This is a genomic window from Flavobacterium sp. TC780 (assembly GCF_056783245.1).
The window spans coordinates 1-45,096 of record NZ_JBXBAV010000031.1 but is presented as its reverse complement, the minus strand read 5'-3'; the positions used below and the strand labels follow the sequence as shown (position 1 = coordinate 45,096).

Genomic DNA, 45,096 nt, shown 5'->3' with positions numbered 1-45,096 from the left:
ATTAATTGTACTTCGTTCAGCGTATTGCTAAGGTTAATACATGCTCCTGTTGTTAGGGAGGCAGCACCTATGATCCTCGTAATCCAGCTACAATTGCCGATAATGTGGGAGACAATGTTGGTGATGTTGCAGGAATGGGAGCCAATTTATTTGGATCGTATGTAGCACCAGTTTTAGCAGCAATGGTTCTTGGGAATTATGTAATAAAAGATATAGTTGGTCGAAACATTCAGGATGCTTTTGGAGGTATAGGACCTATTTTGTTACCAATGGCAATTGCAGGTTTCGGAATTATATCTCTCTATAGGAACGACATTAGTAAAAATTTCTGATGATAACGCAAAGGAAGCACAAGTGCAAAAAGCCTTGAATATCAGGAAATTGGGTTTCGATTGTTTTAACGGCGATTGCATGTTTCTTTTTTGGTGCAATATATGTTGCCAGAAACGATGACGATGAGTTTCTTTGGTGAAGGTTCGAAAGATATTTCTTCAATGCGTGTTTTCTATGCGGCTATTGTTAGGTAATTTAGGAGGAGCTATTTCTTCTGTTACGGAATATTATTTCGGATTAGGTACAAAACCAGTATTGGCAATAGTACAAAAATGAGTCTACGGGAGCTGGAACAAACGTAATTGCAGGTTTAGCAACAGGAATGATTTCTACTTTTCCAACAGTATTACTATTTGCTGCAGCAATCTGGATTTCTTATGCGTTAGCTGGGTTTTACGGAGTAGCATTAGCAGCATCAGCAATGATGGCTACAACTGCGATGCAATTAGCAATTGATGCTTTTGGTCCAATATCGGATAATGCAGGAGGAATCGCTGAAATGAGCGAATTACCAAAAGAGGTACGTACAAGAACAGATATTCTAGACTCAGTAGGAAATACTTACAGCAGCAACAGGAAAAGGATTTGCTATTGCTTCGGCAGCATTAACTTCACTAGCATTGTTTGCAGCGTATGTAACTTTTACAGGAATTGACGGAATCAATATTTTTAAAGCACCAGTTTTAGCAATGCTTTTTGTGGGTGGAATGATTCCGGTCAGTTTTTTCTCAGCTTTGGCTATGAATTCTGTCGGAAAAGCAGCAATGGACATGAGTATATGAATCGTACCAGTTTAGAGAAATCCCTGGAATAATGGAAGGAACTGGAAAACCAGAATATGCAAAATGTGTCGATATTTCGACTAAAGCCGCTTTACGCGAGATGATGCTTCCAGGAATCTTAACAATTGGTTTTCCTATTGCAATTGTATTGTTAGGAAAATTGGTTTACGGAAGTAATAATCAATTGATAGCCGAAATGCTTGGAGGTTATATGGCGGGATTATGTTTCGGGAGTTCTTTGGGCAGTTTTTCAAAATAATGCAGGAGGAGCTTGGGATAACGCAAAAAAATCTTTTGAAGCAGGAGTACTTATTAATGGAGAAATGACTTATAAAGGCTCTGATGCACATAAAGCGGCTGTGACAGGAGATACAGTTGGAGATCCATTTAAAGATACATCAGGACCATCAATGAATATTTTGATCAAACTAACGTGCTTGATAGGATTAGTAATTGCTCCGATACTAGGCGAAGGACACTCAGCTTCAGGAATGGCAGAAGAAGGTTCTTGTTGCGCTAAAACAGAAATGCATGGCGGACATTCTAAATGTGATATGTCTAAAATGGCAACAATGACCAGAGAAGAATGTGCGCAAATGTGTAAAGAAAAAGGATGTAGTCCTGAAGAGACTGCAAAATGCTTAGCAAATTATGACGCAAACGGAAAATACCTTCATAAAAGAACCGATTGTTTTGATACAACTAAGTACACTAAAACAGAAGCAGTTAGAGTAGAAATTGTGAATGTAAACGGTTTGGTTGTAGGAACAGTTACAACTACCGTAAATGGTAAGGTAGATACTAAGACATTTAAAGGGACAGAAGCAGAAGTGAATGCTCAAATTGATGCTTTGAAATAAGTAAATGACTTAACTCAAATAACATTGTCAATTAACAATGTTGCATAATAAAAAAATGCCTCTAAATTATATTTTAGAGGCATTTTTTATGTTTTAAAACAATCCGTTTAGTTCAGCATCAATTCTATTGATGATGTCGCCTAAATCTTCTGGATTATCTACAAAGTTTATATTGTCAACATCAATTATTAAAAGTTTTCCTTTGGTGTATGTTTGTACCCAAGCTTCATAACGTTCGTTCAGACGGCTTAAATAATCAATAGAAATAGAGTTTTCATATTCGCGGCCACGTTTGTGTATCTGTCCTACTAAATTTGGGATAGAGCTTCTTAAGTAAATTAACAAATCGGGTGATTTTACCAATGTTTCCATTAGTTCAAACAAAGAAGTATAATTTTGGAAATCACGACTTGTCATCAAACCCATCGAATATAAATTGGGAGCAAAAATATAAGCATCTTCATAAATGGTTCTATCTTGAATGATTTTTTTACCACTTTCTCGAATTTGCTGCACTTGGCGAAACCTGCTGTTTAAGAAATAAATTTGCAAATTAAACGACCAACGTTCCATTTGATGATAAAAATCATCCAAATAAGGATTGTCAACCACATCCTCAAAATGGGGTTCCCACTTGAAATGTTTGGCCAGTAATTTCGTTAGAGTTGTTTTTCCTGCGCCTATGTTTCCTGCTATTGCTATGTGCATTACGGTATTATGATTTTATAATTTGTAATTCCTCCAAATGTAAAAATAGATAAAATTTGGTCTTTGTAGTAGAAATTCCCAAACGTTTTTTCTGAAATTTCAATTTGCAATGGATTTCCTAATTCGTGCTTAGTGATATCTTTAAAAAACAATAAATTAGTCCTCTTAAAAATATATTGATGGCTGTTTAAAATAGTTAAATCATCAAAATCAGGTATTTTTCCTAAAGTAACTACTTTTCCAAAGATATCACATGAAAACCAATTGTTCTTTTCGTCTATCCAATAAAAAACGTTGAAATTCGATTGATAGTATTTTATGTTTCCCGATAGAGGTGTTGAGATGGTTTTATACTCATCTTTTAAATAATTATAAAGGCCTATTTGTTGGTTTAAGGTATTGTAGACCCAAAGTTGGTTTTGTGAGGCAATTCCAATTCCAGAAGCAAGGATAGGAGCTGTGTTTCTTGAGAAATTAATTCTATTTGTTTCGTTGAACTGATTATCGAGTAAAATTACGGTGTTGAAATCTTCATAAAATAGAACAACTTTAAGAGGATTTTCTACATCAACTTTAGTGATTTTTCCTAATGAGATATTTTTATATTCGTAAGCATCTTTGCCGTTGGTCTTAATAAATCGGTTGTCTTTTATTAAATAAGAGAAACCAAAAGAATCGATTCCTGAAAATTGATCTGCATCCAAGGTTATACTATTTATTGTAGCAATCTGGATTTTCTTATCCTGAGAAAAAGCTACTGAAAATGAGTTAATAAGAATCAGAAAAATCAAATTTTTATACATTGTCGTTTTGGTTTTAATAACTCATATTTTGAATAGGTAAATTACAAAAATACTTAATTGCTATTTGTTTTAGTCTAATTATTTGGGGGAGTTAATATGTAATAGAACGGCTTTTTTATGATAATCTTATTTAAATACTTATTTGTTTATCGATTTGGATAATTGATTTGTCATTTATTAAATGAAAAATATTTTACGATGATCGTTTCTCCTAGTGTGCTATAAGTGATATCAGTACATTGTTCAGTCTCTATGTATATTGCTTTTAGCGAAAAAAATATTTGTAGTTTTTTAATTACGAATCATTTTTTGTTTTAAAAAGAGAATATATTTGTGTAGCTTACTATTAACAAAATATAATTTATATGCGAAATTTTTTGCTGAGTACTTCGGTACTTTTTTTTGTAACATCATTTTCATTTGCACAAAACCAAACTCTCGAGAAAGCTTCTTATTTGTCTAAAGATAATGATCAGGGGTTAAGGATAAAATTGAATTTACTGGAAAACAATAAGTATGAAATGGTTTTTTTGGAAGGTGATTATGAAGTAAAAGAAGATTCATTATTGCTAAAAGGTAAAAATAGAGACGGAGTTGTTTTTGATGTTGATTTTACTTTTGATACACCTGGGAGTGCAGGAAAAATTAAAGGAAAATTTGAAGAAACATTATATTATGGTTTCTATATTGGTACACAGAACGGAAATGATCCCGTTCAATATCAAAAATTATCAGATGTAGAAGTCGTTGGAGACCCAAGTGCAGATTCATCACTAAATTTTGAAATTGATCATGCTCAATTTTTATATCTTGTTTATGAAGGATATGATAGTAATACGCCAAGTAAAGTATTAAAATATGAGATTCCTGCCAAAGCTACAGGCGTAGCGATAAAGTATCAGCCGTATTCTGATAATCCTGAGTTAAAAGGTTTTTTTGATAAAAAGAAAAATGAGTTAGTGATTTTTGAAATAACGGGTAAAAATCCGTTGACTTTTCAAAATGCAAAAGCACTTAATAAGGATTCAGTAAAAACAAAGTTGCTTCCTCTGGAAAATAAAAGTATTAAAGATTGGACTTATCCAGGCAAAGAGCCGCTTCTTACAGAAGATTGGGGAGTTGGTATAGATAGTGTAGCTACAGCGGTTTATGATGTTGCACCAAAAGTAAATTTTAAACTAAAAGTAGAAAAATCTTTAGCAGATGCAATAGAAGTAACCCAAGTTACAGGCGATAAGTTTTTGATTGTATACAATGATGCTAATAATAATTCGGCTCAAACCTATTTTGATGCTTTTATTAAAAGTCAACAAGAGACTTTAGGATATAATTTTTATGAAACATATGATCCTCAATATGATGTTTATAATTACTATTTGACTAATAAAAATGATAAAAGCTGGTTAAAGAAAAATAAAATTTCAGACTCACCAAGTATAATTATATTAGATAAGAACGGAAATATTCTTGCGACTTCAAAATCAAATTTAATCGATAAACAATATCAGTTTACGTATTATGATGCTCTTTATATTAAGCTTAAAAAAGCAAGTGCTTTGACCGATTTTAGTAAAGTCATTACCAATAAAAAGGCTAGTGATGCTGATTTGATAAAAGCGTTTAATGCTGTTTCGGTATTTACAGACATCTCAGATGATTATTATAGTGAAGAGCCTGTTGAAGGAGATTTTATATTTGCTAAATCTGCTTTGGATAAAAAACAAGTACAGTCAGTTTGGGAAAAGATTATTATAGCACATCAGAAAGATACAAAGCCTAATATGATGCTTGTAGAATCTATTCTGGCAGAAATTAAAAGTGCAGGGTTTAATAAAGTGATGTTTAAAACAGATAAAGTTTTAAATGATACCGATTTTAAATCGATAGATTATTTGCTGAAACATTACGATGCAATCGAAACTCAAAGCCAAGAATACAATGCAAAAGATGACACGCGTGTTGCAATAGGAGATTTAAGCTCAGAAATCTCGAGTGTTTTGCAAAATAATGCCATATTTTACGCTGATGGTGGAGTTAAAGAAAAATCTGACGAGAAAAAAGTAATGGAAACATATCAGAAATTAATCTCTGATGGAAAGGGTAATTTCGAATCTTATAGAAGTTACTTCTATTATTTGGCAGCCAATGCAGCCAATGGAGATCCAGATAATTTATATTTAAAAGAGTTTGACATTTATTTTGATAAGATGTTGGTAACGCAGGAGAATTTAATTCAAAGACTAGACGAAATGTATGGTGCAGATGTTTCTACCTCTTATTACGGTTGGAAAGAGTTTAAAGAATATCATACGAATCTTTGTAATGATGTTGCTTGGTTTACTGTATTACATTCCAATGATACTGCTTTTATCAAGAAAGCAATTAAATGGTCAGAATATAGTTTAATCGTTAAAAAAAATGATCCCTATTATCTGGATACATTAGCACAATTATATTATAAAGACGGGCAAAAAGATAAAGCAATTAAAACGCAACAAATAGCCATACAGTTTTTCAAGGATGTTGAGGAAGAAACTAAAATGGAAATTCAGGAAACATTAGTTAAAATGCAAAACGGAACCTATTAAGTTTTAAAAAGCCTTTGAAGATTATCTTCAAAGGCTTTTTTTTGTTCTTAATTTAATCATCTTTACTCTTAAATTATTTAAGGTTGAAATAAAATATGTTGTTAGTGTTCTTTAGATATTTAAATACAAATGAGTCTTTTTTCTTATTAAATCACTAAGTTTGAATTATAAAATTAAAATGTATGAAAAAAATAATTATCCTTGTTTTGCTTACTTATGGAGGAGTAGTTTTCTCGCAAGCAATTAAGAAGCCTTTAGTTTCGGCAATTACAGATAAAGATCTTAGAACAGACATGTATCAGATGGCAGGAGATCATTTTAATGGTCGTGAAGCTGGAACTCTGGATGAGTTAAAAGTGTCAATGTGGTTGGCAAATAAAGCAAAAGAAGCAGGAATGGCACCATTAGGAGATGATGGAACTTATTTTCAGTTTTTTGATTTGTACAGGCATCAGGTTACCTCTAATACAAAATTTAAAATAGGGAAAAAAGAATATAAATTGTGGAAAGAAGTTTTGGTAGCAGAAACGACAAATAGTAAGGTTGATGCTCCACTATTATATTTAGGAGCTGCTACAAAAGAAGAAATTGAGAAAGCAAATATTAAAGGAAAAGCTGTTGTATTGTTGGCTTCAAAGGAAGGAATTGCAGATGATATTTCTCTTTTTGACAGACGTTATCCAGGGCTTGTAAGGAATAAATATTATGATCTTGTAGTAAAAAAAGGTGCAAAGGCGCTTATTATGGTTGCAGATGAATTAGCTGAACAAAGTTGGTCGCAGGTAGAGCCACAGATGACAAGAGGTATATATGGGATTGGAGATTTTCGTGATAAAATAGGGTCGACTATGCCTGTTTTTTGGGTACATAATGATCAATTAGCTTATTTAAAAAAGACTAAAGATAAATTATCTGCTGAGGTAGTTTCTGAGACTTATAAATACCCTTCTGTAAATGTAATTGGAAAAGTAGAAGGGACAGATCCTAAATTAAAAAATGAGTATGTACTTTTTAGTGGACATCAGGATCATGATGGAGTAAGACAAAAATATGGTCAGGACTCTATTTATAATGGAGCAGATGATAACGCTAGCACTTGTGTTGCAATGTTAGCGATTGCAAGAGCTTATAAAAAACAACCAGGAAAAAGAACAGCTTTATTTGTATTTCATGGTTCAGAAGAGCGTGGTTTATTAGGCTCAAGATGGTACGCATCTCATCCAACAGTTCCAGAAAAGGATATCGTTGCAGTTTTAAATGGAGATATGATTGGACGAAATGATGTAAATCAAGCAGCACTTTTAGGCTCTAGTTCCCCTCATGAAAATTCATCAGATTTGGTTAATATTGCTAAAAGAGCAAATGATGAAGGTCCAAAATTCGAATTAGATAAGCTTTGGGATAAACCCGAACATCCAGAGTATTTTTATTTTCGTTCAGATCATTTACCATATGCACGCAAAGGAATACCAGCAGTTTTCTTTACGAGCGTTTTACATAGCGAATACCATACACCAATGGATGAAGCGGAGAAGATTGATTACGTAAAATTACGTAAAATGACAGAGTGGATGTATCGTACTGGCTGGATTTTATCAAATGATGCAAATCGTCCTAAAACATTGCCTAATGTACAATTAGAAAGATAAAAAAGTTTTTTTATAAATAAAGCCCAATTTCTAATTTTAGAAATTGGGCTTTTTATATTTAAAGTAAAGTAGTTGTCAAAAAAAAATCTAACAATCTAAGTTAGTCTATAATTACAATCCAAATGCAGCTTTTACCTGATCAACAAAATCAAGTTTTTCCCATGTGAATAATTCAACAGTAACCGTTTTTTCGTTTCCTCCTGGAGCAGAAAAAGTTTTAGTTACAGTTTCAGGTTTACGTCCCATGTGGCCGTAAGCAGCAGTTTCGCTATAAATAGGATTTCTTAATTTTAAACGTTGCTCAATAAAGTAAGGACGCATATCAAAAATAGCTTCTACCTTTTTAGCGATTTCACCGTTAGTTAAGTTTACTTTAGAAGTTCCGTAAGTATCAATAAAAATACCCATTGGTTTTGCAACTCCAATTGCGTAAGAAACTTGTACCAAGATTTCATCAGCGATACCAGCAGCAACTAAGTTTTTAGCGATATGACGTGTAGCATAAGCAGCACTTCTATCTACTTTACTTGGATCTTTTCCAGAGAAAGCACCACCACCGTGAGCTCCTTTACCACCGTAAGTATCTACAATGATTTTTCTTCCAGTTAATCCAGTATCTCCGTGAGGTCCTCCAATTACGAATTTTCCAGTTGGGTTAATATGATATTGAATTTTATCATTGAATAAATGTGCGTGAGTTGGGTTTTTAGCAATAATTCTTGGGATAAGAATTTCGATAATATCCTTTTTGATTTTAGCAAGCATTACAGCTTCTTCATCAAAATCATCATGTTGAGTAGATATTACAATTGCATCGATACGTGTTGGCTTATTGTCATCACTGTACTCTAATGTAACTTGAGATTTAGCATCAGGACGTAAATAAGTGATCTCTTTATTCTCACGTCTTAAAATAGCTAATTCTTGTAATAATTTATGAGATAAATCAAGTGCCAAAGGCATATAATTTTCAGTTTCATTAGTTGCATAACCAAACATCATTCCTTGGTCACCAGCTCCTTGTTCTTCAGGATTTGCTCTGTCAACACCTTGATTGATGTCAGCAGATTGTTCGTGAATTGCAGATAAAATACCACAAGAGTTTGCCTCAAACATATATTCGCTTTTTGTGTAACCAATTTTTCTGATTACATCGCGAGCGATTTGTTGTACATCTAAATAGGTATTTGATTTTACTTCACCAGCCAAAATTACTTGTCCAGTAGTTACCAAAGTTTCACAAGCTACTTTAGAATCAGCATCAAATGCTAGAAAATTATCAATTAATGCATCTGAGATTTGATCCGCAACTTTGTCCGGATGTCCTTCGCTAACAGATTCTGACGTAAATAAATAAGCCATAATATTTATTAAATTAAAATTATAAAATTAAGCGAGGAAAAAAATAATTGCTGGAAATGCTAAAGGAGGATTCCTGCTTTAGCATTTTTTAATACTGAAATGAAAATCTTTCAGCATCCATAATGAATGTTTTCATTATGAAGAGGTTGCAATCAGTTCAAATTTTTCCTCTGTATTTGGGTGCAAAGGTATAAAACCATTTTGAATTGCAAATTAAACTTTTGTTTTTTTAATTTAATAAAGAGAAATTTAACATATTCGACTTATTCTATAGAGTTTAGAAAATAAATCGACTTTTGTTTGGTAGACTAAAAAATAGTTCGCAAATTTGTCCCAACAAAACAAAAAAGGAAAATGAAATTCACTGTTAACAATATGATGTCTTGTAAGATGCCGGAATATTCCGCAGAGATACTATTGTAGTTTTTTTTCAAAAATATATATAGAACCTCTGCAAATTGCAGGGGTTTTTTTGTTTAAAGAAGAAAAATATAACAGCATGTCATTTTAAACCAAAACAATAACAAATCAGTAAAAAGCAATGAAAAAAAATGTAGCATTAGTTTTAGGTCTTTTGACATTTTCAGGCATTTATGCTCAGGAAAATAAAGGAGAAAGATACTTTACAAAATAATGAATTATCAGAAGTTACAATAATCGGTTCTAGGAGTAAAAACAGAGTAAAGACTGATGTGCCAGTGCCAATCGATATTTTTAATATTTCTGAAATAACAAAAGGTGCACCACAAACCAGTGTAACTCAAATATTAAATTATGTTGCGCCATCATTTACAAGTAATCCCACTTCAACAGCAGATGGAACCGATCATATTGATCCAGCACAATTAAGAGGACTGGGGCCAGATCAGGTTTTAATACTTATAAATGGTAAAAGAAGACATACAAGTGCATTAGTTAATATTAATGGAGCACCCAAGAGGTTTGGTAGGAACAGATTTAAATGCGATACCATCATTTGCAATCGAAAGAATTGAAGTTTTAAGAGATGGAGCGGCTGCTCAGTATGGTTCAGATGCCATTGCGGGAGTAATTAATATTGTATTGAAGAAAAATGCTAATTTCCTCTCAGGGGAGGTGCAATATGGAGCAAACATTTCTTCTGGATCAAATAACTTCAAAGGAGGTACAGATGGTCAATCTTTACAAGTAGACTTAAATTACGGAACATCTTTAGGTAAAGAAGGAAGTTTCTTGAATGTTACAGGTAGTGCTGTTACAAGACAGGCAACAAGTAGAGCAGGAATTAGAAGTAATAATATATTTAATGCATATAATGCTGTTGAATATAGAGCTGCTCAGAATGGAGTAAATATCAATTCATTATTTAGTAACATTAATACGACTCCAAATTCAGCTCAGATTATTAGTTCGCTGCAACAATATGCTCCACAAGTAGGTTATTTTACACCCAGCTCAGCAAACGGCAATTTCATCAGCAACAGCATCACTCAAATGCAAACCGCATTAGGTTTTGATGTAACTAATAATGAGATTAATTATAGAGGACAGGAAAAGAAGTGATTATAATATGAGCGTTGGTCAATCAGAATTAGCGTCGGGACAATTGTATTATACTGCAAAATATCCTTTGACTGAAATTACATCATTGTATTCTTTTGGAGGAGCTTCATACAGAAATGGAAAATCTTATGCTTTTAACAGGCTTCCAAATGGTTCTGGAACATTTACACAAGTCTATGCAAATGGATTTTTACCAGAAATAGAATCGGATATTCTAGATTTATCTTCTGCAGTTGGACTTACAACTCAATTATTTGGTTTCGATACAGATATTAGTACAAACCTTGGAACCAATTCTTTTAAATATGATGTGAACAATACTATCAATGCTACATTAGGAACAAATTCAGTAGATAGTTTTTATGCAGGAAAAGTTTCATTTCTACAAAGCACAACCAATTTAGATTTAAGTAAAAAATATGATGTATTAGGAGGATTGAATGTTGCTTTTGGAGGAGAATTTAGGTATGAAAATTATCAGATAAAACAAGGAGATGTTGAGTCTTATGGTTTGTATGATGTAAATGGAAATCTTGTTTCGGGAATTTTACCTGGCAACTCACCATTAATTGTAACTGACTTTTTTGGTGCTAAGCGTGGAGCAGGAGCACAAGGATTCTCAGGATTTCAACCATCAGATGCTAAAGAAAAAGACAGAAGGAGTGGTGCAGCTTATATTGATTTAGAGTTAAATGTAACAAAAGATTGGCTTTTAAATGGAGCAGCTCGTTACGAGAACTATTCAGATTTTGGTAGTACAGTTACTTTTAAATTAGCCTCTCTTTTAAAACTTACAGATAACATCAACTGGAGAATTTCTGGACAAACAGGATTTAGAGCGCCATCATTGCAACAAAAATATTTTGAAAGCAGTTCGACACAATTTATTAATGGTTCTCCGTATCAGGTAGGTTATTTTACAAATGATTCACAAGCAGCAAAAAGTATTGGTGTTGAAAATCTAAAAGCAGAAACATCTAAAAGTATCAGTACAGGTTTTACGTTTAAAATTCCAGAAGCAAATATAACAATTGCTACAGATGCCTATTTTACAAGAATTGACGACAGAGTAGTTTTAACTGGCCAATATTCAAGACCAACTGATGCACAAATAAATGGGGCAACATCCCCAGGACAAAAAGATGCATTGACATTGTTTCAACAAGCGTTTGATTTAAAAGGTGTGGAAAGAGCTTCATTCTGGACAAATGGAATCAATTCTGAAACGAAAGGGATTGACTTAGTGATTTCTCAGAAATATAATGTCATTCAAGATTTTACAATCAAAAATGATTTTGCGTTAAGTTATAACACTACAAAAAGAGTTGGAGAGTTAAATGTGCCACAATCAATTATTAATGCTGGAGGTGATCCTTATAAATATTCATTTTTCCCTGAGTCAAGCCGAGTTTATTTAGAAGAAGCGATTCCTAAATTAAAAGCTAACTTAATGACAACTTTCAATATTAAAAAACTGGATATTTATTTAAGAAATAGCTATTTCGGAAAAGTTACAGATCAGGAGCAACAGATGTAAATTTAGATGGTTTTTCTTCTGTTTATGAGCACCCAGAATATAGCGCAAAATTAGTTACTGATTTATCTTTTGGATATCAAATAAATGAGCACTTAAGAGTAACACTTGGAGTTAATAATATTGGAGATGTTTATCCAGATAGAAATAATCCGGCAACTCCAAGCTTTACGAATACAACGCCGACATTATGACCTCACCAAGCACCGATTTAAGTAACGCAAACCAATTTGCTTATTCTCGGGCAGTATCACAATTTGGATTAAACGGAAGATTTGGTTTTGCTCGTTTAGCTTTAAAATATAATTTATGTTTTACTGGCGTATATTGAAATTTAAAACAGACACTCAGTGATTTTGTTAAAAAATAACCATTTAAGTAATGTAAGTTCATTTAAGTATAATCTATCTAGAAAAACTTATATTTTCTTAAATTACTTAATATGGTTAAAAAAAACGAAGTGTTTAAGTAATAATAATAACAGATTATTTAGTTAGGAAATCTTTTTATGTAAAAAGTAATTTTTAATTTGGTAGTTTAAAAAATAGTTATTACATTTACCCTATCAAATTAGTAGGATTAAAATAAATAAAACAATTTTATAAAATGAATTCAATAGCAAATAAAATGATGATGTGTTGTATGATGTGTATGTGCATCCCAATTTGCTATTGCCAAAAGTGAAAGATTAAATCTTTGTTATAGTTAGAACTATAAGCCCTTTTGGTAGCCATCCGAAAGGGCTTTTTTTTATTCCATAATTAAAATTTAGAAATCATGAAAACATTCTATAAAATTTCAAGAGTAATTCAAACTTTATTGAAAACAGACACCAAAAGAATTTTGGGCGTAATACAAACTAAAAAAAATAATACAAACGAAATAAAAGGGAAATTGTATTCGAGTGAATCAAACTCATTATTGTTTCAGATGTATGTCCACGAAGATGAAGGTCTTTTTATATAAAACAGAAAAAATAATTAAAAATATAAACACACAATCATTTAACTAATTAAAAAAAACAGAACCCATGAGCACACAAAAATTCGCAACAAACGCATTACACGCAGGACATGATGTAACAAAAAATGGTAACACAAGAGCAGTGCCTATTTACCAAACATCATCATATGTTTTTAATAATTCCGACCATGCAGCCAATTTATTTGGTCTAGCCGAAGCAGGTTTCATTTACACACGATTAAACAATCCTACAAACGATGTTCTGGAACAACGGCTGGCTGCACTAGAAGGAGGTATTGGAGCAGTTGTTACAGCATCTGGCGCATCGGCAATTGCAACAACTTTGTTGACACTGCTTAAAGCTGGGGATCATATCGTAGCTTCTAATAGTTTATATGGAGGAACTTATAATTTATTAAAAGTCACTTTACCAAGATTAGGAATCACAACCACATTTGTAGATCCATCAAATGCCGAAAATTTTACTAAAGCAGCTAAAGAAAATACAAGAGTATTTTTTGTAGAGTCATTAGGAAATCCAAAATTAGATGTATTGGACTTAAAAGCAATTTCGACAGAAGCTAAAGCGTTTAAGGTTCCATTTATAGTTGATAATACCGTTCCAACACCATATTTACTTAATCCAATAACGTATGGAGCAAACATTGTAATTCATTCTTTGACGAAGTATATCTCAGGAAACGGAACTTCTTTAGGAGGAGCAATTATCGATGCAGGGACTTTTGATTGGGCAAACGGAAAATTTCCTGAATTTACAGAGCCATCTGCGGGTTACCACGGATTAGTTTATAACGAAGCGCTAGGAAATGCGGCGTTCATAGCTAAAGCACGAATAGAAGGATTACGTGATTTTGGCTCAGCATTAAGTCCATTCAATGCTTTTCAGATTATACAGGGATTAGAATTGCCAATTCGTATCAAAAAACATAGCGAAAATGCATTGGCATTAGCATCATGGTTAGAGGCACAAGATGAGGTGGTTTGGGTAAGTTATCCAGGTCTTAAATCAAATAAATATTATGATTTAGGACAAGATATTTACCAAAAGGACGAAGTGGAAATATAACTTTTGGATTAAAAGGAGGTTTTGAAGCAGCCAAAAAAGTAGCTGATGAAACAAAGTTGTTCTCGCTTTTGGCTAACATAGGCGATACGAAGTCATTAATTATTCATCCTTCAAGTACAACACATCAACAATTATCAGAAGAGGAACAAGTTTCAACAGGAGTTTCAAAAGACTTGATTCGACTTTAGTAGGAATTGAAGATATAGACGATTTAATTGCCGATTTACAGGCAGTTTTTAAAAATATAAAAAGTGCGCAATTAGCATAAATTAGAAAGTTAGGTTTTTTTGTTTTTTGTTAGAAAAATTGCCTTTAACCACGTGAGCAGGGTTAAAGGTGATTTAGAAAAAAGTATCAAAAACAATAGCACAAAGTAAAAATTCAAAACAATATTTCTTGAGTTGACTTCGCAGCATAGGTATAAAAAAAACAAACACAGAATTTCACGAATTGGCACTAATTGGTTCGGAAATTAATTTCACAAACTAAGTTATTACCATTAAGATTTGTGTGAATTCGTGAAATTCGTGTTTAAATTGATTTATAATATTTGCATGTAGAATGTAATTTCTTGAATTTATTTTAAAATAAAAGTAAAATTATGTCAAAGCTTAAAATAAACATCATCCTTTTTGGAATAGGAAATATTGGGAGTACTTTAATCAATCAAATTATTGAAAGTCAAGCTTTCTTTAATGAAAATAAAAGCATTGATTTGAGATTTCCGATCATAACCAATTCAACATTGGCATTCTTTGAAAAGGAAGGTGCAGAAAACGCATGGGAGGCTAATTTTGTGCATCTTGCAATTCCATTTAAAGTAGATGATATTATTGCTTTTGCAAAAGAAAATGCATTTGAAAATTTAATTGCTGTCGATGCTACCGCAAGCGATGAACTGGTAGATCATTATATCCCATTAATCCAAAACGGATTCAACATAGTGGCGGTAAATAAAAAAGCCAATACGTTACCAATTCATTTCTATAAGGAGTTAAGAGAGAATCTTAAAAAATATGATAAAGAGTTTTTGTATGAGACTTCTGTAGATACTGGATTCCCAGTATTACAAACGATTAGAGATTTATACAATTCAGGAGAGAAAATAACAAAAAAGAGTGTGTTTTTTCGGATTCATTAAGTTATGTATTTAATCGATTTTCATCGGAAGATATTTGTTTTTCTGAGGTTTTAAAAGAAGCCGAAAAACTGCAGTTAGTAACATCAGATTATGAGAGAGATTTATCAGGTAGCGATGTGGCAGAGAAACTACTTATTTGACCCAGAGAGATTGGAAAAGATTTTGAATTTTCGGATATAAAAATCACACCGCTTTTAAGACCATAATCAATACGGGTTAAACGCAAAGTCAAAACGAGTACTCAATAAAGAGGTACTGGATAAGTCTTTTAAAATTGCAAAAATTACACAGGCCGATAATCATGTTTTGAGATATGTTCAAGATATATTTTTTGGAGAATAAACTAGAGGTGAAATTAGTTTCAGAATCTACTAAAACAGCAATCGGGCAATTAAAAGGATCAGATACTATTTTGAAATTTACACACAATCTTACGGAAACATTCCGATAGTTATTCAAAGTGCAGCTGCAGGAAGAGAAGCTATAGCTAGAGGAGTTATAACAGACATTCTAAAAGTTGAGAAAAAATAAAAAATAAAGAAGCTATTTGGGCTTAGAAATTTTTGAAATTGAATTTTATATTCAATTTTTTTTGATTTAAAATCTGATGTTCTTTGAAATTTATGTTTCAGTGAAAGGAGTTTTCAAACAGCTGAGAGTTTAAATTTATAGCCTATTGCGAGGTATTTAGTCGTTAAAAAGTAACATTTCGTCGTTTTTTTTGTTTTTTAATGCGAATTTAACGTGATTTTATCATTAAAATAAGGATTCTGGCTTGGTTAATACGAAAATATGTCGCATATTTGTTAAACCAAAAAGATACCAAAGATGAATTTTAATATTTGTAAAACGAATAAGGTCATGTCGGAGAAATCCGATGGGAAGTCTGTTGCTTAGAATTATATCTACTCAATTATATAGCAAAGTCTTCCAATAACATTGGAGGGCTTTTTTTTTGGATTATGCAAATATTGAAATTTTAAAAAATAAATAATAATATTAAAATGAATAATAACTCGAAGTTTAAGATGATGCAGAATGTCGCGCTTATTTGCGTACGCGTCCATTGATTTCCAAAAGTATTATAAGTTTAAACGACTTAAACCCTTTTCGTATAATTATCCAAAAGGGTTTTTTTTTGGCATCAAGATATTCATTTAATAAACAAACACAAATAAACAATTATAAAAACTTACGTTATGAGCACACAAAATTACTTCGCAAAAAGGTTCGGATTCTTCAAATTCTTTAGAACTAAAAAAAGTATAATCATTCAAACAACAAATGAATTGGCACATCCAAGATTTGGGATGGAAACTACAGATGAGACTGCAGCTAAAAAAGCGCCTAATTCTTTGCTTTTCTTGATGTATTCTACAGAGAATGAAACATTATTTATTTAAATTAAAACTTTAAATAAAATACAAGCCAACAATAAAATTTTTCTGGATATATATGTCCAGCGGTTGCTTGTACGTGATTGTTTTGTTTGAGCTATTTTGTAAACGACCAAAATCAAATGAATAAAAAATTTGGTCGTTTAAGAAAATAGTAGTTTATTTGTCCATTAAGTTCAAAAACGTATTGAAATGTTATAAAGAAAGGACGAGGGATTAGACCCTATGAATCCTTAGCAACCCTTCGATAAATCGAAGAAGGTGCTGCATTCTACCACGCCCAACGTGGAAAGATAACACAAAGAATTTCTCTAGCCTTGCTCTAGTTTTTTCTTTTTAATATTTCCATGTACAAATCAAAAATTACAAAAGATTTGAAATTGGAAAATAAAACCAACCCGATTATTTTACAGAATTTTGTCACCGAAAGTGGCGCATCGTATGCAACGATTAACCTAAGTTATGAACTTTTTGGTTTGCCATTATATACTGCACCTATAGTTTTGGTAAATCATGCATTAACAGGAAATGCTCAGGTCACGGGCAGAAACGGTTGGTGGAATGATCTAATTGGCGAAACTAAAACGATCAATACTGCTAAATATACAATTCTAGCCTTTAATGTTCGAGGAAATGGCTATAATGGTAATTCTATTGAAAATCATGCTGACTTTACAGCCAGAGATATTGCCCAATTTTTATAGAAGGAATTGAATTCTTAAAAATGGATCAGTTATATGCAATTATAGGCGGTTCTGTAGGTGGTGGCATTGCATGGGAAATACTAGCATTAGAACCTCAAATCACTAAACATTTAATACCGATTGCAAGTGATTGGAAAGCTACCGATTGGTTAATAGCAAACTGTTATTTGCAAGAGCAAATCTTGAACAATTCTTCGAAACCAATAGAAGATGCTCGAATTCACGCAATGTTATGTTATCGTTCGCCAGATTCTTTCAAAGAAAAATTTCAGAGAACCAAAAATGAAGAATTAGCTATTTTTAATGTAGAAAGCTGGTTGGGTCATCACGGGGAAAAACTGCAGAAAAAGGGTATTAAATCTCATCATATAAATTAATGAATCAGTTGCTTAAAACAATTGATATTACAAGAAATACTGCTGATTTTAAAACTTTACTATCAAAAACAACTGCTGATATTCATATCATAGGAATCAATTCGGATTTGTTTTTTACTGCAAAGGAAAATAGGAGGCCTATAAAGTAAAAAAGTTTAAAGAAAATGTTTCTTATAACGAGATAGATTCTGTTCACGGACACGACGCTTTTTTAATCGAGTACAAACAATTAGATAATTTGCTTGCTTCTATTTTTAGAGCAACATAAAATACAACACATATACAATGAAAATATTAAAATTTGGAGGTAAATCATTATCAAACGGAGAAGGACTTAATAAAGTAGTTTCGATAATTATTGATAAAATAAATCAAGGTGAGAAAATTGCCGTAGTTGTTTCTGCTCGTGGGAACGCAACAGATGAACTAGAAGATATGTTGACAATTGCTTCTAAAAATGGAAATTACAAGCCATTATTAGAGAGTTTTAAAACGTATCAAATTTCGGAATATAAGAATGTAGATTTTTCAGAAGAGTTTGAAGTTTTGGATAAACTTTTTGAAGGAGTTAGCTTAATTGGAGATTATAGTAAGAAGATAAAAGATCAGATTCTTTCGAAAGGAGAATTGTTATCGGCTAAATTATTAACAGCCATTTTAATCAAAAAAGGAGTTCCTGCAAATTTTGCTGATTCTAGGGAGTTACTTAAAACAGATTCTAAATTTGGGGATGCACAACTTTTGGAGCAACTCAAAGAAAAATGTAATTAATTATTTTAAGCAGCATAACGGCTCAACTGTAAATGTTGTGACGGGTTTTCTGGATCAAACAATAATAACGATACAACCACTTTAGAAATGGGAGTAATTACACGGCCTCTTTATTGGCAAATTATCTGGATGCCGAAGAGCTCCAATTTCACCCATGTTGATGGAATATATACTGCAAATCCAGACTTAGTGAGTGATGCTAAAAAGATTGAATATTTATCTTTCAATGAAGCAAACGAGTTAGCAAACTTTGGTGCTACTATTTTGCATGCAAAAACGATAATTCCGTTGATCGAAAAAAGTATTCCGCTCCGTATTTTAAATACTTTTAATCATGAAAATCAAGGAACACTAATCACATCAGATTCAGCTAAAGAAGGAATTAAAACACTATCGGTGTTGGAGAATTTATCATTAGTAAACCTTGAAGGTCGTGGATTGCTTGGTAAGGCAGGTGTTGATGCCCGTATTTTTAAAGTAATGGGAGATAATGATATTAGTGTAAGTATTATTTCTCAAGGTTCTTCGAAAAGAGGAATCGGGCTTGTAGTTGCTACAGATAAAGCAACTACAGCAATAATATTGAATTGGAAAAAGAATTTGAAAATGACTTTTACTCTAAAGATGTTAACCAAATTACAGTGACTGATTGATAACGTTTCGGTAATTTCGATAATAGGACAAGATTTAAGTACATTCCACAAACCCTACACAGCTTTAATCAAAAATAAAATTGTTCCAATTTTGTTTAATAATACCGTTACGGGTAAAAACGTGAGTTTGGTAGTTAAAAAATCAGAACTTCATAAAGCTTTAAATGTAATTCATGGAGAGATTTTTGGAGTTTCAAAGAAAATTAATATTGCCGTTTTTGGACATGGATTAGTTGGTGGGACATTAATAAATCAAATCTTGGCTTCGGCAGCAAGTATAGAAAAACGTAAAGATATTAAGTTGAACGTTTTTGCTATTGCCAATTCTAAAAAAGTGCTTTTAAATAAAAATGGAGTTACTGCAGATTGGAAAAAAGATATCGAAAATAATGGAAGTTGCTTACACAATCAATGATGTTATTGCTTACGCAAATGAAAACCACTTAGAGAATTTAATTGCTATTGATAATACTGCAAGTGCGACTTTCGTCGAAAATTATATTTCGTTGATAGAAAGTAGTTTTGATTTGATTTCGTCAAATAAAGTTGCGAATACGCTTAGTTATGGCTTTTATAAAGAATTAAGAAAAGCATTGGCAGATAATCAGAAGAATTATTTATATGAAACCAATGTTGGAGCTGGATTGCCATTAATAGATACCATAAAATTACTGCATCTTTCAGGTGAAAATATCACCAAAATAAAAGGAGTTTTCTCTGGAACGTTGAGTTATTTATTTAATAATTTCTCTGCGAAAGATGCTCCGTTTAGTCAGATTTTGCAAGAAGCAATCGATAACGGATATACAGAGCCAGATCCGCGTGAGGATTTATGTGGTAACGATGTTGGTAGAAAATTATTAATTTTAGCTAGAGAATTGGATTTACAAAATGAATTTGAAGAAGTTTCAATTCAGAACTTAATTCCAGAACATTTACGTGAAGGTAATGTTTCTGATTTCTTAACTAAATTAAAAGAGTTTGACCCAATTTACGACAAGATAAAAAAGGATCAAAAGCCAAATCACGTATTAAGATACATAGGCGAGTTGTCTGGTGATTTACAAAATGATAAAGGAGTTTTAGAAGTAAAATTAGTTTCGGTACCTTCGGATACAGCACTGGGAGGATTAAAAGGATCTGATTCTTTCTTTGAAATTTATACAGAATCTTATGGAGACAGACCAATTGTAATACAAGGTGCTGGAGCAGGATCTGCAGTAACAGCAAGAGGAGTTTTTGGGGATATCTTGAGATTATCGGATAAAGAATAGTTTGCGAGAATCATTAAATTCACATATTAAAAAGATGAAAAAACTTTTTTTACTGTTATTATTTACAAACGTTATTAATGCACAAGTTTCGAGTATTGTTAGAAACAAAGACAGTTATACGCAAGAAGTTTTTCCATACAAAGGAGTTAGAGCAATTCAAATAGATGAGGTGAACTCTCCAGGAAATGAGGATAATGTATTTATTTTTTCGAAGATTGAAAAAAATGCAAATCCTGATAAAATGTATTTTCAGCGGTTTACAAAAGTTAATGATAAATGGGTTGTGAAATCTATTCTCGAAGTAAATCATAGCGGAATCATTTCGGCTTGGGGAAGTAGAAAAGCATTTTGGGATTTTGATAAAGACAAAAGTATCGATGCTCTTTTTATTTACGGACTTTATGATGCTGATTTTAAACAACAATCCGTTCATTTAATATTTTCACAAAAAGACCAGTTTTACACTATAGAATCGAGTGTCTCGGATAATTTTGGAACAGATAAATTCTCATCTAATTTTGATTCTTTGAGTGAAATTTATAAAAGCAAAATTCTAGATTATTGGAATAAATTAGATAAAAAAGATAAATAAACTTTTTTGCTTTTTCTTATTAGAAAAAGTTTTAAAATGCTCAAATAAAAAATAAAAATTAGTTGAATATGCCCATTTCGAAAATTTTAGTATTCAACATTCAATAAACAAAAAACATGAAAGTAACCTTAGACAGAGTAAATGATGCGTTTCATTTTAAGCTCAAAAATGAACGTGGACATGTAGTTGATGTAGATAGCAGAGCCGAATTTGGCGGAAGCGATTTAGGTGCAAGTCCAATGGAATTAGTTTTGATGGGAGTTGCAGGATGCAGCGCTATTGATATGATTTCGATTTTAAAGAAACAACGCCAGGAAATAACTTCATTTAAAGCTGAGGTTGAAGGAGAACGAGTACAAGTAGGAGAAGCGAAGCCTTTTAAAGAAATCTTTGTGGTTTTTTACTTAGAAGGAGATATTAATCCTGAAAAAGCACAACGTGCTGCACAGCTTTCTTTTGAAAAATATTGTTCAGTTGGAAAAACTGTCGAACCTACAGCCACAATAAAATACAAAGTGGTTTTAAACAATGAAGAATTATAGAATTAAAAAATTAGTCAATTCGAGAATTAGATAATTTTTAGATTGGCTAAAAAAGATTCACTTGCATAAATTCAAGATGAAGGTTTTTGCTTATCGTGTAACCTGAAACTTGAAACATGAAATAAAAAAACAAAAAAAAATGAATGAACAAGAATTTGGTTTTGAAACTCAAGCCATAAGAACACAATTAGAAAGATCCCAGTATTTAGAGCATTCGGTACCATTGTACCTGTCATCAAGTTTTGTATTTGAAGATGCCGAAGATATGCGAGCTTCTTTTACGGAAGAAAAAGACAGGAATATTTATAGCCGTTTTAGTAACCCGAACACAACCGAATTTGTAGATAAAATTTGTAAAATGGAAGGGGCAGAAGCAGGTTATGCCTTTGCAACAGGAATGGCAGCGGTATATTCTACTTTTGCAGCTTTATTAAATGCAGGAGATCATATTGTGTCTGCAAGTAGTGTTTTTGGTTCAACTCATGCTTTGTTTGTGACTTATTTTCCAAAATGGAATATTGAAACTTCTTATTTTGATATCAATAAACCAGAAACTATTGAGAGTTTTATTAAGCCCAATACAAAAATATTATATGCTGAATCACCAACAAATCAAGTGTGTAGATGTAATCGATTTGGAATTGCTTGGAACAATTGCAAAAAAACACAATTTGATTTTAATTATTGATAACTGTTTTGCAACGCCATATATTCAACAGCCTATAAAACACGGAGCACATTTGGTAGTACATTCTGCTACTAAATTAATCGATGGTCAAGGACGTGTTTTAGGAGGAGTAACAGTAGGGAGAGAAGATTTAATCAGACAAATTTATTTGTTTTCAAGAAATACAGGACCGGCTTTATCACCATTTAATGCTTGGATTTTATCAAAAAGTTTAGAGACTTTGGTTGTGCGTGTAGAGAAACATTGCGAGAATGCACTTAAAGTTGCTGAGTTTCTAGAGGCGCACCCAAATGTGAATAGCATTAAATATCCGTTCTTAAAATCACATCCACAATATGAAATTGCCAAAAAGCAAATGCTTTTAGGTGGTAATATTATTGCATTTGAAATAAAAGGCGGAATAGATGCTGGTAGAAAATTTTTGGATAAAATTAAATTGTGTTCACTGTCAGCTAATATTGGAGATACACGAACAATTGTTACGCATCCTGCATCAACAACTCACAGTAAATTGTCTGAAGAAGATCAATTAGCAGTTGGTATTACACAAGGTTTAGTACGTGTGTCTGTAGGTTTAGAAACAGTAAAAGATGTAATTGCTGACTTAGAGCAAGCACTTTCTTAAAAGGTTTCGATTGTGGATTTTAAAATCTACAATTGATTATAACATTAAAAAACGATTTTTAACTGTAGCTTTTATGCAGTTAAAAATCGTTTTTTATTTATACTACACTAATTTAGTAGGACTTGATTATTCATTCAGTTATTTTTCTCGTTCAAAAAACCTATTTTTGTTGCAGAAAAATATATAGTGTCTACAATCTAAAATTTATATAAGTGCTTTCAAAGAAAACCAAATACGGAATCAAGGCTTTAACATATTTGGCCAGGCGAGAAAATAACGAGCCTGTACAAATTGCTGAAATTGCTAAAAGTGAACATATTTCGATTAAATTTTTGGAAAGTATTTTGCTGCTATTAAGAAATTCGGGATTCCTTGGCGCTAAAAAAGGAAAAGGCGGAGGCTATTATCTGATAAAAGATCCAAAAGATATCAGTATGGCGAAAGTATACCGTATTCTTGAAGGTCCTATTGCATTGTTACCATGTGCAAGTCATAATTTTTATGAAAAATGTGATGATTGCGATGATGAAACTACTTGTGCAGCAAGGCGTTTAATGACAGAAGTAAGAGACAATACCTTAAAAGTTTTAGAGAATAATTCACTAGCCGATATTGCATTTTAGTCAATCACGTTTTTAAATATAAAAAAAAGACCATTTCAGTATGTCCGAAATGGTCTTTTTTATGTTTTTAATCGTTTGTTTAGTCTGAGAAAATTAATTTATATCCAGCTAAAAATAGCATTACAGCAATAGCATTTCTAAGAAATAAATCAGGAACTTTTCCACTTAGCATACTTCCCATAAAAATTCCGGGAAGCGATCCTAGTAATAACTGTCCTAGCAAAATTAAGTCTAAATTTCCCATTGAAGCATGGCCTATTCCAGCTACAAGCGTTAAAGGAACTGCATGGGCAATCTCAGTTCCCACCAGGCGAGGCGTTGGCAAAAGCGGGTAAAGAAAAAATAAAGTAACCGTGCCTAATGCTCCAGCTCCTATGGATGTTAGTGTTACGGTTGCTCCCAGTAATACGCCAATTCCAATGGTTAGCATGTTTTGTGTATGGCTTTCACTATGAAATTTATCTCCTGCGTGTTTTTGAGAGTATATTAATAATCTCTTTTTGAACAAAATTGCAATTGAAGTAAAGAGCAATGCCCAACCTAAACTATATTTTATGACAGCATTAATAGTAGAAATATCTGTTTTTATACTGTTTAATATCCATAAGGTAAGTAAAGAGGCAGGGACGCTTCCTAAAGTAAGCCAGCCTGTAATTTTCCAGTTTATATTTCCCTTTTTATGATGTACAAATACGCCTCCCATTTTGGTAAAAGCTGCATATAATAAATCGGTACCGACTGCAGTAGTTGGGGGAATCCCAAAATATAATAAAATAGGAGTCATTAAAGAACCGCCTCCTACACCTGTTAATCCAACTATAAAACCTACGACTAAACCTGCAACTACAAGACCTATTTGGAAATCCATAAAAAAAATTTGGGTAAAAATAATAACAATTTCACAATAATCCTATAGATGTGGTAGACTTTAAGAAAAATATCACAAAAGAGTAATGAAATGCGTCTTATAATATACTGTAAGGATTTTGAGAACTATTAAGAGTGTTTTTATGATGTAACTTAAAGACAATTAGTGATGTAAAAAAAACAAATATTATTTTGATATTTAGAAATAAGTAGTAATTTTGCATTGTAATCTACTAAGCCGATAGGGTAATAGATTTTAAAATTAAAAAAAACAATTAAGCGTATGGAAAAAGAACTGAAATTAAATGCTGTAGCAATAAAGTCAGGTGAGTCGTTTTCAAAAAAATTATGGGTTATAATTCCTGCTGCCTTATTGTTGGGTTTGATTTTGGTGCTGATTTATAATCATCATGCTGAATTTTCTTGGCAAGGTTTCTTAGATGGATTCAATCAAGAGTTTTTAGTGTTTTTTTTAATTGGTGCTTTTGCGCAATTGGTAGATGGAACTTTAGGAATGGGTTATGGAGCAACATCAACCTCTTTTTTATTGGCTTATGGGGTTTCACCGGTAGTTAGTAGTGGTGGTGTTCACGTAGCTGAGATGTTTACTACAGGGGCATCGGCGATATCACACCATAAGTTTGGGAATATCAATAAAAAATTGGTTAAGAATTTATTGGTTCCAGGAGTTTTAGGTTCAATTACAGGAGCTTATTTATTATCAGATGTAATCGATGGTGATGCTATAAAACCATTCATCGCAGTTTATATGATTGTATTGGCGATTATAATAATAAGAAAAGCATTGGCTAAAACAATTGTTAAAAAGAAAACAAAACGACTTGGGGTTTTAGCAACCTTTGGAGGTTTTATGGATTCTGTTGGTGGTGGAGGTTGGGGACCAATTGTAACTTCAACATTGTTAGGAAGGGGTAGGAATCCTCGTTATACAATTGGGTCAGTAAATGCAGCTGAGTTTGCAGTTTCGTTTGCAAGTGGGATAACGTTTATGCTTTTTGGAGGAATCCACGGATGGCAAGTTATTGTAGGTTTGATTTTGGGTGGTGTAATTGCAGCTCCTCTTGCTGCTTTTTTAGTGAATAAAATAAAAAGAAAACCAATGATGGTAGCAGTAGGAATATTAATTATCCTTTTGAGTTTGAAAACATTATCTAAATTATTGTAATAATTTTTTAGGAAAAAATAAGAATATGAGTGCAACAAGTATTATATCTTTATTAGATAAAACAAAAGATTTTTACTTTAGAAGAAACATTAACTTTTTTGGCTAATGAATATAAGGACAAAGTGGTTTTTTCGACTTCATTTGGTCAGGAAGATCAGGTTATTACCGATTATATTGCTAGAAACAATATCGATATTACCATTTTTACATTAGATACTGGAAGGTTATTTCAGGAAACATACGATGTTTTTTCATAGACATTAAAAAAGTATAAAAAACAGATTGAAGTTTATTTTCCAGAAGCAACAGCGGTAGAGAATTTATTAAAACAAAAAGGGCCGAATAGCTTTTATGAATCGGTTAGAATCAAAGGAATGCTGCTTTATTCGTAAAGTAGTTCCGTTAAGAAAAGCTTTAGAAGGAAATGCAGTTTGGATAACAGGATTGAGAGCCGAGCAATCAGAAAATAGAAATGATTTGCAATTGTTTGAATACGATGCCAATTTCGAAATAATAAAATTCAATCCGTTATTAAAATGGTCATTAGAAGAAGTTGAGGGATTATCTACAAGAGCATAGCGTACCTCAAAACGCATTACATAAAAAAGGGTTTGTAAGTATAGGTTGTGCACCATGTACAAGAGCAATTTTGCCAGACGAAGATATTAGAGCCGGAAGATGGTGGTGGGAATCGAGCCATAAAGAATGTGGTTTGCATAGCGCTAAGAAAGAATAGGAAAGCAAGAGAATAGAGCAAAGAGGTAATAAAGAGAATAGAATAAAAAATAATAATGGTTAAAAGTTTTTAGATGAGGTTGTTAAACCTGAAACTTTAAACTTCAAACTTTGAAACAAAAAACAATGAGTTCAGTATTAAAAACAAATGCTTTAGAAAGCGAAGCGATATACATTTTTAGAGAAGTAATTTCTCAGTTTGATAAACCGGTTTTACTTTTTTCAGGAGGTAAAGATTCGATCACTTTAGTGCGTTTAGCACAAAAAGCATTCTTTCCTGCAAAAATACCTTTCCCATTATTGGCATGTTGAGACAGGACATAATTTTCCTGAAACAATAGAATTTAGAGATAAATTAGTTGCTGAGTTAGGATTAGAATTAATCGTAAGAAATGTTCAGGATGCTATCGATGAAGGGAAAGTTGTAGAAGAAACTGGGAAATATTCTAGTAGAAACAGCTTACAGACCACTACACTTTTAGATGCTATTGAAGAATTTAAGTTTGATGCTTGTATTGGTGGTGCACGTAGAGATGAAGAAAAAGCAAGAGCTAAAGAACGTATTTTTTCTGTTCGTGACGATTTTGGTCAGTGGGATGAGAAAAATCAACGCCCAGAGTTATTTGATATTCTGAACGGAAAAATTGAAAATGGACAAAATGTACGTGTTTTTCCAATTTCAAACTGGACTGAGCTTGATGTTTGGAGTTATATTGAACAAGAAAAAATTGAAATTCCATCAATTTATTTTTCACATAAACGTAAAGTTTTCTTGAGAGACGGATTAATATGGTCACACTCAGAATTTGTATATCAGGAAGAAGATGAACAAATTGAAGAAAGAATTGTCCGTTTCAGAACTGTTGGAGATATGACTTGTACAGCAGCAGTTGATTCGTATGCAGCAACAATTCAAGAAGTAGTTGGAGAAATCAGAACATCTACAATATCTGAAAGAGGTGCCAGAATTGACGATAAACGTTCTGAAGCAGCGATGGAGAAAAGAAAACAACAAGGGTACTTTTAATTGATTAATAATTAAAAGTTAGAATTAAGAAAACAAAAACATACAGATTTAAATTTTAGTTCAAAAGGTAAGCAACGTGAAACCTGAAACAAAAAAATAAACCTGAAACAAAATATAAGAATGGAAGTTTTAAAAATAGCAACAGCAGGAAGTGTAGATGACGGAAAGAGTACTTTAATTGGAAGATTATTGTACGATACAAAGTCATTGACTACAGATAAAATAGAAGCAATAGAAAAAAGCAGTAAATTAAAAGGATACGATTACTTAGATTTTTCATTAGCAACTGACGGATTAGTAGCAGAAAGAGAACAAGGGATCACTATTGATGTAGCGCATATATATTTTTCGACAGCTAAGAAAAGTTACATCATTGCCGATACACCAGGTCACGTAGAGTATACACGTAACATGGTTACAGGAGCTTCGACTTCGCAAGTTTCAATCATTTTGATTGATGCTCGTAAAGGAGTAATCGAGCAAACGTACCGTCACTTTTTTATCAATAATTTATTGAGAGTAAAAGAGGTAATTGTTGCGATAAACAAAATGGACTTAGTCGATTATTCAGAAGAAGTTTTTAATAAAATCAAAGCCGATTTTCAGGCATTAAATGCTAAAAGTACTTTCAAAGAACAAAACGTAAGTTATATTCCATTAAGTGCAATCAACGGAGGAAACGTAGTTGATAAATCGGAAAATATGAAATGGTATAACGGACAAACTGTTTTGGAACATTTAGAAGCTTTAGAGCCAACAGATGTTTTTGAAAAAGGAGAGGCACGTTTTCCAGTTCAAACAGTAATTCGCCCAAAGACAGAAGAGTATCATGATTTTAGAGGATATGCTGGTAAATTATATGGGAACTCAATTAAAGTAGGAGATGCAGTAACAGTTTTACCATCATTAACAGAATCTAAAGTAAAGAATATTCATTTTTTCGATAAACAATTTGATGAAGCAATTGCAGGTTCATCAATTACAATTGAATTAGAAAATGACATCAATGTTACGAGAGGAGATATGATTGTAAAATCTAACGAACTTCCTAAAATAGAAAAAGATATCACAACAACAGTTTGTTGGATGGATTCTAAAAAGTTAGTTCCTGGAACAAAATATATCGTTCAGCATAATACAAACAGAGTTTTGGCAAAAGTAGAAAGTATCAAAAATACAATCGCAACCGATTACTCAGGTACAACACCAGCAACTCAATTAGCAATAAACGAAATAGGTGAAGTAAGCATTAAATTGAGTAAGCCTTTATATTTTGATGCCTATAACGACAATAAATCAAATGGAGCTTTTATCCTGATTGATACCGCAACCAATACAACTGCAGGAGTAGGATTCATTCGATAATTTCCTGCAATACGCTTTAGGCTGTAAGCTTTAAGCAAAAAAATATAAGGTGTTTGGAGAAGCTTAAAGCTTATTACCCAAAGAAAAGAATAAAGTTTAAAGGAAGCTTATAGCATATAGCTTAAAGCCTAAAGCAAGAAAAATAAAAATGGAAAGTTTTAGAACAGAAATAGAAAATCCGATAGTTCAGAAAGAGATTATCGATCTAGAAAAAAAGATTCATTTATTCCGTGGAGGGAAAATTGATGATGAGCGTTTTCGTAGTCTTCGTTTAGCACGTGGAATCTACGGGCAACGCCAGGAAGGCGTTCAAATGATTCGTATTAAATTGCCATTTGGTAAAGTTACCAGCGAGCAATTAGTACGTATTACTAAAGTTTCTGATGAATATTCTACAGGACGTTTGCATATTACAACACGGCAGGACATTCAGATTCACTATGTAAGTTTAGACAGAACTCCAGAACTTTGGGCAAATTTAGCCAAAGATGATGTAACCTTGCGTGAAGCTTGTGGAAACACCGTACGTAATATTACTGCAAGTGAATTGGCAGGTGTAGATGTAAACGAACCATTTGATGTTTCGCCATACGCACATGCTTTGTTTCAATATTTACTAAGAAATCCTATTTGTCAGGAAATGGGACGTAAATTTAAAATTTCCTTTTCATCATCAGATGAAGATACTGCTTTGAGCTATTTGCACGATTTAGGATTTATTCCAAAAATTGTAGATGGTGTTCGTGGATTTAAAATCATGTTAGGAGGAGGATTAGGTTCGCAACCTGCACATGCCGAATTACTTTCGGAATTTGTTCCTGCTAATCAGATTATTCCAACAGCAGAAGGAGTGATTCGTATCTTTGACAGATACGGAGAACGTGCAAAAAGAATGAAAGCGCGTATGAAATTTTTAATCAAAGAAATGGGAAGAGATGCCTTTTTGGATTTGGTTGAAAAAGAGAAAAAAGCAATTGCTTTTGAAACATACGAAATAGACACAACTGCTTTTGATGCGCCAATTCCAGAGCCATTATTAACCGTTCCATCGGTTACTATTGAAGATACAGCAGCTTATGAAGCTTGGAAAAAATCAAACGTAATTGCTCAGAAACAAGATGGATATTACGCTATCGGAATTAAAGTATTACTAGGAGATTTTTATACAGATAAAGCTAGAATATTAGCCGACTTGATTAAGAATTATGCAGCAAACGAATTGCGTTTTTCATTACGTCAAAATATTGTAATTCGTCACGTAAAAGAAGAGAATCTGCCTTTCTTTTATCAAGAATTAGAAAAATTAGGTTTCGTTAATTTAGGATATAATTCAACTGCTGATATTACTGCATGTCCTGGTACAGATACTTGTAACCTTGGTATTGCAAGTAGTACAGGAATTGCCGAAGAATTAGAGAAAGTTCTAAATGCCGAATATCCTCAATATAGTAATAACCATGAAATCGAAATAAAAATTAGTGGTTGTATGAATGCTTGTGGACAGCACAATATGTCTGCAATTGGATTTCAGGGAATGTCTATTAACTCAGGAAAACTGGTTGCGCCAGCGTTACAAGTTTTATTAGGGGGAGGAAGATTAGGAAACGGATCAGGTCGTTTTGCGGATAAAGTAATTAAAATTCCAAGTCGTAGAGGACCAGATGTATTACGTACGATTTTAAATGATTTTGATGCAAATGCAAACGGACAAAAATTCCTGAATTATTACGATGCAAAAGGAGAAAAATATTTTTATGAAATATTAAAACCTTTCGCAGATGTAACCAATTTAACCGAAGCTGATTTTGTGGATTGGGGTAATGCCGACAACTATGTAAAAGCTGTTGGAGTAGGAGAATGTGCTGGAGTTGTTATTGATTTAGTAGCTACTTTATTATTAGAAGCAAAAGATAAATTAACTTTCGCACAAGAGTCATTCGACGAAAACAAATGGTCAGATGCTATTTACCATGCTTACGCAGGATTTGTAAATGGTGCTAAAGCATTGTTACTTTCAGAAAATGAGAAAACAAATAATCACGCAGGAATTGTTGATTTGTTTGATACTGTTTTTGTTACAACTTCTAAAATTGAATTGCCAACAACATTCAGAGAATTAGTTTATCAGATCAATAAAGTGGAACCTTCAGAAGCGTTTGCAAAACAATATATCCAAGAAGGGATTTCATTTTTTGATACAATCGAAAAATATAGAGCCAAAGATTTAGCAAATGCTTAATACAGTAAAACCCAAAGTAACTTTAGTCGGAGCAGGTCCTGGTGATCCTGATTTGATGACTTTAAAAGGTGTAAAAGCACTTGCTGAAGCAAATGTGGTTTTGTATGATGCTTTGGCAAATGAAGAAATTTTAGAATATGCACCTAAAAATGCAATTCGGATTTTTGTTGGTAAGCGAATAGCAAATCATACCTATACTCAGGATCAGATTAACCAATTAATAGTCGATAATGCATTAACTTATGGAAATGTAGTGCGTCTAAAAGGAGGAGATCCGTTTGTGTTTGGCCGTGGAAGCGAAGAAATAGAATATGTAGAGAGTTTCGGAATACCTACATTTGTGGTGCCTGGAATATCATCGGTCATTGCAGTTCCCGCTAATTTAGGAATTTCGATAACCAAAAGAGGAGTTTCGGAGAGTTTTTGGGCTATTACAGGAACAACTTCAGATAGAAAATTATCTTCGGATGTTGCACTTGCAGCTCAATCTTCTGCCACAGTAGTTATTTTGATGGGAATGAGTAAGCTGGCACAGATAGTTGCTTTGTTCCAAAAAGAATCGAAAGGAGAAACTTCAATTGCGATTATTCAAAACGGAACAACTCCGGATGAGAAAGTCGGAATTGGAACTATAAATACAATTCAGGAAATTGCTGCAGAAAATAAATTAGGTTCGCCAGCGATTATTATCATTGGAGAAGTAGTTAGAGAAAGTACTAAGTTAAAAGGGTTTTACGAGGAATTTATTTTAAGTAAGATCGCATAATATATTAAAAAAGATTAGCTCCTTTTTTTTGAGGACTAGGAAGTAAAAATAAATTGTAATGGAAAGAAACGAATTGTATCCAATATTTTTAAAACTGCATAAGCTTAATGTGCTTATTGTTGGTGGCGGAAATGTAGGATTAGAAAAACTTTCTTTTCTGTTAAAATCTAGTCCCAATGCTAATGTTGAGGTTGTTGCAACTACCTTTTTACCTGAAATTGAAATCTTGGCAGAGAAGTATAATCTGACGCTAACAAAAGCTAAGTTCAAGAAAAAGATGTTAAAGAAGCGGCATATGGTTATTGCTTGTACTGATGATTTATTGGTAAATAAAAAGATATACGATTTATCACAAGAAAGATATCTGATTTGTAATATTGCCGACACTCCCGAATTATGTGACTACTATTTGGGTGGAATTGTAACTAAAGGGAATGTTAAAATTGCTATTTCTACAAATGGTAAGTCACCAACAACAGCAAAAAGACTTCGAGAATTTTTTGAAGAAGTTATTCCTGAAGATATCAATAAAATGGTTGAAAACCTCAATGAATACAGGAAAACACTAAAAGGTAACTTTGAAGATAAGGTTAAAAAAATGAACGAAATTACGCTTCATTGAAAAATAAAGAGTAAAAAATTCCGCAAAGAAATCAATGATAAAAATCATTGACATTAGAAATAAATTATTCGTTTCTTTGCATTATTAAGAATGATTATAAACAACATCGTAATGATTAAAACAGACATACTTATAATAGGAGCTGGTCCAACTGGTTTATTTGCCGTTTTCGAGGCAGGATTGTTAAAATTAAAATGCCATATCCTAGATGCTTTACCGCAAGCTGGAGGACAACTTTCAGAATTATATCCAAAGAAACCTATCTATGATATCCCTGGATTTCCAGAAGTATTAGCAGGTGATTTAATTGATAATCTACAAGAGCAAATTAAACAATTTGAGCCAGGTTATACATTAGGAGAGCGTGCTGAAACAATCGAGAAACAAGAAGATGGAAGTTTTATTGTGACCTCAAATAAAGGGACTAGATTTCATGCGCCAGTTATTGCTATTGCAGGAGGTTTAGGAAGCTTTGAGCCACGTAAACCACTTATAGAAGATATTGAGTTTTATGAAAATAAAGGAGTGAAATACTTCATCAAGAATCCAGAAAAATTCAGAGATAAAAGAGTTGTAATTGCAGGAGGAGGAGATTCAGCTTTAGATGGAGATATTCCTTGCAAATGTAGCTTCAGAAGTAACTTTAATTCACCGTAGAAACGAATTACAGGTGCTTTGGATTCAGTAGAAAAAGTAAAGAGCTTAAAAACAGCAGGGAAAATTAGATTAATTACACCAGCAGAAGTTATCGGAATCAATGGTGCAGAGCATATTGAGTCACTTGTTATCGAAGAAAGCGGAGCAACGCGTACTATCGAAACGGATTATTTTATTCCACTTTTCGGATTAACACCAAAGTTAGGTCCTATCGGAGACTGGGGATTAGAAATCGAAAAAAATGCAATTAAAGTTAATAATGCATTAGATTATCAAACTAATATTCCAGGAATTTTCGCAATTGGAGACGTAAATACTTACCCAGGAAAATTAAAATTGATTCTTTGTGGATTCCACGAAGCAACTTTAATGTGTCAGGCTGCATACCAAATTATCAATCCAGGTAAAAAATATGTGCTTAAATATACAACCGTTTCAGGAGTTGACGGATTTGACGGAACTCGTAAAGAAGCTCCAAAAGCTGTTGTTAAAGCAATTGTCTAAGACGCTAAGGTTCTGAGGGACTAAGTTCTCTAAGATTTTATATAGTAAAGTCCAAACTAGTAATAGTTTGGGCTTTTTTAGTATTATGTGTAAATCCCAGCGGGATGTCATATTTATAGAAATTAAGACATTTATAGGTGGAAACCCCATCGGGGTGACATATTAATAATTAAGATATCGCTGGAGCTTTCCCAAATTGAGAATAATAGACTATAAATATTACGCTCGTCCGGGGCTGTTAATATAAGCAAAGTATTAAACTTAGCATCTTTAAAAAAAACTTAGCAACTTAGAATCTCAGATTCTTAAAAAAACTTGCAATTGTTAAGGTTATGTCTTTACTTTGCACTGTTCATATATTTATTGAAAGTTATCACGAAAGGCGGAGGGATAGACCCATTGAAACCTTAGCAACCCTTTATCATAAAGAAGGTGCTACATTCTACTTTATACATTCATTGTATTAAAGATAGATAACACATAATACAGTAATGTATTCCTCAAAACTTTTCTTGACAAACTTATCGATATTAACTGAATCTAATTTCAGTATCAGCAGCGAATTATTGGCGCATTTTTGCCCATAACATTCCCGCTTTCCGCTATATCTTTTTTTCTGAACCCCAGAAAAAAAGGATACCGCTGTAATCGGGGCTAAAGAGCTATGATAGTGAATTTTTGGTACTATTTAATAAAAGCTTTGCACCTTAGTGTTATAGCAAGAAAAGCAAGAAAATGTCAACAATTCAAGAAGCAATAAAAAAAAATATTCTAATCCTAGATGGAGCAATGGGAACCATGTTGCAACGCTATAATTTCTCAGAGGAAGATTTTCGAGGAGAGCGTTTTAAAGATTTTCCACATCCCCTAAAAGGAAACAACGATTTACTATCCATAACACAACCCGGTGCCATTCGCGATGTCCACGCCGCTTACTATGAAGCGGGTGCCGACATCGTTGAGACAAACACATTCTCGGGAACAACAATCGGTATGGCCGATTATTTCCTAGAGGAGTACGTTTACGAATTAAACTACGAGTCTGCTAAACTTGCAAGAGCAGTAGCTGATGAGTTTACAGCCAAAAATCCAGACAAACCACGTTTTGTTGCAGGTTCAATCGGGCCAACAAACCGTACAGCGAGTATGTCACCAGATGTAAACGATCCGGGTTACAGAGCTGTAACGTTTGATGATTTACGTATTGCTTACAAACAACAAGTAGAAGCTTTAATGGATGGAGGTTGTGATTTATTATTGGTAGAAACCATCTTTGATACCTTAAATGCAAAAGCTGCACTTTTTGCAATCGAAGAAGTAAAAGAAGAACGCAATATTGATATTCCAATCATGGTTTCAGGAACAATTACCGATGCTTCAGGAAGAACACTTTCTGGGCAAACGGTTGAAGCATTTCTGATTTCAGTATCACATATCCCGTTATTAAGTGTAGGATTTAATTGTGCTCTTGGAGCCGATTTATTGAAACCATACCTTAAAACATTAGCACAACATACGAGCTTTAATGTTTCGGCACACCCAAATGCAGGATTACCAAATGCATTCGGACAGTATGATGAAACACCAGAACAAACACAAGCATTTATTAAAGAATATCTAGAAGATAATTTAATCAACATCATCGGAGGATGTTGCGGAACAACTCCAGATCATATCCGGTTAATTGCTGAAGTGGCGAAGGATTATAAGCCGAGAGTTCCTTCCGCGGTAATATCAATATAAACGAGAAAAGATTGTTGTAAATTTTTGTTGGTAATTAGGGGGATTTGGATTTATTTCACTCTCAATTACAATGAAAAATAAAATACTAACTATTACACTATGAATACTAAAAGTTACTTTGTTGGATGGCTAACTTGTTTAAGTTTGATTTTTTTGAGTTGTTCGAATTCTGATGATGATTCTAAGAACATCAATTCTGATAAAAATTGCACTCAAACAGTAAATATTCCAGATGCAAACTTTAAAGCTAAATTATTATCTGCTACTGCAGACTTAAATAATGTTGTGGCTTCCAATTTAGAAGGTTTTGTGACTAAAATTGATGCTAATAATGATGGGATTATTCAAGTTTGTGAAGCCGAGAACATTAGTGAACTGACTGTTGATAATTCAAATATTAGTTCATTGGAAGGCTTGCTTGCCTTTAGAAATCTTAAATACTTATCTTTTAGAAGTAATAAGGTTAAAGTTTTAGATGTTTCAAGTCTAAAAAAACTACATACAGTATATTGTGAATATAATAATATCACTAATATAAATGTACAAGGTTTGACCAACTTAAAAATTCTTTGGTGTAGTAAAAATGAATTAACTTCCTTAAATTTAAGTTCATTGTCATCACTTGAATCTGTGTATTTTGAATCAAATAAAATTAGCAGTTTCAACATTGAAAATTCAAATAAAATTAGTGATCTAAGAGGTTCAAATAATTTATTAACTACTTTAACAATTGGACATTTAAAAAATTTGAGTTACTTATATATATCTGATAATTTATTGACGTCTTTGGATGCTAACAATTTAAAAAATTTAAGTTCGTTACAGTGTTCTAATAATAAGATGACCTTTTTGAATGTTTCAAATTGTATTAGTTTAATGGATATTTATTGTGATAATAATGTTTTATCAGATTTAAAATTAAGTAATTGTAGTAAGTTGAATTTTATAAGAGGCTACAATAATAAGTTAACCACAATCGATTTAAATGGCTTGACAGCATTAAAAAATTTAGATATATCCAATAATTTTTTATCCAGTTTTGATGCACGTTATTGCCCTCAACTTGATTATTTAGGTATTTATAATATGGCAAATTTACAATCGATGGTGTTAAAAAACGGAAGTAATTTGAACAATTACTATTTTGGAAATAATCCTAAACTTACCTCTATCTGTTGTGATGTTTCTGAATTGGCAGAAGTTCAAAATCAAGTTAATTTTTGGGGATATAATTGTACTGTTAGTACTAATTGTTTTTAAAATCATAAGAGCTAGTTAATATAAATACTTGGTTAGTGTTTGCAAAGAGAGTATTGCTTTAAAAAAAGAGATATATAATATTGTTTTGTTTCTCGCAATGCCAAATTGTAATACAAAACCACGTGAGGGATAGAAGCGACTAGCCCACAGCCTGACGAAGGAAGTGCGAGGACTAATAGTAGATAGCCCGGCCCTTGGGACACGCCCAAAATAAAATTAAAAAAAGAAGAGACCTACAAAGTTTTGAAAACCATGTAGGAAGATAAAATAAAGAATTGAAAAAACTCAGAACCTAAGTCCCTTAGGAACTCAGTAACTTAAAAAAAGAAATGGCAGAAAATAGAAGAGACCTTGTATTAGCAGGATTAGAACCATTAATTATTACGCCAACAAGTGTTTTTGTAAACATAGGTGAACGTACCAATGTTACGGGTTCAAGAAAATTCCTTCGCTTAATCAAGGAAGAGAAGTATGACGAGGCACTTGATATTGCAAGACAACAAGTAGAAGGAGGAGCACAAATCATCGATATCAATATGGATGAAGGAATGCTTGATGGAGTTCAGGCAATGACAAAATTCCTGAATTTAATAGCATCTGAACCCGATATTTCGAGAGTGCCAATTATGATTGACAGTTCGAAATGGGAAATCATCGAAGCAGGTCTAAAAGTAGTACAAGGAAAAAGTGTTGTAAACTCAATCTCTTTGAAAGAAGGCGAAGAAGCCTTTATTCACCATGCCAAATTAATCAAACGATACGGTGCGGCGGCTATTATTATGGCTTTTGACGAAGTAGGTCAGGCAGATAATTTTGACCGAAGAGTTGAAATTTGTCAGCGTTCGTATGATATTCTGGTTAACAAAGTTGGTTTTCCTCCACAGGATATTATTTTCGATTTAAATATTTTCCCAGTTGCAACCGGAATGGAAGAACATCGCTTAAATGCTTTGGACTTTTTTAGAGGTACAAAATGGGTTCGTGATAACTTGCCACATGCACATATTAGTGGTGGAGTAAGTAATGTTTCGTTCTCTTTTAGAGGAAACGATACCGTTCGTGAAGCGATGCACTCGGTGTTTTTATACCACGCAATCAAAAATGGTATGACAATGGGAATTGTAAATCCGGAGATGCTTTCGATTTACGATGATATCCCTAAAGATTTATTAGAACACGTTGAAGATGTAATCTTGAACAGACGTGATGATGCTACTGAACGACTTTTGGATTTTGCTGAGAACGTAAAAGGTGAAGTAAAATCAGATGAAAAAGCGATTCAGGAATGGCGTTTAGGAACGGTTCAAGAGCGTATTACACATTCGTTAGTAAAAGGTATAGATGCTTTTATTGAAGAAGATGTTGAAGAAGCTCGTCTGGCAGCAACAAAACCTATTGAAGTCATCGAAATTAACTTAATGACGGGAATGAATGTCGTTGGAGATTTATTCGGAAGCGGAAAAATGTTTTTGCCTCAGGTAGTAAAATCAGCACGTGTAATGAAAAAAGCCGTTGCATATTTATTGCCTTATATTGAAGCTAGCAAACAAGCCGGCGACAAGCAAGGGAATGGAAAAATTTTGATGGCAACTGTAAAAGGTGACGTTCACGATATTGGTAAAAATATTGTTTCGGTAGTATTGGCTTGTAACAATTATGAGATTGTAGATCTTGGTGTTATGGTGCCTCCAGAAAAAATTATAGCCGCTGCGATAGAACATAATGTTGATATTATTGGTTTAAGCGGATTAATAACCCCTTCGCTTGACGAAATGGTGTATTTGGCAAAAGAATTAGATAAACAAGGAATTAAAATTCCGATTATGATTGGTGGAGCAACAACTTCGCGTGCGCATACAGCCGTGAAAATTGCACCACAATACAGAGAAACTGTAATTCACGTAAACGATGCTTCGAGAGCCGTAACAGTTGCAGGAAATTTGTTAGATCATAACCGTAAAATATATGCTAGCGATATTCGTGCAGATTATGATGCGTTTAGAGAAACGTTTTTAAATCGTTCAAGAGATAAAAACTTCCTGACGATAGAGCAAGCACGTAAAAACAAATTACAATTGGATTGGGCAGAATATACGCCAACCAAACCAAAATTTGTTGGAGCAAAAGTAATCGAAGTAGAGTTAGATGTTCTGGTTCCATATATCGACTGGACACCGTTTTTTAGAACATGGGAATTGTTCGGTAAATATCCAGCAATCTTAACCGATGAGGTTGTGGGTAAAGAAGCCACTTCTGTTTTTGCAGATGCTCAGGAAATGTTGAAAGTAATTTTGGCAGAGAAAAAACTGACTGCTAAAGGTATCTATGGAATTTTTCCTGCTAATCAGGTAGATGATGATGATATCGAATTGCGTGATGAAAACGGAAAAGTGTTGGAGAAATTTTTAACACTTCGTCAGCAATCACAAAAAACAAAAGGAGCACCAAATATAGCATTGTCTGATTTTATTTTGCCAAAAGATAGCGGAATTACAGACTATATTGGGGCGTTTTGTGTAACAACAGGTTTTGGTGTTGACGAATGGGCAGCTGAATTCGAAAAAGATTTAGACGATTACAACTCGATTATGGTAAAAGCATTGGCTGACCGTTTTGCAGAGGCTTTCGCTGAATATTTGCACGAAGAAGTTCGTAAAGATTTCTGGGGCTACGATGCCGAAGAATCCTTGTCAACTGAAGATTTAATCGAAGAAAATTATAAAGGGATTCGTCCTGCGCCAGGATATCCTGCTTGTCCAGATCACTTAGAGAAACCTACGATCTGGAAACTCTTAAATGTAGAAGAAGAAATAGGAGTAACCTTGACCGAAAGTATGGCAATGTGGCCTGCATCATCGGTATCAGGATATTATTTCGGAAATCCAAAAAGTAAATATTTTGGACTAGGAAAAATAAAAGAAGATCAAGTTGTAGATTACGCCAAACGCCGAAGTATTTCAACTGATAAAGCCATGAAATGGCTAAATCCAAATATAGCAGACTAAAAAGAAAAGGTTCCAAGTTTCAGGTTTCAAGTTGCATTAAACTTATACCTGAAACTAAAAAACTTGAAACAAGAAATCAAAATGAAAGTAACCAAACATATAGAAAAGGCAAACGGGAATACATTATTCTCATTCGAAATTATCCCGCCTCAAAAAGGAAAAAGTATTCAGGAATTATACGATAATATTGATCCATTGATGGAGTTTAATCCACCATTTATTGATGTAACAACTTCTCGAGAAGAGTATATTTATATTGATAAAGGAAATGGACTTTTAGATAAAAAATTAACGAGAATGCGTCCAGGTACGTTAGGGATCTGTGCTTCTATAAAACATAAATACAATGTAGATACCGTTCCACATGTGCTTTGTGGAGGATTTACCAAAGAAGAAACGGAGTATCTTTTGGTAGATTGTAACTATTTAGGAATCGATAATGTTATGGCTTTGCGTGGAGATGCCATGAAAGATGAACAATATTTTATTCCAAAAGCGGGAGGAAACGATTATGCTGTAGATTTAGTGAAGCAAATCAGTTTATTGAATCAAGGAAAATACCTTCATGAGGTAATGGACGTTGATAACAAAGCTGATTTTTGTATTGGTGTTGCTGGTTATCCAGAGAAACATTTGGAATCACCATCATTACAATCTGACTTAAAAAGACTGAAAGAAAAAGTAGATGCTGGAGCAGATTATGTTGTAACTCAGATGTTCTTTGATAATTCTAAGTATTTTAATTTTGTTGAGAAAGCTAGAGAAATGGGAATTACAATTCCTATCATTCCGGGAATTAAGCCAATAGCTGTTCAAAGACATTTACAGGTTTTGCCTCAAATTTTCCGTATCGATTTACCCGAAGATTTAATTCACGAAGTAGATAAATGTAAAAACAATGCTGAGATACGCCAAGTCGGAATGGAATGGGCGATTCAGCAATCATTAGAATTAAAAGCTGCTGGTGTTCCAGTTTTGCATTATTATTCTATGGGGAAATCTGAAAATATTCGTCAAATAGCAAGTAAAGTTTTCTAACTTTACTTTTTGAAAAGTGCACTTTATTCCAATCTTGTCATTCCGCCAGAGGAGGAATCTCAGAGAGTAACTCGACATAGTTTGGGGGTTAACTTGTGAAGATTTTTCGTTTTACTGAATGACAATTTTGTGAAAGTAATAAAAGGATGCCACTCTTATCCCAGCTAAAATAATAGGTTTTTTTAAATTGAAATAATTTCTGTTAGTTATGAAAAAAGAAGAATTACAATCGATCGCATCTCAATTAAAAAAACCTGAAGGAGAAAAAGGAATTGAAATGGCAAATATGATGCATGAAACAAACATCAATATGACGCTAAGTTCAATTCAAAATCTGCATATTTCACAAGGGGATATAATACTAGAATTAGGTCATGGTAACGCAGCTCATCTTGAGTATTTAATGGAACAAAGTACTCATTTAAAGTACTACGGACTCGAAATGTCAGAACTCATGTTCAGGAAGCACGCCAGATCAATAGAAATTATGCTTCTCAAAAACAAGCTTTCTTTCTGTTGTATGATGGGAATAAAATTCCGTTTCCAGACGCACAATTCAATAAAATATTTACAGTGAATACCTTATATTTTTGGCAAGAACCTGTAAAATTACTTTTGGAAATATACAGAGTGTTGGATAAAAAAGGAATATTTAGCCTAACATTTGCACAAGAAAGTTTTATGAAAAAACTTCCGTTCACTGAGTTTGAATTCGAACTTTATAACACTGAAAAAGTCGAAAAACTGATTAGTCAGACCCTTTTTAAGGTTATCAAGATAGAAAATCAAACTGAAAAAGTAAAAAGCAAAACAGGAGAACTCGTTGATAGAGAGTTTGCTACAATTGTTCTGGGGAAATAAAAGATGAGGCAATATTAATTTTGAATTCTTTTTAACGTAATTTAATTGATTTTTAAAACACTAATGCTTTTAATTATGGAGACTAAAAAAATCAATTTTATAAAAAATTACAGTAGTATTCTTTTACTCCTAGGCGGCATTATTGCAGGCAGTATTTTAGGATTAGTCTTTGGTAAAGACATAGAGATTATAAAACCGATAGGAGATATTTTCTTGAATTTACTTTTTACAGCAATTATTCCGCTAATCTTTTTTACAATAACCTCTTCTATTGCTAATTTAGAACAAACAGAAAAGCTAGGTAGGTTATTCGTGGTGATGGTAGCCGTTTTTCTGGTAACACTTCTTCTTTCGGCTATAGTTATGATTATAGCAGTTTATCTTTTTCCAATTCATCAGAACATTATAGTTTCTAAAGTTCCACTTGAAAATATTGCAACAGGAACAGTTGGAGATCAAATTGCACAATTAGTTACAACAAATGATTTCTTCGAATTATTGTCACGAAAAAGCATGTTGGCACTTATTATTTTTTCATTTTTAATTGGATTTGCAACTTTGCAATCGGGAGAAAAAGGAGAAAGTTTTAAGAGTTTCCTAGATTCAGGAAACGAAGTGATGAAACAGTTGTTGAACATTATTATGAAAATGGCTCCAATTGGTTTAGGAGCTTATTTTGCCTATCAGGTTAGTTTTTATGGACCCCAGTTATTTGGGGTTTATGCCAAACCATTGGGGATTTATTATGGAGCTTGTGTGTTCTATTTCTTTGTTTTCTTTAGTTTTTATGCTTTGGTAGCAGGAGGAAGAGCTTTTGTAGTGTTTTGGACAAATAATATAACCCCAGCACTTACAGCTATCGGAACCTGTAGTAGTATTGCAACAATTCCAGCCAATCTTAAAGCAGCTGAAAAAATGGGAATTCCTGCTCACGTTCGTAATGTGGTTATTCCGCTAGGGGCGCCATTGCATAAAGACGGTTCAAGTATGTCATCTATTTTAAAGATTACCGTATTGTTCACCATGTTTGGAAAAGACTTCACAGAACCAAGTACGATACTGATGGCGTTAGGAATTACTGTAATAGTATCAATCGTAGAAGGAGCTATTCTAAACGGAGGGTATATTGGAGAAGTTTTGGCGATAACAGTTTATGGCTTTCCAATGGCAGAAGCTTTGCCAGTGGCAATGATATTGGGAACACTTGTCGATCCAATTGCTACTTTACTAAATGCCAACGGTGATGTGATTTCGTCGATGTTAGTCTCCCGATTCTCGGAGAAAACCAAATGGTAGAATTTAATTCACGATTTATTTAAACCTTATAAGCCATTTAAGAAGGTATAAGTTTTAAAACTTTTCTTAAGTGAACTTACATCACTGACATGGTTCGTTTTCTTATTACAATTTCAAATTGTAAACTTCAAATTTTATTTTAAACTATACTATCTAAAATGAACACTACACTTCAACAAGATTTAAAAGATATTGAAAATATACTTGAAAAAGTAAAACAACAAGGGGTAGAATTTTTGAATAATTTAGATACCATTCCAACTTCAACTTCAAATACAATAACTACCGATAGAAATCTAAATCAATCAGGTTTAGGTGCATTAGTAGCCTTAGATGAATTTAATCAGCGATTAGCTCCTTTAATGATTGCATCGCCTGGGCCAAGATATTTAGGGTTTGTAACAGGCGGGAGTACACCAGCTTCGATAGTTGGCGATTGGTTAACGACAATTTACGATCAAAATACACAAGCAGTAAAAGCACAAGGAGGTGTTTCGGCTTTAATAGAAATTGAGACTATTAATTTATTATTGCAATTGCTTGATTTGCCAAAATCATTTCTTGGTGGATTTGTAACAGGAGCAACAATGTCTAATTTTACTTCATTGGCAGTGGCAAGACAATGGTTTGGAAAACAACTAGGAAAGGATTTTGCTAAAAATGGAGTTTCTGAACCTATTACGATTTTTTCAGCTACAGCTAGATTCTTCTTCTATAAAATGTTTGTCGATGTTAGGGATTGGAAGTCAGAATTTCACTAAAATAAAAACAATCGAAGGAAATCGTGAAGCAATAGATGTAGCCGATTTAGAAAAAAATATTAAAACTCTAAACGGGAAACCATTTATTCTAATTTCAAGTGCTGCAACGGTTAATACTGCCGATTTTGATGATTTTGTAGCCATAAATGAATTGAAGAAGAAGTATAAATTTTGGTGAGGTACTAAGAACGCCCAGCTTTTGGAGGATTTGCAGCTTGTTCTCCTAAAATACAAACACTTGGTTAGCGGATGGGAAAATGCCGATAGTATTACTATTGATTGTCATAAATGGCTAAATGTACCTTATGAAAGTGCTTTTTATTTGATAAAAGAAGAGCATAAGATATTACAGATAGAAACATTTCAAAATTCGAATGCACCGTACTTAGGAGATCCATTAGAGAATTTTAGTTTCTTAAATTTTTTACCCGAAAATTCTAGAAGATTAAAAGCTTTACCAGTTTGGTTTTCTTTATTAGCTTATGGAAAAGATGGCTATCAGGATATAGTTGAGAACAGTGTTGATCTTGCCTTGCAATTTGATGTCTTTATCACAGGGAATGAAAACTTTGAGTTATTAGCGCCAACAAGACTAAATAATGTTTGCTTTACCTTATCGGGAGAACACAATCAGGAAAAAGTAAATTCATTCCTGACATACCTTAATGATACAGGGAAAGTATTTATGACACCTACTGTATATCAAAACCGTAAAGGAATCCGTGCTTCATTTGTAAACTGGAGAACTAGTAAAAAAGATATTGAAATAGTTATAGAAGAAATGAATAAAGCAATTCAGGAGCTCAAAATATAAGCTTAATGATATAGATTATTTTAAAAGTAGCCCGTTTAAAAAATTAAACGGGCTACTTTTTTTATGCTTTAAAAAGTTTGTTATAATATGATTCCTTTACTATTTTAATGAAATCTGCCATTTTATTTTGAATTTTTTAGGTTTTAAATTTGCAATAACACTGATAAATATTTCTTTTATTGAATTAAAGTTATTATTAAAGTTAAATAATATACTTATTTAGAATAATTAAAAATAGACTTGATTTTTTTAAGTGTAAGAGTTAATTTTGTCATAAATTAATTTTCATATCAATTGTTCATTTTTAATTTAAAGTTAATGCGACTACATAAAACAGGAATTCTATTACTGATTTTAATGACCACAATTCAGGTCTTTTCACAGAAAAATAAATCAACTATATCGGGAATTGTTATTATAAACAATCAAAAACCAGGCGAAGCGGTTTCGGTAGCGTTAAAAGGAACAGCTTATGCTACGCTTACAAATAGCAAGGGAGAGTATAAGATTAGTGCTGAGCCTGGAGATTATATTCTGGCAGTTACTTATGTAGGTTACAAAACAATCTATACTTCAATTACATTACTGAAAGGCGGAAAAGTAGTTCCAAATATTACAATGGAAGAGGATATGGCGACTTTAAATGAAGTAGCTGTAAAAGGAAAATCTAAAGTGCAGGTGCTGCCTCCCTAACAACAGGAGCATGTATTAACCTTAGCAATACGTAATCTAACCAGTAGGTTACAAAACAT

The 45,096-nt window shown here is 32.9% G+C and carries 36 protein-coding genes, 9 pseudogenes and 2 riboswitches; of the genes and pseudogenes, 41 read left to right on the top strand and 4 right to left on the bottom strand.

Annotated elements, in window-relative coordinates; genetic code table 11:
* Positions 1–104 precede the first annotated feature (104 nt).
* From AC1RYN_RS03280 to AC1RYN_RS03270, 3 genes and pseudogenes are all read left to right on the top strand, one after another.
* Complete coding sequence (locus AC1RYN_RS03280) at positions 105–332, top strand: sodium/proton-translocating pyrophosphatase (protein WP_481805818.1); 228 nt, start codon at positions 105–107, stop codon at positions 330–332.
* A gap of 323 nt (positions 333–655) precedes the next feature.
* A pseudogene (locus AC1RYN_RS03275) lies at positions 656–1,115 on the top strand (sodium/proton-translocating pyrophosphatase).
* Positions 1,116–1,146: 31 nt separating this feature from the next.
* Positions 1,147–1,975, top strand: a pseudogene (locus AC1RYN_RS03270) (sodium/proton-translocating pyrophosphatase).
* A 93-nt stretch (positions 1,976–2,068) separates the two neighbouring features.
* Here the strand turns inward: AC1RYN_RS03270 and AC1RYN_RS03265 are convergent.
* Both AC1RYN_RS03265 and AC1RYN_RS03260 read right to left on the bottom strand, forming a co-directional pair.
* Entirely contained in the window at positions 2,069–2,683 is a 615-nt protein-coding gene (locus tag AC1RYN_RS03265) for a deoxynucleoside kinase (RefSeq protein ID WP_481805817.1), read from the bottom strand.
* Complete coding sequence (locus tag AC1RYN_RS03260) at positions 2,683–3,486, bottom strand: hypothetical protein (RefSeq protein ID WP_481805816.1); 804 nt, start codon at positions 3,484–3,486, stop codon at positions 2,683–2,685. Before AC1RYN_RS03260 ends, AC1RYN_RS03265 begins: the two co-directional genes overlap by 1 nt.
* 365 nt (positions 3,487–3,851) lie before the next feature.
* On the opposite strand from AC1RYN_RS03260, the gene AC1RYN_RS03255 reads away from it, so the two are divergent.
* Both AC1RYN_RS03255 and AC1RYN_RS03250 read left to right on the top strand, forming a co-directional pair.
* Positions 3,852–6,074 carry a hypothetical protein gene (locus AC1RYN_RS03255; protein WP_481805815.1) on the top strand — a complete coding sequence of 741 codons (2,223 nt, stop codon included), beginning with the start codon at positions 3,852–3,854 and terminating at the stop codon, positions 6,072–6,074.
* Between the two features lie 182 nt (positions 6,075–6,256).
* Positions 6,257–7,723 (top strand): M28 family metallopeptidase, encoded by a 1,467-nt coding sequence (locus AC1RYN_RS03250; protein ID WP_481805814.1) that lies wholly within the window; start codon positions 6,257–6,259, stop codon positions 7,721–7,723.
* Positions 7,724–7,834: 111 nt separating this feature from the next.
* On the opposite strand, the gene metK is transcribed toward AC1RYN_RS03250, so the two are convergent.
* Positions 7,835–9,085, bottom strand: coding sequence for a methionine adenosyltransferase (gene metK / locus AC1RYN_RS03245; RefSeq protein ID WP_129539910.1), 1,251 nt, complete (start codon positions 9,083–9,085; stop codon positions 7,835–7,837).
* A 593-nt stretch (positions 9,086–9,678) separates the two neighbouring features.
* Between metK and AC1RYN_RS03240 the strand changes: the two genes are divergently transcribed.
* The 17 genes and pseudogenes from AC1RYN_RS03240 to AC1RYN_RS03160 all read left to right on the top strand — a co-directional run bounded on the left by AC1RYN_RS03240 (position 9,679) and on the right by AC1RYN_RS03160 (position 23,598).
* Complete coding sequence (locus AC1RYN_RS03240) at positions 9,679–10,080, top strand: TonB-dependent receptor plug domain-containing protein (protein ID WP_481805813.1); 402 nt, start codon at positions 9,679–9,681, stop codon at positions 10,078–10,080.
* Entirely contained in the window at positions 10,010–10,627 is a 618-nt protein-coding gene (locus AC1RYN_RS03235) for a TonB-dependent receptor plug domain-containing protein (protein ID WP_481805812.1), read from the top strand. The genes AC1RYN_RS03240 and AC1RYN_RS03235 overlap by 71 nt, the downstream gene beginning before the upstream one ends.
* Complete coding sequence (locus AC1RYN_RS03230; RefSeq protein WP_481805811.1) at positions 10,593–12,164, top strand: TonB-dependent receptor plug domain-containing protein; 1,572 nt, start codon at positions 10,593–10,595, stop codon at positions 12,162–12,164. The genes AC1RYN_RS03235 and AC1RYN_RS03230 overlap by 35 nt, the downstream gene beginning before the upstream one ends.
* Before the next feature lie 187 nt (positions 12,165–12,351).
* Positions 12,352–12,492, top strand: coding sequence for a hypothetical protein (locus AC1RYN_RS03225; protein ID WP_481805810.1), 141 nt, complete (start codon positions 12,352–12,354; stop codon positions 12,490–12,492).
* 446 nt (positions 12,493–12,938) lie between these two features.
* A complete protein-coding gene (locus AC1RYN_RS03220) occupies positions 12,939–13,127 on the top strand; it encodes a hypothetical protein (RefSeq protein WP_481805809.1) in 189 nt (62 codons plus the stop codon).
* A gap of 64 nt (positions 13,128–13,191) precedes the next feature.
* Positions 13,192–14,479, top strand: a pseudogene (locus AC1RYN_RS03215) (O-acetylhomoserine aminocarboxypropyltransferase/cysteine synthase family protein).
* 333 nt (positions 14,480–14,812) lie between these two features.
* Positions 14,813–15,352 carry a hypothetical protein gene (locus AC1RYN_RS03210; RefSeq protein WP_481805808.1) on the top strand — a complete coding sequence of 180 codons (540 nt, stop codon included), beginning with the start codon at positions 14,813–14,815 and terminating at the stop codon, positions 15,350–15,352.
* Positions 15,298–15,492: a hypothetical protein gene (locus AC1RYN_RS03205; protein ID WP_481805820.1), complete on the top strand. Its 195-nt coding sequence runs from the start codon at positions 15,298–15,300 to the stop codon at positions 15,490–15,492. The genes AC1RYN_RS03210 and AC1RYN_RS03205 overlap by 55 nt, the downstream gene beginning before the upstream one ends.
* Positions 15,493–16,551: 1,059 nt before the next feature.
* On the top strand, positions 16,552–16,755 hold the full coding sequence (locus tag AC1RYN_RS03200; protein WP_481805807.1) for a hypothetical protein: 204 nt from the start codon (positions 16,552–16,554) through the stop codon (positions 16,753–16,755).
* Positions 16,756–16,941: 186 nt separating this feature from the next.
* Positions 16,942–17,049, top strand: a riboswitch (SAM riboswitch).
* An 80-nt stretch (positions 17,050–17,129) separates the two neighbouring features.
* Positions 17,130–17,453 (top strand): hypothetical protein, encoded by a 324-nt coding sequence (locus AC1RYN_RS03195; RefSeq protein WP_481805806.1) that lies wholly within the window; start codon positions 17,130–17,132, stop codon positions 17,451–17,453.
* A 20-nt stretch (positions 17,454–17,473) separates the two neighbouring features.
* Positions 17,474–17,830: a hypothetical protein gene (locus tag AC1RYN_RS03190; protein WP_481805805.1), complete on the top strand. Its 357-nt coding sequence runs from the start codon at positions 17,474–17,476 to the stop codon at positions 17,828–17,830.
* Positions 17,830–17,979 (top strand): hypothetical protein, encoded by a 150-nt coding sequence (locus AC1RYN_RS03185; protein ID WP_481805804.1) that lies wholly within the window; start codon positions 17,830–17,832, stop codon positions 17,977–17,979. Before AC1RYN_RS03190 ends, AC1RYN_RS03185 begins: the two co-directional genes overlap by 1 nt.
* A gap of 136 nt (positions 17,980–18,115) precedes the next feature.
* Positions 18,116–20,528: pseudogene (locus AC1RYN_RS03180) on the top strand (aspartate kinase).
* A gap of 34 nt (positions 20,529–20,562) precedes the next feature.
* Positions 20,563–21,120 carry a hypothetical protein gene (locus tag AC1RYN_RS03175; RefSeq protein WP_481805803.1) on the top strand — a complete coding sequence of 186 codons (558 nt, stop codon included), beginning with the start codon at positions 20,563–20,565 and terminating at the stop codon, positions 21,118–21,120.
* A gap of 116 nt (positions 21,121–21,236) precedes the next feature.
* Positions 21,237–21,662, top strand: a complete 426-nt coding sequence (locus tag AC1RYN_RS03170) for an OsmC family protein (protein WP_129539904.1) — start codon at positions 21,237–21,239, stop codon at positions 21,660–21,662.
* Between the two features lie 139 nt (positions 21,663–21,801).
* Positions 21,802–22,975 (top strand): annotated as a pseudogene (locus AC1RYN_RS03165) (trans-sulfuration enzyme family protein).
* A 212-nt stretch (positions 22,976–23,187) separates the two neighbouring features.
* A complete protein-coding gene (locus AC1RYN_RS03160; RefSeq protein WP_035619819.1) occupies positions 23,188–23,598 on the top strand; it encodes an RrF2 family transcriptional regulator in 411 nt (136 codons plus the stop codon).
* A gap of 79 nt (positions 23,599–23,677) precedes the next feature.
* Here AC1RYN_RS03160 and AC1RYN_RS03155 read toward each other — a convergent pair whose 3' ends face one another.
* Positions 23,678–24,466 (bottom strand): sulfite exporter TauE/SafE family protein, encoded by a 789-nt coding sequence (locus AC1RYN_RS03155; RefSeq protein WP_481805802.1) that lies wholly within the window; start codon positions 24,464–24,466, stop codon positions 23,678–23,680.
* Positions 24,467–24,748: 282 nt separating this feature from the next.
* Here AC1RYN_RS03155 and AC1RYN_RS03150 point away from each other — a divergent pair, with 282 nt between their 5' ends.
* From AC1RYN_RS03150 to AC1RYN_RS03060, 19 genes and pseudogenes are all read left to right on the top strand, one after another.
* The gene (locus AC1RYN_RS03150; protein WP_481805801.1) at positions 24,749–25,651 is read left to right on the top strand and encodes a sulfite exporter TauE/SafE family protein; all 903 of its coding nucleotides are present in this window, start codon (positions 24,749–24,751) and stop codon (positions 25,649–25,651) included.
* Positions 25,652–25,676: 25 nt separating this feature from the next.
* Positions 25,677–26,387 (top strand): annotated as a pseudogene (locus AC1RYN_RS03145) (phosphoadenylyl-sulfate reductase).
* A 125-nt stretch (positions 26,388–26,512) separates the two neighbouring features.
* Positions 26,513–27,413: pseudogene (gene cysD / locus AC1RYN_RS03140) on the top strand (sulfate adenylyltransferase subunit CysD).
* Between the two features lie 120 nt (positions 27,414–27,533).
* Positions 27,534–28,778, top strand: coding sequence for a sulfate adenylyltransferase subunit 1 (locus AC1RYN_RS03135; RefSeq protein ID WP_481805800.1), 1,245 nt, complete (start codon positions 27,534–27,536; stop codon positions 28,776–28,778).
* A gap of 148 nt (positions 28,779–28,926) precedes the next feature.
* Positions 28,927–31,017 carry a nitrite reductase gene (locus tag AC1RYN_RS03130; RefSeq protein WP_481805799.1) on the top strand — a complete coding sequence of 697 codons (2,091 nt, stop codon included), beginning with the start codon at positions 28,927–28,929 and terminating at the stop codon, positions 31,015–31,017.
* Complete coding sequence (gene cobA / locus AC1RYN_RS03125) at positions 31,010–31,783, top strand: uroporphyrinogen-III C-methyltransferase (RefSeq protein WP_481805798.1); 774 nt, start codon at positions 31,010–31,012, stop codon at positions 31,781–31,783. The genes AC1RYN_RS03130 and cobA overlap by 8 nt, the downstream gene beginning before the upstream one ends.
* A 58-nt stretch (positions 31,784–31,841) precedes the next feature.
* Positions 31,842–32,419: pseudogene (locus tag AC1RYN_RS03120) on the top strand (precorrin-2 dehydrogenase/sirohydrochlorin ferrochelatase family protein).
* Between the two features lie 76 nt (positions 32,420–32,495).
* Positions 32,496–33,566: pseudogene (locus AC1RYN_RS03115) on the top strand (NAD(P)/FAD-dependent oxidoreductase).
* A gap of 367 nt (positions 33,567–33,933) precedes the next feature.
* Positions 33,934–34,046: riboswitch (SAM riboswitch) on the top strand.
* Positions 34,047–34,301: 255 nt separating this feature from the next.
* Entirely contained in the window at positions 34,302–35,309 is a 1,008-nt protein-coding gene (locus AC1RYN_RS03110; protein WP_481805797.1) for a homocysteine S-methyltransferase family protein, read from the top strand.
* Positions 35,310–35,408: 99 nt separating this feature from the next.
* A complete protein-coding gene (locus tag AC1RYN_RS03105) occupies positions 35,409–36,569 on the top strand; it encodes a leucine-rich repeat domain-containing protein (RefSeq protein ID WP_481805796.1) in 1,161 nt (386 codons plus the stop codon).
* A 329-nt stretch (positions 36,570–36,898) separates the two neighbouring features.
* On the top strand, positions 36,899–39,574 hold the full coding sequence (metH, locus tag AC1RYN_RS03100; RefSeq protein WP_481805795.1) for a methionine synthase: 2,676 nt from the start codon (positions 36,899–36,901) through the stop codon (positions 39,572–39,574).
* Positions 39,575–39,655: 81 nt separating this feature from the next.
* Positions 39,656–40,612 carry a methylenetetrahydrofolate reductase [NAD(P)H] gene (gene metF / locus AC1RYN_RS03095; protein WP_481805819.1) on the top strand — a complete coding sequence of 319 codons (957 nt, stop codon included), beginning with the start codon at positions 39,656–39,658 and terminating at the stop codon, positions 40,610–40,612.
* A gap of 208 nt (positions 40,613–40,820) precedes the next feature.
* Positions 40,821–41,189, top strand: coding sequence for a hypothetical protein (locus AC1RYN_RS03090; RefSeq protein WP_481805794.1), 369 nt, complete (start codon positions 40,821–40,823; stop codon positions 41,187–41,189).
* The gene (locus AC1RYN_RS03085) at positions 41,129–41,473 is read left to right on the top strand and encodes a methyltransferase domain-containing protein (protein WP_481805793.1); all 345 of its coding nucleotides are present in this window, start codon (positions 41,129–41,131) and stop codon (positions 41,471–41,473) included. The genes AC1RYN_RS03090 and AC1RYN_RS03085 overlap by 61 nt, the downstream gene beginning before the upstream one ends.
* A gap of 75 nt (positions 41,474–41,548) precedes the next feature.
* Positions 41,549–42,769 carry a dicarboxylate/amino acid:cation symporter gene (locus tag AC1RYN_RS03080; protein ID WP_481805792.1) on the top strand — a complete coding sequence of 407 codons (1,221 nt, stop codon included), beginning with the start codon at positions 41,549–41,551 and terminating at the stop codon, positions 42,767–42,769.
* 158 nt (positions 42,770–42,927) lie between these two features.
* Positions 42,928–43,530 (top strand): hypothetical protein, encoded by a 603-nt coding sequence (locus AC1RYN_RS03075; RefSeq protein ID WP_481805791.1) that lies wholly within the window; start codon positions 42,928–42,930, stop codon positions 43,528–43,530.
* A complete protein-coding gene (locus tag AC1RYN_RS03070; protein WP_481805790.1) occupies positions 43,499–43,708 on the top strand; it encodes a hypothetical protein in 210 nt (69 codons plus the stop codon). The genes AC1RYN_RS03075 and AC1RYN_RS03070 overlap by 32 nt, the downstream gene beginning before the upstream one ends.
* A gap of 60 nt (positions 43,709–43,768) precedes the next feature.
* A complete protein-coding gene (locus AC1RYN_RS03065; protein ID WP_481805789.1) occupies positions 43,769–44,344 on the top strand; it encodes a pyridoxal phosphate-dependent decarboxylase family protein in 576 nt (191 codons plus the stop codon).
* A gap of 318 nt (positions 44,345–44,662) precedes the next feature.
* Entirely contained in the window at positions 44,663–45,037 is a 375-nt protein-coding gene (locus AC1RYN_RS03060; RefSeq protein ID WP_481805788.1) for a carboxypeptidase-like regulatory domain-containing protein, read from the top strand.
* Positions 45,038–45,096 lie beyond the last annotated feature (59 nt).

What these genes read in the sequence shown, in the direction of transcription:
- AC1RYN_RS03130 (WP_481805799.1), top strand. Translation starts at nt 28,927, where the DNA reads ATGGAAAGTTTTAGAACAGAAATAGAAAATCCGATAGTTCAGAAAGAG.
- AC1RYN_RS03210 (WP_481805808.1), top strand. Translation starts at nt 14,813, where the DNA reads ATGTCAAAGCTTAAAATAAACATCATCCTTTTTGGAATAGGAAATATT.
- metH (WP_481805795.1), top strand. Translation starts at nt 36,899, where the DNA reads ATGGCAGAAAATAGAAGAGACCTTGTATTAGCAGGATTAGAACCATTA.
- AC1RYN_RS03185 (WP_481805804.1), top strand. Translation starts at nt 17,830, where the DNA reads ATGAATCAGTTGCTTAAAACAATTGATATTACAAGAAATACTGCTGAT.
- AC1RYN_RS03155 (WP_481805802.1), bottom strand. Translation starts at nt 24,466, where the DNA reads ATGGATTTCCAAATAGGTCTTGTAGTTGCAGGTTTAGTCGTAGGTTTT.
- AC1RYN_RS03170 (WP_129539904.1), top strand. Translation starts at nt 21,237, where the DNA reads ATGAAAGTAACCTTAGACAGAGTAAATGATGCGTTTCATTTTAAGCTC.
- metF (WP_481805819.1), top strand. Translation starts at nt 39,656, where the DNA reads ATGAAAGTAACCAAACATATAGAAAAGGCAAACGGGAATACATTATTC.
- AC1RYN_RS03255 (WP_481805815.1), top strand. Translation starts at nt 3,852, where the DNA reads ATGCGAAATTTTTTGCTGAGTACTTCGGTACTTTTTTTTGTAACATCA.
- AC1RYN_RS03135 (WP_481805800.1), top strand. Translation starts at nt 27,534, where the DNA reads ATGGAAGTTTTAAAAATAGCAACAGCAGGAAGTGTAGATGACGGAAAG.
- AC1RYN_RS03070 (WP_481805790.1), top strand. Translation starts at nt 43,499, where the DNA reads ATGTTAGGGATTGGAAGTCAGAATTTCACTAAAATAAAAACAATCGAA.
- AC1RYN_RS03105 (WP_481805796.1), top strand. Translation starts at nt 35,409, where the DNA reads ATGAATACTAAAAGTTACTTTGTTGGATGGCTAACTTGTTTAAGTTTG.
- AC1RYN_RS03220 (WP_481805809.1), top strand. Translation starts at nt 12,939, where the DNA reads ATGAAAACATTCTATAAAATTTCAAGAGTAATTCAAACTTTATTGAAA.
- AC1RYN_RS03080 (WP_481805792.1), top strand. Translation starts at nt 41,549, where the DNA reads ATGGAGACTAAAAAAATCAATTTTATAAAAAATTACAGTAGTATTCTT.
- AC1RYN_RS03110 (WP_481805797.1), top strand. Translation starts at nt 34,302, where the DNA reads ATGTCAACAATTCAAGAAGCAATAAAAAAAAATATTCTAATCCTAGAT.
- AC1RYN_RS03060 (WP_481805788.1), top strand. Translation starts at nt 44,663, where the DNA reads ATGCGACTACATAAAACAGGAATTCTATTACTGATTTTAATGACCACA.
- AC1RYN_RS03090 (WP_481805794.1), top strand. Translation starts at nt 40,821, where the DNA reads ATGAAAAAAGAAGAATTACAATCGATCGCATCTCAATTAAAAAAACCT.
- AC1RYN_RS03260 (WP_481805816.1), bottom strand. Translation starts at nt 3,486, where the DNA reads ATGTATAAAAATTTGATTTTTCTGATTCTTATTAACTCATTTTCAGTA.
- AC1RYN_RS03190 (WP_481805805.1), top strand. Translation starts at nt 17,474, where the DNA reads ATGGATCAGTTATATGCAATTATAGGCGGTTCTGTAGGTGGTGGCATT.
- AC1RYN_RS03200 (WP_481805807.1), top strand. Translation starts at nt 16,552, where the DNA reads ATGAGCACACAAAATTACTTCGCAAAAAGGTTCGGATTCTTCAAATTC.
- AC1RYN_RS03150 (WP_481805801.1), top strand. Translation starts at nt 24,749, where the DNA reads ATGGAAAAAGAACTGAAATTAAATGCTGTAGCAATAAAGTCAGGTGAG.
- cobA (WP_481805798.1), top strand. Translation starts at nt 31,010, where the DNA reads ATGCTTAATACAGTAAAACCCAAAGTAACTTTAGTCGGAGCAGGTCCT.
- metK (WP_129539910.1), bottom strand. Translation starts at nt 9,085, where the DNA reads ATGGCTTATTTATTTACGTCAGAATCTGTTAGCGAAGGACATCCGGAC.
- AC1RYN_RS03225 (WP_481805810.1), top strand. Translation starts at nt 12,352, where the DNA reads ATGACCTCACCAAGCACCGATTTAAGTAACGCAAACCAATTTGCTTAT.
- AC1RYN_RS03235 (WP_481805812.1), top strand. Translation starts at nt 10,010, where the DNA reads ATGGAGCACCCAAGAGGTTTGGTAGGAACAGATTTAAATGCGATACCA.
- AC1RYN_RS03250 (WP_481805814.1), top strand. Translation starts at nt 6,257, where the DNA reads ATGAAAAAAATAATTATCCTTGTTTTGCTTACTTATGGAGGAGTAGTT.
- AC1RYN_RS03175 (WP_481805803.1), top strand. Translation starts at nt 20,563, where the DNA reads ATGAAAAAACTTTTTTTACTGTTATTATTTACAAACGTTATTAATGCA.
- AC1RYN_RS03230 (WP_481805811.1), top strand. Translation starts at nt 10,593, where the DNA reads ATGAGATTAATTATAGAGGACAGGAAAAGAAGTGATTATAATATGAGC.
- AC1RYN_RS03265 (WP_481805817.1), bottom strand. Translation starts at nt 2,683, where the DNA reads ATGCACATAGCAATAGCAGGAAACATAGGCGCAGGAAAAACAACTCTA.
- AC1RYN_RS03075 (WP_481805791.1), top strand. Translation starts at nt 42,928, where the DNA reads ATGAACACTACACTTCAACAAGATTTAAAAGATATTGAAAATATACTT.
- AC1RYN_RS03240 (WP_481805813.1), top strand. Translation starts at nt 9,679, where the DNA reads ATGCTCAGGAAAATAAAGGAGAAAGATACTTTACAAAATAATGAATTA.